Source organism: Aeromicrobium sp. CnD17-E, assembly GCF_024124745.1.
GTDB lineage: Bacteria > Actinomycetota > Actinomycetes > Propionibacteriales > Nocardioidaceae > Aeromicrobium.
On the sequence record NZ_JAMXRU010000005.1, the window covers coordinates 1 to 56,622 of the forward strand.

52 protein-coding genes (1 of these 52 only partly in view) are annotated in these 56,622 nt (G+C 71.7%); 32 read left to right on the top strand and 20 right to left on the bottom strand.

The features are described 5' to 3' along the window. From NH339_RS02080 to NH339_RS02100, 5 genes are all read left to right on the top strand, one after another. On the top strand, window positions 1-1,600 hold a 1,600-nt coding region (locus tag NH339_RS02080), incomplete at its 5' end, for an alkaline phosphatase (protein WP_253022009.1). 71 nt (window positions 1,601-1,671) lie between these two features. After that, window positions 1,672-2,175 (top strand): flavin reductase family protein, encoded by a 504-nt coding sequence (locus tag NH339_RS02085; RefSeq protein ID WP_253022011.1) that lies wholly within the window; start codon window positions 1,672-1,674, stop codon window positions 2,173-2,175. Window positions 2,176-2,220: 45 nt separating this feature from the next. Continuing rightward, window positions 2,221-4,110, top strand: coding sequence for a 1-deoxy-D-xylulose-5-phosphate synthase (dxs, locus tag NH339_RS02090; RefSeq protein ID WP_253022013.1), 1,890 nt, complete (start codon window positions 2,221-2,223; stop codon window positions 4,108-4,110). A 10-nt stretch (window positions 4,111-4,120) separates the two neighbouring features. Then, the gene (locus NH339_RS02095) at window positions 4,121-5,026 is read left to right on the top strand and encodes a PAC2 family protein (protein ID WP_067857765.1); all 906 of its coding nucleotides are present in this window, start codon (window positions 4,121-4,123) and stop codon (window positions 5,024-5,026) included. Window positions 5,027-5,449: 423 nt separating this feature from the next. Then, entirely contained in the window at window positions 5,450-6,322 is an 873-nt protein-coding gene (locus NH339_RS02100) for an acyl-CoA thioesterase II (protein ID WP_253022015.1), read from the top strand. A 69-nt stretch (window positions 6,323-6,391) separates the two neighbouring features. On the opposite strand, the gene NH339_RS02105 is transcribed toward NH339_RS02100, so the two are convergent. The 3 genes from NH339_RS02105 to NH339_RS02115 form a co-directional block, all read right to left on the bottom strand. Continuing rightward, entirely contained in the window at window positions 6,392-8,278 is a 1,887-nt protein-coding gene (locus NH339_RS02105) for a CocE/NonD family hydrolase (RefSeq protein WP_253022017.1), read from the bottom strand. Window positions 8,279-8,343: 65 nt separating this feature from the next. Continuing rightward, window positions 8,344-9,219 (bottom strand): MaoC/PaaZ C-terminal domain-containing protein, encoded by an 876-nt coding sequence (locus tag NH339_RS18745; RefSeq protein WP_253022019.1) that lies wholly within the window; start codon window positions 9,217-9,219, stop codon window positions 8,344-8,346. Beyond that, the gene (locus NH339_RS02115) at window positions 9,216-10,562 is read right to left on the bottom strand and encodes a 3-oxoacyl-ACP reductase (RefSeq protein WP_253022021.1); all 1,347 of its coding nucleotides are present in this window, start codon (window positions 10,560-10,562) and stop codon (window positions 9,216-9,218) included. Before NH339_RS02115 ends, NH339_RS18745 begins: the two co-directional genes overlap by 4 nt. 217 nt (window positions 10,563-10,779) lie before the next feature. On the opposite strand from NH339_RS02115, the gene NH339_RS02120 reads away from it, so the two are divergent. After that, a complete protein-coding gene (locus NH339_RS02120) occupies window positions 10,780-12,156 on the top strand; it encodes an acetyl-CoA C-acetyltransferase (RefSeq protein WP_253022023.1) in 1,377 nt (458 codons plus the stop codon). A gap of 88 nt (window positions 12,157-12,244) precedes the next feature. Here the strand turns inward: NH339_RS02120 and NH339_RS02125 are convergent, their stop codons facing one another. Next, window positions 12,245-12,946: a TetR/AcrR family transcriptional regulator gene (locus tag NH339_RS02125; protein WP_067857753.1), complete on the bottom strand. Its 702-nt coding sequence runs from the start codon at window positions 12,944-12,946 to the stop codon at window positions 12,245-12,247. A 117-nt stretch (window positions 12,947-13,063) separates the two neighbouring features. Here NH339_RS02125 and uvrB point away from each other — a divergent pair, with 117 nt between their 5' ends. The 4 genes from uvrB (at window position 13,064) to NH339_RS02145 (ending at window position 17,979) form a co-directional block, all read left to right on the top strand. Continuing rightward, window positions 13,064-15,148 carry an excinuclease ABC subunit UvrB gene (uvrB, locus tag NH339_RS02130; RefSeq protein ID WP_067857749.1) on the top strand — a complete coding sequence of 695 codons (2,085 nt, stop codon included), beginning with the start codon at window positions 13,064-13,066 and terminating at the stop codon, window positions 15,146-15,148. Beyond that, a complete protein-coding gene (locus tag NH339_RS02135; protein ID WP_253022025.1) occupies window positions 15,145-15,933 on the top strand; it encodes an aldose 1-epimerase in 789 nt (262 codons plus the stop codon). The genes uvrB and NH339_RS02135 overlap by 4 nt, the downstream gene beginning before the upstream one ends. A gap of 112 nt (window positions 15,934-16,045) precedes the next feature. Next, on the top strand, window positions 16,046-16,780 hold the full coding sequence (locus tag NH339_RS02140) for an N-acetylmuramoyl-L-alanine amidase (protein WP_253022027.1): 735 nt from the start codon (window positions 16,046-16,048) through the stop codon (window positions 16,778-16,780). A 200-nt stretch (window positions 16,781-16,980) separates the two neighbouring features. Next, a complete protein-coding gene (locus NH339_RS02145) occupies window positions 16,981-17,979 on the top strand; it encodes a TerC family protein (protein WP_067857741.1) in 999 nt (332 codons plus the stop codon). A gap of 47 nt (window positions 17,980-18,026) precedes the next feature. Here the strand turns inward: NH339_RS02145 and NH339_RS02150 are convergent, their stop codons facing one another. Both NH339_RS02150 and NH339_RS02155 read right to left on the bottom strand, forming a co-directional pair. After that, window positions 18,027-18,332 (bottom strand): putative quinol monooxygenase, encoded by a 306-nt coding sequence (locus NH339_RS02150; protein ID WP_253022029.1) that lies wholly within the window; start codon window positions 18,330-18,332, stop codon window positions 18,027-18,029. Beyond that, window positions 18,325-19,773: an APC family permease gene (locus tag NH339_RS02155; RefSeq protein WP_253022031.1), complete on the bottom strand. Its 1,449-nt coding sequence runs from the start codon at window positions 19,771-19,773 to the stop codon at window positions 18,325-18,327. Before NH339_RS02155 ends, NH339_RS02150 begins: the two co-directional genes overlap by 8 nt. A gap of 109 nt (window positions 19,774-19,882) precedes the next feature. Here NH339_RS02155 and NH339_RS02160 point away from each other — a divergent pair, with 109 nt between their 5' ends. After that, on the top strand, window positions 19,883-21,163 hold the full coding sequence (locus NH339_RS02160; RefSeq protein ID WP_253022033.1) for a cytochrome P450: 1,281 nt from the start codon (window positions 19,883-19,885) through the stop codon (window positions 21,161-21,163). Window positions 21,164-21,172: 9 nt separating this feature from the next. Here NH339_RS02160 and NH339_RS02165 read toward each other — a convergent pair whose 3' ends face one another. After that, the gene (locus NH339_RS02165) at window positions 21,173-21,565 is read right to left on the bottom strand and encodes a hypothetical protein (RefSeq protein WP_253022035.1); all 393 of its coding nucleotides are present in this window, start codon (window positions 21,563-21,565) and stop codon (window positions 21,173-21,175) included. 62 nt (window positions 21,566-21,627) lie between these two features. Beyond that, window positions 21,628-22,281, bottom strand: a complete 654-nt coding sequence (locus tag NH339_RS02170; protein ID WP_253022037.1) for an MBL fold metallo-hydrolase — start codon at window positions 22,279-22,281, stop codon at window positions 21,628-21,630. A gap of 55 nt (window positions 22,282-22,336) precedes the next feature. On the opposite strand from NH339_RS02170, the gene NH339_RS02175 reads away from it, so the two are divergent. Beyond that, window positions 22,337-22,543, top strand: a complete 207-nt coding sequence (locus NH339_RS02175; protein WP_253022039.1) for a hypothetical protein — start codon at window positions 22,337-22,339, stop codon at window positions 22,541-22,543. A gap of 132 nt (window positions 22,544-22,675) precedes the next feature. Further along, on the top strand, window positions 22,676-25,537 hold the full coding sequence (gene uvrA, locus NH339_RS02180; protein WP_253022042.1) for an excinuclease ABC subunit UvrA: 2,862 nt from the start codon (window positions 22,676-22,678) through the stop codon (window positions 25,535-25,537). Between the two features lie 105 nt (window positions 25,538-25,642). On the opposite strand, the gene NH339_RS02185 is transcribed toward uvrA, so the two are convergent. Beyond that, a complete protein-coding gene (locus NH339_RS02185; RefSeq protein WP_253022044.1) occupies window positions 25,643-26,626 on the bottom strand; it encodes a type IV toxin-antitoxin system AbiEi family antitoxin domain-containing protein in 984 nt (327 codons plus the stop codon). Window positions 26,627-26,860: 234 nt separating this feature from the next. On the opposite strand from NH339_RS02185, the gene uvrC reads away from it, so the two are divergent. The 10 genes from uvrC to NH339_RS02235 all read left to right on the top strand — a co-directional run bounded on the left by uvrC (window position 26,861) and on the right by NH339_RS02235 (window position 36,099). Further along, window positions 26,861-28,801, top strand: coding sequence for an excinuclease ABC subunit UvrC (gene uvrC, locus NH339_RS02190; protein ID WP_253022046.1), 1,941 nt, complete (start codon window positions 26,861-26,863; stop codon window positions 28,799-28,801). Then, the gene (gene rapZ / locus NH339_RS02195) at window positions 28,798-29,658 is read left to right on the top strand and encodes an RNase adapter RapZ (RefSeq protein ID WP_067857711.1); all 861 of its coding nucleotides are present in this window, start codon (window positions 28,798-28,800) and stop codon (window positions 29,656-29,658) included. The genes uvrC and rapZ overlap by 4 nt, the downstream gene beginning before the upstream one ends. Then, window positions 29,655-30,623, top strand: a complete 969-nt coding sequence (gene yvcK / locus NH339_RS02200; RefSeq protein WP_253022048.1) for a uridine diphosphate-N-acetylglucosamine-binding protein YvcK — start codon at window positions 29,655-29,657, stop codon at window positions 30,621-30,623. Before rapZ ends, yvcK begins: the two co-directional genes overlap by 4 nt. A gap of 38 nt (window positions 30,624-30,661) precedes the next feature. Beyond that, complete coding sequence (whiA, locus tag NH339_RS02205) at window positions 30,662-31,645, top strand: DNA-binding protein WhiA (protein WP_067857702.1); 984 nt, start codon at window positions 30,662-30,664, stop codon at window positions 31,643-31,645. After that, on the top strand, window positions 31,626-32,411 hold the full coding sequence (locus NH339_RS02210; RefSeq protein WP_253022050.1) for a putative protein N(5)-glutamine methyltransferase: 786 nt from the start codon (window positions 31,626-31,628) through the stop codon (window positions 32,409-32,411). The genes whiA and NH339_RS02210 overlap by 20 nt, the downstream gene beginning before the upstream one ends. A 62-nt stretch (window positions 32,412-32,473) precedes the next feature. Next, complete coding sequence (gap, locus tag NH339_RS02215) at window positions 32,474-33,478, top strand: type I glyceraldehyde-3-phosphate dehydrogenase (protein WP_067857696.1); 1,005 nt, start codon at window positions 32,474-32,476, stop codon at window positions 33,476-33,478. A gap of 1 nt (window position 33,479) precedes the next feature. Then, window positions 33,480-34,697 (top strand): phosphoglycerate kinase, encoded by a 1,218-nt coding sequence (pgk, locus tag NH339_RS02220; protein WP_253022052.1) that lies wholly within the window; start codon window positions 33,480-33,482, stop codon window positions 34,695-34,697. Further along, a complete protein-coding gene (gene tpiA / locus NH339_RS02225; protein WP_253022054.1) occupies window positions 34,697-35,491 on the top strand; it encodes a triose-phosphate isomerase in 795 nt (264 codons plus the stop codon). Before pgk ends, tpiA begins: the two co-directional genes overlap by 1 nt. A gap of 16 nt (window positions 35,492-35,507) precedes the next feature. Then, entirely contained in the window at window positions 35,508-35,744 is a 237-nt protein-coding gene (secG, locus tag NH339_RS02230; protein ID WP_253022056.1) for a preprotein translocase subunit SecG, read from the top strand. 1 nt (window position 35,745) lies between these two features. Further along, on the top strand, window positions 35,746-36,099 hold the full coding sequence (locus tag NH339_RS02235) for an RNA polymerase-binding protein RbpA (protein WP_067857684.1): 354 nt from the start codon (window positions 35,746-35,748) through the stop codon (window positions 36,097-36,099). An 85-nt stretch (window positions 36,100-36,184) separates the two neighbouring features. Here NH339_RS02235 and pgl read toward each other — a convergent pair whose 3' ends face one another. From pgl to tkt, 6 genes are all read right to left on the bottom strand, one after another. After that, window positions 36,185-36,907: a 6-phosphogluconolactonase gene (pgl, locus tag NH339_RS02240; protein ID WP_253022058.1), complete on the bottom strand. Its 723-nt coding sequence runs from the start codon at window positions 36,905-36,907 to the stop codon at window positions 36,185-36,187. After that, window positions 36,907-37,806: a glucose-6-phosphate dehydrogenase assembly protein OpcA gene (locus tag NH339_RS02245; RefSeq protein WP_253022060.1), complete on the bottom strand. Its 900-nt coding sequence runs from the start codon at window positions 37,804-37,806 to the stop codon at window positions 36,907-36,909. Before NH339_RS02245 ends, pgl begins: the two co-directional genes overlap by 1 nt. Beyond that, window positions 37,806-39,323, bottom strand: coding sequence for a glucose-6-phosphate dehydrogenase (gene zwf, locus NH339_RS02250; RefSeq protein ID WP_253022110.1), 1,518 nt, complete (start codon window positions 39,321-39,323; stop codon window positions 37,806-37,808). Before zwf ends, NH339_RS02245 begins: the two co-directional genes overlap by 1 nt. A 9-nt stretch (window positions 39,324-39,332) precedes the next feature. After that, complete coding sequence (locus NH339_RS02255; protein ID WP_253022062.1) at window positions 39,333-40,937, bottom strand: glucose-6-phosphate isomerase; 1,605 nt, start codon at window positions 40,935-40,937, stop codon at window positions 39,333-39,335. 3 nt (window positions 40,938-40,940) lie between these two features. Continuing rightward, window positions 40,941-42,029 (bottom strand): transaldolase, encoded by a 1,089-nt coding sequence (gene tal / locus NH339_RS02260; protein ID WP_253022064.1) that lies wholly within the window; start codon window positions 42,027-42,029, stop codon window positions 40,941-40,943. A gap of 83 nt (window positions 42,030-42,112) precedes the next feature. Further along, window positions 42,113-44,290, bottom strand: a complete 2,178-nt coding sequence (gene tkt / locus NH339_RS02265; RefSeq protein ID WP_253022066.1) for a transketolase — start codon at window positions 44,288-44,290, stop codon at window positions 42,113-42,115. A gap of 96 nt (window positions 44,291-44,386) precedes the next feature. On the opposite strand from tkt, the gene NH339_RS02270 reads away from it, so the two are divergent. Together NH339_RS02270 and NH339_RS02275 are read left to right on the top strand one after the other, a co-directional pair. Continuing rightward, window positions 44,387-45,376 (top strand): heme o synthase, encoded by a 990-nt coding sequence (locus tag NH339_RS02270; protein WP_374208164.1) that lies wholly within the window; start codon window positions 44,387-44,389, stop codon window positions 45,374-45,376. Between the two features lie 104 nt (window positions 45,377-45,480). After that, a complete protein-coding gene (locus NH339_RS02275; RefSeq protein ID WP_256474868.1) occupies window positions 45,481-45,816 on the top strand; it encodes an N-acetyltransferase in 336 nt (111 codons plus the stop codon). A gap of 66 nt (window positions 45,817-45,882) precedes the next feature. Here the strand turns inward: NH339_RS02275 and NH339_RS02280 are convergent, their stop codons facing one another. Genes NH339_RS02280 through NH339_RS02290 form a run of 3 tightly spaced genes read right to left on the bottom strand, consistent with a single transcriptional unit; the run spans window position 45,883 to window position 48,490 of the window. Further along, a complete protein-coding gene (locus tag NH339_RS02280) occupies window positions 45,883-46,785 on the bottom strand; it encodes a heme A synthase (protein WP_253022070.1) in 903 nt (300 codons plus the stop codon). Then, window positions 46,776-47,549, bottom strand: coding sequence for an ABC transporter permease (locus tag NH339_RS02285; protein ID WP_253022072.1), 774 nt, complete (start codon window positions 47,547-47,549; stop codon window positions 46,776-46,778). The genes NH339_RS02280 and NH339_RS02285 overlap by 10 nt, the downstream gene beginning before the upstream one ends. Continuing rightward, on the bottom strand, window positions 47,546-48,490 hold the full coding sequence (locus NH339_RS02290) for an ABC transporter ATP-binding protein (protein WP_253022075.1): 945 nt from the start codon (window positions 48,488-48,490) through the stop codon (window positions 47,546-47,548). The genes NH339_RS02285 and NH339_RS02290 overlap by 4 nt, the downstream gene beginning before the upstream one ends. 58 nt (window positions 48,491-48,548) lie before the next feature. On the opposite strand from NH339_RS02290, the gene NH339_RS02295 reads away from it, so the two are divergent. After that, window positions 48,549-49,646: an ATP-dependent DNA ligase gene (locus NH339_RS02295; RefSeq protein ID WP_253022078.1), complete on the top strand. Its 1,098-nt coding sequence runs from the start codon at window positions 48,549-48,551 to the stop codon at window positions 49,644-49,646. Here NH339_RS02295 and NH339_RS02300 read toward each other — a convergent pair. Then, complete coding sequence (locus tag NH339_RS02300; protein ID WP_253022080.1) at window positions 49,643-50,434, bottom strand: GTP pyrophosphokinase family protein; 792 nt, start codon at window positions 50,432-50,434, stop codon at window positions 49,643-49,645. The two genes, NH339_RS02295 and NH339_RS02300, sit on opposite strands and share 4 nt — an antisense overlap. A 105-nt stretch (window positions 50,435-50,539) precedes the next feature. Between NH339_RS02300 and NH339_RS02305 the strand changes: the two genes are divergently transcribed. Next, on the top strand, window positions 50,540-51,115 hold the full coding sequence (locus tag NH339_RS02305; protein ID WP_253022114.1) for a YdeI family protein: 576 nt from the start codon (window positions 50,540-50,542) through the stop codon (window positions 51,113-51,115). A gap of 200 nt (window positions 51,116-51,315) precedes the next feature. On the opposite strand, the gene NH339_RS02310 is transcribed toward NH339_RS02305, so the two are convergent. Next, the gene (locus NH339_RS02310; protein ID WP_253022082.1) at window positions 51,316-52,404 is read right to left on the bottom strand and encodes a DNA polymerase domain-containing protein; all 1,089 of its coding nucleotides are present in this window, start codon (window positions 52,402-52,404) and stop codon (window positions 51,316-51,318) included. Between the two features lie 111 nt (window positions 52,405-52,515). Here NH339_RS02310 and NH339_RS02315 point away from each other — a divergent pair, with 111 nt between their 5' ends. The 5 genes in view from NH339_RS02315 to sufC are tightly spaced (at most 5 nt apart) and all read left to right on the top strand, a layout consistent with a single transcriptional unit that may run on beyond the window. Continuing rightward, window positions 52,516-53,217 carry a metalloregulator ArsR/SmtB family transcription factor gene (locus NH339_RS02315; RefSeq protein WP_253022117.1) on the top strand — a complete coding sequence of 234 codons (702 nt, stop codon included), beginning with the start codon at window positions 52,516-52,518 and terminating at the stop codon, window positions 53,215-53,217. Next, complete coding sequence (sufB, locus tag NH339_RS02320) at window positions 53,214-54,638, top strand: Fe-S cluster assembly protein SufB (RefSeq protein ID WP_067857641.1); 1,425 nt, start codon at window positions 53,214-53,216, stop codon at window positions 54,636-54,638. Before NH339_RS02315 ends, sufB begins: the two co-directional genes overlap by 4 nt. After that, a complete protein-coding gene (gene sufD, locus NH339_RS02325) occupies window positions 54,638-55,825 on the top strand; it encodes a Fe-S cluster assembly protein SufD (protein WP_253022084.1) in 1,188 nt (395 codons plus the stop codon). Before sufB ends, sufD begins: the two co-directional genes overlap by 1 nt. 3 nt (window positions 55,826-55,828) lie before the next feature. After that, window positions 55,829-56,161: a non-heme iron oxygenase ferredoxin subunit gene (locus NH339_RS02330; RefSeq protein ID WP_253022086.1), complete on the top strand. Its 333-nt coding sequence runs from the start codon at window positions 55,829-55,831 to the stop codon at window positions 56,159-56,161. Window positions 56,162-56,166: 5 nt separating this feature from the next. Beyond that, window positions 56,167-56,622 carry the 5' portion of a Fe-S cluster assembly ATPase SufC gene (gene sufC, locus NH339_RS02335; protein WP_067857633.1) on the top strand. The gene runs 303 nt beyond the window's last position, so the window shows 456 of its 759 coding nt (coding positions 1-456); its start codon is at window positions 56,167-56,169; the stop codon falls past the right edge of the window.

Here is a 56,622-nt window from a genome sequence, read left to right on the forward strand (position 1 = left end):
CTCGGGGGCCGCCGCGGACCGACGCCGGCACGCCGACGCACTGCCCCACGACCCCTTCACGCTCGGCGTCGCCTCGGGCGACCCCGTGCCCGACGGGGTCGTGCTCTGGACCCGGCTCGCCCTCGACCCGACCGCCGCCGACGGCCGGGGTGGCATGCCCGACCGCCCCGTCGCGCTCACCTGGCAGGTGGCCAGCGACCCGCGCTTCCGTCGCGTCGTGCGGAGCGGTCGCGTGACCGCGCTCGCGCAGCACGCCCACAGCGTGCACGTCGAGGTCGACGGACTGCGACCCGGTCGCGAGTACTGGTACCGCTTCCGGGCCGGGCGCCACGTCTCCCGCGCCGCCCGCACCAGCACGTCGCCGACGCCGGGCACGCTGCCCGCCTCGATGACGATGGCGTTCGCCTCCTGCGCCCAGCTCGAGCACGGCTACTTCAGCGCCTACCGCAACATCGCGGCCGACCAGCCCGACCTCGTCCTCCACCTGGGCGACTACCTCTACGAGTACACGGCGCACGACTACGTGGCGCCCGGCGGGAACGTGCGCGACCACGAGGGTCCGGAGACCGTCGACCTCGCCTCCTACCGCCAGCGGCACGCGCAGTACAAGGCCGACGCCGACCTGCAGGTCGCCCACGCGGCCGCACCGTGGCTCGTCGTGTGGGACGACCACGAGGTCGACAACAACTGGGCGGGCGACACCCCCGAGAACATCGAGGAGAAGCCCGGGTTCGCCGCGCGCCGGGCGGCAGCGTTCCGCGCCTACTACGAGAACATGCCGCTGCGCCGCTCCTCGATCCCGCGGGGGGACCACCTGCAGCTGTTCCGTCGGCTGCACTGGGGTGCGCTCGCGTCGTTCCACATGCTCGACACGCGCCAGTTCCGCGACGACCAGGGCTGCGGCGACGGGTACAGGGCCGACTGCCCGGCGGCGGTCGACCCGCGCCGCAGCATCGTCGGGCCTGCGCAGGAGCGCTGGCTGCTCGACGGCTTCCGTCGCTCGCGGGCCCGCTGGGACGTCATCGGCCAGCAGGTGTTCTTCGCCCAGCGCGACAGCACCGACGGTCCGGTGAAGACGGTGTCGATGGACGCCTGGGACGGCTACCAGGCGTCGCGGGACCGCATCACGCGCGGCTGGGTCGACGCGCAGGTCCGCAACCCGGTGGTGCTCACGGGCGACGTGCACGCCCACTGGGCCTCGGAGCTGAAGCTCGACTACGACGACCCGACGTCGCGCAGCGTCGGCACCGAGCTCGTGTGCTCGTCGGTCACGTCGGGCGGCAACGGGGCCGACAGCGCCGTGACCGCGCACCCGTGGCTGCGGTGGAACCCGCACCTGAGGCTGCAGAACAACCTCCGCGGCTACGTGCGCACCCGCATCACGCCCGACGACCTCACGGCCGAGTTCCGCTGCCTGCCCCAGGTGCGGACCCCGGGCGCGGAGGCGTTCACGCGGGCCACGTTCGTCGTGGAGGACCGCGTGCCGGCCCTGAACCTCGTGCAGGACCGTGGTGTCCCCGGGGCGCGGACGTTCGCCGGACGTTCGGCCGAGGAGGACACCCGCGCGACGATCGAGCACGAGACCGCGCGTCCCCGGTGACGGTCCCGCCGGACGCCCCCGTGGACGACCGCCGCGCTGCCGCGAGCCCCGGTGCTGCCTAGGCTGACGGCGTGACGATCCACGACGAGCACCCGTTCGTGCCGCCCGAGGGGGAGCGCGACGTGCTCCGGCGCCTGCGCGGCCGTCTGCCGGCGGCCGTGACGGTCTGGGCGGCCGGCGAGGGGCGGGGGAGGGTCGGGCTGACCGTCTCCTCGTTCCTGCTCGCCGCGGGCGACCCGGCCCGGGTGCTGGCGCTGGTCGACGAGGAGTCCGACCTCTGGGACGCCCGCCCCGAGCGCGTGAGCGTGAACGTGCTCGGGGCGGACCACGCCTACCTCGCCGACGCCTTCGCGGGGACGGCGCCGGCGCCCGGCGGGCCGTTCACGCTCGGGTCGTGGAGCGACGGACCCTGGGGACCGCGCCTCGACGACGCCGTCGCGTGCGTCGGCGTCAGCCTCGACGACGTCGAGCCCGGGCACGAGGGGTGGGGCCTGCTCCTGCGGGGCACCGTCGACGACGTCGACCTGCGCGACGGACCCGCCCTGACGCACCTGCGCGGTCGCTACCGCACCTGACGGTGGTGCCGGGCGTGCGTGAGGCCCGCTGGCTAGACTGACCGAATGGCGTTGCTCGACGAGATCACCGGCCCCGCGGACCTGCGGGCGATGTCCGACGCCGATCTCGAGACCCTCGCCCACGAGATCCGCGAGCGCACGATCGACGCCGTCGCCGCGCACGCCGGGCACCTGGGCCCGAACCTCGGTGTCGTCGAGCTGACGCTCGCGCTGCACCGGGTCTTCGACTCCCCGCGCGACCGCATCGTGTGGGACACCGGCCACCAGGCGTACGTGCACAAGATGGTCACCGGCCGGGCCCGTGACTTCGACACCCTGCGCCAGGAGGGTGGCCTGTCGGGCTACCCCAGCCGGGCGGAGTCCGAGCACGACTGGGTCGAGAACAGCCACGCCTCCACCAGCCTGTCCTACGCCGAGGGCATGGCGCGGGCCAACCAGGTGCTGGGGCGCGAGGACCACGTCGTCGCGGTGATCGGCGACGGCGCCATGACCGGCGGCATGGCCTGGGAGGCCATCAACAACATCGCCGCCTCGCAGGACCGGCGCGTCGTCATCGTCGTCAACGACAACGGGCGCTCCTACCAGCCCACGGTCGGTGGACTCGCCAACCGGCTCACCGACATCCGCACCAACCCGCGCTACGAGCCGGCGCTCGGCGCGATCCGCGAGCGTCTGAACCGTGGCGGCTCGGTCGGCCCGGCCGCCTACGACGCCCTGCACGCGATCAAGAAGGGCCTCAAGGACGTCCTCGCGCCGCAGGGCATGTTCGAGGACCTCGGCCTGAAGTACGTCGGCCCGGTCGACGGGCACGACCGCAAGGCCGTCGAGTCCGCCCTCGCGCACGCCAAGCGTTTCGGCGGTCCCGTGCTCGTGCACGTCCTGACCACCAAGGGCCAGGGCTACGACATCGCCGTCGCGAACGAGAACGACCAGATGCACCAGGCGCCGCAGTTCGACCGCACGACGGGTGACGCCGTGTCGGTCGCGCCGGCCGGGTGGACGTCGGTGTTCCGCGACGAGGTCGTCCGGATCGCCGACGAGCGCCCCGACGTCGTCGGCATCACCGCGGCGATGCTCTACCCGGTCGGTCTCGACGCGTTCGCCGACAAGTTCCCCGACCGCGTCTTCGACGTCGGCATCGCGGAGCAGCACGCCGCGACGAGCGCCGCCGGCATGGCGATGGCCGGTCTCCACCCCGTGGTCGCGGTCTACGCCACGTTCCTCAACCGCGCGTTCGACCAGGTGCTGCTCGACGTCGCCCTCCACCGGTGCGGCGTCACCTTCGTGCTCGACCGCGCCGGCGTCACGGGCGACGACGGCGCCAGCCACAACGGCATGTGGGACATGTCGATGCTGCAGCTCGTGCCGGGGTTGCGTCTGGCAGCGCCCCGCGACGGAGCGCGTCTGCGCGAGCTGCTGCGCGAGGCCGTCGACGTCGACGACGCGCCCACCGTCGTGCGCTTCGCGAAGGGCGCCGTGCCCGCCGACGTCGAGGCGATCGACACGGTCGGCACGTGCGACGTGCTGGCCCGCGGCGACCAGCAGGACGTGCTCGTGCTGGCGGTCGGCTCGATGGTGCCCACCTGCCTCGCCGCGGCGGAGCAGCTGTCGGCCGAGGGACTGGGGGTCACGGTCGTCGACCCGCGCTGGGTCAAGCCCTTCGACCCCGCCGTCGTCCAGCTCGCCGCCGAGCACCGCCTGGTCGTGACCGTCGAGGACAACGGTCGGACCGGTGGTGTCGGGGCAGCGTTCACGCAGGCGCTGCGCGACGTCGAGAGCGAGGTGCCGGTGCGCGTGCACGGCGTGGCGCAGGAGTTCCTCGACCACGCGAAGCGTCCGGTCATCCTGGAGCGCCTCGGGCTGACACCCGACGCCGTGGCCGCCGACACGCACGCCGCCTGGCTGCGGCTGACCGGGAACAACGCGGACCTCTGAGGGCTTGACGATGAAGTGGCCCTCACGACGTGACCGAGACGACGCGACCGACCCGACGCCCTCCGGCGACGGCCCGGTCCTGATCCATGCCCTCGACGGGTTCCTGACCGCGGGCGGGGCGCCGCGGATCGCGGCACAGCACCTGCTCTCCGGACGCGGTGAGGTGCTGCGCAGCTTCGACGTCGACGAGCTGTACGACTACCGCGCGCGGCGTCCGTTCATCACGTTCCGCCAGGACCACTACGTCGACTACGACGAGCCGCGGCTCGACGTCGTCCGCGAGCACGACCGGTCGGGCACCCCGTACCTGGTGCTGACCGGTCCGGAGCCGGACTTCCGGTGGGAGTCGTTCGTCGACGGCGTGCAGGAGGTCGTGGAGGACCTCGACGTGAGCCTGACGCTCGGCCTCGGCGCGGTGCCGATGGGCGTCCCGCACACCCGGCCCACGATGATCACGGCGCACGGCTCGCGCCCGGAGCTCGTCGACCGGACGAACCTGTGGCAGGCCGAGGTGCGGGTGCCGTCGTCGGCGCAGTCGCTGCTGGAGTACCGGCTGACCCAGCGCGGCCTCGACAGCGCCGGCTACGTCGCGCACGTGCCGCACTACCTGACCCAGGTCGACTACCCGCCGGCGGCGCTCGCGCTGCTCGAGGCGGTGCTCGACCGCACGGGCCTCGACCTCGACCTCGACCCGCTGCGCGCCGTGCAGGGCGCCACGGTGGCCGACATCGAGCGTCAGATCGAGGACCAGGGCGGTGCCGAGGTCCTCGCGGGCCTCGAGCAGCAGTACGACGCGTTCACCCGCGGCGCCGCCGAGTCGCTCCTCGCCGAGGACGGCGACCTGCCGAGCGGCGACGAGCTGGCCGACCAGTTCGAGCAGTTCCTCGCCCGCCAGCGCAAGGACGACCAGGACTGACGCGGTCTCGCCCACCATCGGTGGATCTGCACCCTCAGGAGCGTTCCTGCGGTTCATGACCCACCGATGGCGGGCAGCGCGGCGCAAGAATCCTGCGTTCACGACGGGATCCCGTAGCCAACGCAGACGTGTGGGACCAGCAGCGCCCGAACGCAGCATCGTGCGTCCACCCCGTGCCGAACCCGCAGCCCGAGACCCCAGCCCAGCGCCATCGCCAGCCGCCCGGTCGAGGCGCTTTCGAAGACCAGACACAGTGCCAGCCGAGGCAGCGCAGCAGCACGACGAAACCCCTTGCAGGCAGCGCAGCAGCACGACGAGACCCGAGCAGGCAGCGCGGCAACGAGCTCGCCAACCCGGTGTGAGCCCGCTCTCCACCTCCGCACGCCGGCGCGGGGCGGCCGTGCGGATCGGTAGGATCTGCGCGTGCCTGCATCCCTCGACGAGCTCGTGACCCTGCTGGACCTCGAACCTCTCGAGGTGGGCCTGTTCCGTGGCGGCCAGCCGGAGGGGTCCAGCCTGAAGCGGGTCTTCGGTGGCCAGGTGGCGGCCCAGGCGGTGACGGCCGCTCAGCTGACGGTGCCGGAGGACCGGCACATCCACTCGCTGCACGCCTACTTCCTGCTCGGCGGCGACCCGTCGATCCCGATCGTGTACGACGTGGAGAACGTGCGCGACGGCGGATCGTTCACGACGCGGCGGATCGCGGCGCGCCAGCACGGCGAGAACATCTTCTACATGACCGCGTCGTTCCAGCGCACGGAGGAGGGGTTCGACCACCAGGACGTCATGCCGCAGGTGCCGTCGCCGCAGGAGTCGGTACCGCTGCTCGACGTGATCCGCCAGGTCCGGCCGCAGGAGGTGGAGTCGTGGAAGCGTGAGTGGTCGTCGTTCGACCTGCGCTACATCGGTGACAACCGCCCGGCCGACGACCCGACGCGGGCGACGGTGCCGGCGGTGCAGCGGCTCTGGTTCCGGGCCGACGGCACGCTGCCGGCGTCGCGGATCATCCACACGGCGGCGTTCGTCTACATCAGCGACTTCAGCCTGCTGGGCGTCGCGCTGCTGCCGCACGGCGAGCTGATCAGCTCACCGCGGGTGCAGCCTGCGTCGCTGGACCACACGATCTGGTTCCACCGCCCGATCAGCGCCGACGAGTGGCTGCTGTACGACCAGACGTCGCCGTCGGCGTCGGGTGCGCGCGGGCTGAGCACGGCCCGGGTGTTCGCCGAGGACGGCACGCTCGTCGCGACCGTCGCGCAGGAGGGGCTGATCCGACGGGTCACGCCCCGCGACTGACCTCGCTGCACCCGACCGGCCTGCCCCGATCGCCCTGCCCTCGATCGCCCTGGCCCGACGGCCCACCCGTCACGGCGTCCCGAAGGACAGCGACGACGGGTGCTGCGGACCGGTGAGCACCGTCATCGGCACGAGCGACGGCAGGAGCGAGCCGAGGGTCGGCAGCAGGTGCGGCGCGTCGAAGCCCTGCACCGAGACGCGCAGCCGGTGTCCCTGGGGGATGCGCGCGCGGGTGGGGAAGACCTCGACGTCGATCGGCGCGACCTGGCCGGGGGCGAGCGGAGCCTGGGCCGCGCGCGTGAACGGGTGGTACGGCTGCACCAGGGTGCCGTCGACGTAGCGCGATCGTGAGCGGTCGAGCGCGCGGTGCGAGAGCACCTGCCAGCCGCCGGTGAGCCGGGAGACCGTGCCGTCGGGCGCCACGTCGGAGACGGTGACCGAGAGCATGCCGTCGCCGGCGGGGGACGACGTGTAGAGGCGCGCGTTGAGCGGTCCCTGCACGACGACGTCGGCCTTCAGCGGGGCGGTCTCGAACACGGGGCCGAGGCTGTCGTTGAAGGAGTTGTTCGTGAAGCACGGCAGGTCCGGCAGCGCCTGGCGCAGGATGCCCGCGGTCCACTGGTTGGCCGAGCGCGTGCAGAGACCCTGCACGGGGACGGCCGGCACGGTCGTGCTGCCGCTGCGCGGCGTCCCGGCGGTGAGGCCACCCGGCGTGCCGGCCGTCGTGGCCGTGCCGCTGAGCCGGAACGTGCGCGGGGTGAGGCTGGACGGCATCCACGACGTCCCGCGCACCCAGCGGCCGCTGCCCTGCTCGTAGCTGCTGAGACCGGCGATCTCGTCGAGCCGCTGGTTGGGGAGGCCCTTGACGTAGTGGTCGAACCAGCGCAGCTGCAGCTGCTCGATGCTGCCGTACCCGGCGTCGCCGACCTCGGCGCCCGACGATCCCTGCAGGTGGTCCCAGGGGCCGACGATCATGCGGGTCGGGACGCCACGACGCTGCAGGTTCTCGTAGAGGAGCGGTGTGCCGCGCTGGAAGAGGTCGTACTGGCCGGCGATGAAGAACGTGGGCACGGTGATCCGCGACGCGACCTGCAGGGGCGAGCGCTGCGTGTAGAAGGCGCCGTCGTAGGCGGGCTCGCCACCGGTGAAGGCGGACAGCAGGAGCTGGCTGCTGAACAGCCCGTTGCCGAGCAGGTGGGTCACGAGGGTGCCCAGGCCCGTGCCGGGGTCCGTCGCGGTGAGGGCCGGCGGGATGATCGACGTGCCGCTCACGAGGCCGAGCCAGAGCGGGATGAACCCGACGTCGAGTGCACCGCCGGAGGCCACCACGTCGCGGTAGACGTCGGCACCGGGCACCTGGGGGAAGATGGCTCGCAGGCCCTTCGGCCGGTCCGCCGCGGCGAAGAGCTGGGCGATGCCCATGTAGGAGGGACCGTTCATGGCCGTGCGTCCGTCGCTCCACGGCTGCTCGGCGGCCCAGGTCATGACCTCGCCGAAGTCGCGGTCCTCGCGCGAGCAGAACGCGCACCAGGTGCCGTCGGAGCTGCCGGTGCCGCGGGCGTCGACCGTGAGGTGCAGGTAGCCGCGCTTGACCAGGTAGCTCGGGTCGGTCCCGAGCACGCCGCCGGCCTGGGACTGGACGTTCTTGTTGTAGGCCGTGATGGTGACGACGACCGGCAGGCGGCGGGTCACCGTCCGTCCGGCGGCGTCGACGGGCCGCATCAGGTTGCCGCGCAGCACCGTCCCGTCGGACGTGCGGATCGCGAGGTCCTGCTGGGTGGTGGTGGCGGGGTACTGCTCGGGCCGCGGCTTCCAGGCCGACGTCGGCGCGGCCGCGGCGGTCGTGGCCGAGGCCGGCGGAGCCACCGTCGCCGCGCCGGCCGGGGCCGTCAGCGCGGCGCAGGCCGCTGCCGCGGACACGGCGAGCACGAGGGTGCGGGTGAGCAGGTTCGTCATCGGTCCTCCTGGTGGTCCGGGAGGACCAACGACGAGACCTGCATCACGTCACGCCCGTGACGGCGTCAGTGGCTGACCCGACCCACCAGGTGGGTCACGTCCTTCTTCTGCGCGCGGACCCCGAACACGATGCCGTCGTCGGAGGACTCCGAGCCGAAGACCACGGTCGTCGGCAGCAGGACCGGCTTCTTGAACTCGACGTCGACCGTGAACGCGTCGGGCAGCCGGTTCTGCAGCGCCGCCAGGCTGCGCGCCTTCGTCCACATCCCGTGCGCGATGTTGGTCGGGAAGCCGAACGCCTTCGCGGTGACGGGGTAGAGGTGGATGGGGTTGCGGTCGCCCGAGACCGCGCCGTAGCGACGTCCCAAGTTGCCCGCGAGCCGCCAGTGCACGACGCCGCGCGGCGCCTCCACGCCGTCCAGGACCGGGGTCGACGTCTCGGCGTCACCGCCGCGCCCCCGCGAGAACAGCGTCATGGTCTCGTCCCAGACGACCTCCTCGCCGACCATGACGGTGGTGAGCACGTCGACGAGACGACCCTTCGGGTGCGGTCGCAGGTCGGCGGCGTGCACCGACACGTCGAACGCCTCGTCGAGGCCGATCGGGCGGTGCTGGGTGATGCGGTTGCGCAGGTGCACCAGACCCATGGGCGCGAACGGGAACGAGGTGTCGGTCATGAGCGCCATGTGCAGCCCGAAGGCGGCCATGTGCGGGTACGTGACCGGCAGGTGCTCGGCGCGCGGGAACGCGCAGACCTCCAGGTAGCGCTCCAGGTGCGCCGGGTCCGTGCGGACGCCGTGCCGCTCGAGCACCAGGTCGGGCACGGTGCCGGAGGCGTGCTTGACGCCGGGCAGCGAGCCGACGACCGGGAGGGCCGGCAGGGCCGCCTTGAGCATGAGCGGCAGCGTGGCCGGCGCCGCCTCGAACTGCCTGGTGGTCACGACGCCCCCAGCAGCATCTGGCCGTTGACGCCGAGCACGTTGCCGCTCACCGCGCCGGAGCCGGGGTTGGCGAACCAGGCGATGGCCTCGGCGACGTCGACGGGCTGGCCGCCCTGCGACATCGAGTTCATGCGGCGGCCGGCCTCGCGGATGCCGAGCGGGATGGTCTTGACCATCTCGGTCTCCATGAAGCCGGGGGCCACGACGTTGGCCGTGATGCCGTCGCCGGCCACGCGCTCGGCGAGCGCCTGGATCCAGCCGATGACCCCGGCCTTCGCGGAGGCGTAGTTGGTCTGGCCGTTGTTGCCCGCGATGCCGGCGATGGACGCGATGCCGATGACCGTGCCGCCTTCGTTGATGAGGCCCTGGGCGAGCAGCTCGTCGGTGATCCGCTGCGGGGCGCCGACGGAGATGTCGACCACGAGCTGCCAGTTCTCGGGCTTCATGTTGCGCAGGCGCTTGTCGCGCGTGATGCCGGCGTTGTGCACGACCACGTCGACGGAGCCGTAGTTCTCCTTGACGTACGCCGCGATCGTGGCGGGGGCGTCCTCGGCGGTGATGTCGCCGACGATGTAGCCGCCGCCGAGCTCGTCGGCGAGGGCCTTGAGGTCCGCCTCCAGGGGCGGGACGTCGAGGCCGATGACGGTGGCGCCGTCACGGGCGAGGGTGCGCATGTCGGCCTCGCCGAGACCGCGCGACGCGCCGGTGACGAGGGCGACCTTGCCGGCCAGCGGCTTCTCGAGGTCGACCGGGTCCGTGACCGACGTGATGCCCGTCGTGCCGATCCGCACGACCTGGCCGGAGACGTAGGCCGACTTGGGGGAGAGGAAGAAGCCGAGGGTCGACGCGAGCGACGTCTCGGCGCCGGGGGCGAGGTAGACGAGGTTCGCCGTGCTGCCGCCGCCGACCTCCTTGGCCAGCGAGCGGGTGAAGCCCTCGAGGGCGCGCTGCGCGACGCGGGCGCCCTCGCTGCCGGCCTGCTCGGGGACGGTCCCGACCACGACGACGCGGCCGCTGCCCTGGAGCTGGCGCAGCACGGGCGTGAAGAACTCCTGGAGCGCGACGAGGCCGGCCGCGTCCGCGATGCCGGTCGCGTCGAAGACGAGGCCCTTGTAGCGCTTGCCCTGGGCGGGCACGCCGGTCGCCTCGACCTTGAGCGCCTTCAGCGCGGCCGTGACGGCCTTCGCGACGTCGCCCTGCGTGGCGCTGCCCGTCAGCACGGAGCCCTGGACGAGCGGGCCGCCCTCGTAGCGCTCCAGGTACGGAGGGTTGGGCAGTCCGAGGTTCTTGACGAGGAACTTGCCGATCGGGTTGTGGGCCAGGTCCTGGTAACGATCGCTCATCGCCGGGTGTGTCCTATCTCTCGCATACCATTGGTATCTGGATTCGCAGGCAAACTGTAACTTGGAGTGACACCAACGTCCACCGAGGGTGGCGAGGCGCACACGGGCGTGCAGGCGACCGAGGACCGCGTCGCGTGGCACCATCGTCGCACCCACCCCGGTGGCTCGGCACCACCCGACCACCCCGTCCACCCCGAAGCGCAAGGAGCACCGCGCCATGGCGGAGAACACCCCCGCGAAGAAGACGGCCGCGAAGAAGGCCCCGGCCAAGAAGGCCTCGGCCGCGAAGGCCGAGGCCTCGTCCGGCCAGAGCATCCGCAAGGTCGTCGTCGTCGGCGGCAACCGGATCCCGTTCGCCCGGTCCAACACCGTCTACCAGAACGTCTCCAACCAGGAGATGCTCACCGCTGCGCTCGACGGCCTCGTCGCCCGCTACGGCCTCGAGGGCGAGCGCGTCGGCGAGTTCGTCGCCGGTGCCGTCCTCAAGCACAGCCGCGACTTCAACCTCGCCCGCGAGGTCGTGCTCGGCTCCGCGCTGTCGCCCGAGACGCCCGCCGAGGACATCCAGCAGGCCTGTGGCACGGGTCTGCAGGCCGCCTTCCAGGTCGCGGCCAAGATCCAGCTCGGCAAGATCGAGTCCGGCATCGCCGGCGGCACCGACACCACGTCGGACGCCCCGCTGGCCATCGGCGACAAGCTCCGCAAGATCCTCATCGAGGCCAACAACGCCAAGGACACCAAGGGCCGGCTCGCCGCCCTCGCCAAGGTGCGCCCGGCCTACCTCGCACCCGACCAGCCGCGCAACGCCGAGCCGCGCACGGGCCTGTCGATGGGTGACCACCAGGCCCGCACCACCCACGCCTGGGGCATCACGCGGGAGGCGCAGGACGAGCTTGCCGCGCTGTCGCACCAGAACCTCGCGAAGTCCTGGGACGAGGGCTGGCAGGACGACCTCGTCACCCCGTTCCACGGCGTCACGAAGGACAACCACCTGCGTCCCGACTCCACGGTCGAGAAGCTGGCGAAGCTGCGGCCGGTCTTCGGCAAGCAGCTCGGCGACGAGGCGACCATGACGGCCGGCAACTCCACCCCGCTGTCCGACGGCGCCTCGGTGGCGCTGCTCGCCTCGGAGGAGGAGGCGGAGCGTCGCGGCTGGACCAAGCGCGCCTACTTCGTCGACTACGAGACCGCCGCCGTCGACTACGTCAGCGGCGCCGAGGGCCTGCTCATGGCCCCGGCCTACGCCGTCCCGCGCATGCTCGCCCGCAACGGCCTGACGCTGCAGGACTTCGACTACTACGAGATCCACGAGGCGTTCGCCGGCCAGGTGCTGTCGACGCTGGCCGCGTGGGAGGACGCCGACTTCTGCCAGCAGAAGCTCGGCCTCGACGTGCCGCTGGGCTCGATCGACCGCAGCAAGCTCAACGTCAAGGGCTCCTCGCTCGCCGCGGCCCACCCGTTCGCCGCCACCGGAGCCCGCATCGTGGCCAACCTCGCGAAGCTGCTCCACGAGAAGGGCGCGGGCAGCCGCGGCCTCATCTCGATCTGCGCCGCCGGCGGCCAGGGCGTCGTCGCGATCCTCGAGGGCGCCTGACCCTCGGCGACCCGACGCCGACGACCCGCACGAGCGAAGGACCCCCGCGGCGGTGCCGTGGGGGTCCTTCGCGTGCCGGGGGTGGGGCTCAGGCGCCGCGTGCCATGGCCAGCGCGCCGCGCAGCAGGTGGGCCAGCAGGTCGTCGGTGCCGACCGGGTCCACGACGGGCAGGCCCGAGATGTGCCGGCGCACCGACAGCTGCAGGTGGGCGAGGTTCAGCGCGCCGAGGCCCTGCGTGTAGAGCACGTTGGCGAGCAGGTGCGGGTCGGCCACGGCGAAGTCGCCCGTCCGCGTGCCGTCCTCCAGCACGCCGACGACGTGGCCGAGGCAGGCGCTCATGCCCGTGCCGAGACGGATCATGACGTCCTCGCTGACCTCCTCCATGAGCTCGGTGCCGCGGCGCCGCAGCAGCGTCTGCGCACAGTCCACGAAGGCCGGGTGCTCGAGGCCGTAGCCGAAGAACGCCCGCACGAGCAGCTCGAGCCGCTCGGCCGCGCCGAGGTCGGGGTCGTCACCGGGGGCGAGGGCGGCGTCGAGCTCGGTCAGGTAGCCGAGCAGCGTCACGGCGAACAGCTCCTCCTTGCTGGAGAAGTGCCGGTAGATGATGGCCCGGTTGATGCCGACGGCCCGTGCGATGTCCTCGATCTGCGCCTCGCGCACGCCCCGCTCGTCGAACAGGGCGCGGGTGGCGGCGACGATCTCGCGCGAGCGCTCGGCTCGCCGCTCGGCCGTCCGCGGACGCACCGCGGGTGGTGCTGGCGAGTCGGCCTCCGGCTCCGATACAGACATGGATCCATCCTAGGCTCGACGACGCGCGGCACGTCACTCCCGGGGCGTCGTGGCGGGTCGTCCGGCCGGACCTCGTCGAGCGCGCCACTGTCGGTGGCGGGTCGTACGGTGGAGCACATGAGGCCCTTGTCCGAGCTGCGCCGCCAGGTCGCCCCCTTCACCGTCGTCTCCGAGTACCAGCCCGCGGGCGACCAGCCCGCCGCCATCCAGGCGCTGCAGGAGCGGATCGAGGGCGGCGAGCAGGACGTCGTGCTCATGGGTGCGACCGGCACGGGCAAGACCGCCACCACGGCCTGGCTCGCCGAGCGGCTCCAGCGACCCATGCTGGTGATGCTGCCGAACAAGACGCTGGCCGCCCAGTTCGCGAACGAGCTGCGCGAGCTGCTCCCGAACAACGCCGTCGAGTACTTCGTGTCCTACTACGACTACTACCAGCCCGAGGCGTACGTCCCGCAGAGCGACACCTACATCGAGAAGGACTCCTCGATCAACGAGGAGGTCGAGCGGCTGCGCCACAGCGCCACGTGGTCGCTGCTCACCCGACGCGACGTGATCGTCGTCGCGACCGTCTCGTGCATCTACGGCCTCGGCTCGGCGCAGGAGTACATGGAGCGGATGATCCGCTTCAAGGTCGGCGACGAGAAGCCGCGCGAGGAGCTGCTGCGCACGCTCGTGCAGGCCCAGTACGTCCGCAACGACGTCGCGCCGACCCGCGGCACCTTCCGGGTGAAGGGCGACACGCTCGAGATCTTCCCCGTCTACCAGGAGATGGCCGTCCGCATCGAGTTCTTCGGCGACGAGATCGAGCGGCTCATGACGCTGCACCCGCTCACCGGCGAGGTGATCAGCGAGGACACCGAGCTCGCGGTCGGCGCGGCGACCCACTACGCCGTCGGGCCCGACATCATGACCCGGGCGATCGAGAGCATCGAGATCGAGCTCAAGGACCGGCTGGCCGAGCTCGAGGCGCAGGGCAGCCTGCTCGAGGCGCAGCGGCTGCGCATGCGCACCACCTACGACATCGAGATGATGCAGCAGGTCGGCACGTGCTCCGGCATCGAGAACTACTCGCGTCACATGGACGGTCGTGCGCCGGGCTCGGCGCCCAACTGCCTGCTCGACTACTTCCCGGAGGACTTCGTGCTCGTCCTCGACGAGTCGCACGTGACGGTGCCGCAGATCGGTGCCATGTACGAGGGCGACATGTCGCGCAAGCGCACGCTCGTCGAGCACGGCTTCCGGCTGCCCAGCGCCATGGACAACCGTCCGCTCACGTGGAGCGAGTTCCTCGAGCGCATCGGCCAGACCGTCTACCTCTCGGCCACGCCGGGCAACTACGAGATGGAGAAGACCGGTGGCGAGGTGGTCGAGCAGATCATCCGGCCCACCGGCCTGGTCGACCCCGAGGTGCTGGTCAAGCCGACGCGGGGCCAGATCGACGACCTCGTGGCGCAGATCCGCGACCGGGTCGAGAAGAACGAGCGCGTGCTCGTCACGACCCTCACCAAGAAGATGTCCGAGGACCTCACCGACTACCTGCTCGAGGCCGGCATCCGCACGCGCTACCTGCACAGCGAGGTCGACACGCTGCGTCGCGTCGAGCTGCTGCGCGAGCTGCGCATGGGCGAGTACGACGTGCTCGTCGGCATCAACCTGCTGCGCGAGGGCCTCGACCTGCCCGAGGTGAGCCTGGTGGCGATCCTCGACGCCGACAAGGAGGGCTTCCTGCGCTCCGGACGCTCGCTCATCCAGACGATCGGTCGCGCCGCCCGCAACGTGTCGGGCCAGGTGATCATGTACGCCGACCGGATCACGGACTCGATGGCGCTGGCCATCGACGAGACGAACCGGCGGCGCGAGCGTCAGGTGGCCTACAACACCGAGCGCGGCATCGACCCGCAGCCGCTGCGCAAGAAGATCGGCGACATCACCGACCTGCTCGCTCGCGAGGACGCCGACACGACCAAGCTGCTCGCCGCCACCGGTGACCACAAGCGTCGCGGTGCGCCGGTGCCGCTCGGCCAGCACACGGCCGACCTCGCCGACCTGCCCTCGGCCGACCTCGCCGCGCTCATCGAGCAGCTGAGCGAGCAGATGCACACGGCTGCCGCCGACCTGCAGTTCGAGGTCGCGGCGCGGTTGCGCGACGAGATCGGCGAGCTGAAGAAGGAGCTGCGCGGCATGCTCGAGGCGCACGCGTGAGCGTCCGTGCCGCTGCGGGCGACCTCGCGATCGAGGTCGACCCGGCTCACGGGGCCCGGCTGGTGTCCTTCACCGTCGCGGGGGAGGAGCTGCTCTCGACGCAGGAGGTCCCCGGCGTACCGACGTCGATCTCGCGGGGCTGCTACCCGATGGTCCCCTGGGCGGGGCGGATCGGCGGCGGCACCGTCGAGCACGCCGGGCAGCGTCACGCCCTACCGCTCGACGGCGACGGCAACGCGTTGCACGGGCTCGGTCTCGACGCCGTGTGGCAGCAGGACGACGCGACCGACGACGGTGCGGCCTTCTCCGTCGAGCTGGGCGACCCGTGGCCGGTCCGCGGTCGTGCCACGCTGCGCTACGCGCTGACGCCGCGTCAGCTCGTCTGCACGCTCAGCTGGGACGGCGCCGGTCCGGGCGCCTCGCTCGGCCTGCACCCGTGGTTCCGGCGCACGCTCTCCGACGGGACGAGCGCCGACGTCGACGTCGCGCCGCTCGAGATGGTCGAGCGTGACGGTGCTCTGCCCACCGGTCGCCTCGTCGCACCCCGCGAGGGTCCGTGGGACGACTGCTTCCGGCTCGCTCGCGACCCGGTCGTGCGCTGGGGCGACGCGCTCACGCTGCGGCTGTCCAGCGACGCACCCTGGTGGGTGGTCTACAGCGAGCCCGACCACGCGGTCTGCATCGAGCCGCAGACCGCCCCGCCCGACGCCTTCGCGCACCCGGACTGGCACCGCTGGCTGCAGGCGCGCTCGCTCACCTTCACGCTCGACGTCGAGACGCGGTAGAGCGGGCGTCGCCGACGGTAGTGCGATCGGCGACGTCGTCGGCGGAGCTGGGTCGGGCCCCGTAGCGTCGTCCCGAGGCGTCCCGCCAGGGACCAGGACCGAGAGCAGGCCCATGACACGGATCGACGAGGAGCCGACCACTCGCCCGACGTCGTCGTCGGCGACCGTGGGTCGTCGGATGCTGCTCGGCGGGGCCGTGGCCACGACGTTCGCGGTCGGCGGTCTTGCCCTGCTCGACCGGATGCCCTACGTCCGGGACCTGCCGATCCCGGGGCGTCGGCGGGTGCAGCTGACCTGGTTGGCCGACGAGCTGCGCAGCGCGGGGCTGCGCGTGCAGGGCGACGAGGGGTGGCTCGAGCGGGGCCGCCCGTGGGCGTTCGACCCGGTGGGCGTGCTGATGCACCACACGGCCTTCCGCGCCACGGGCGCAGATCCGCAGCCGGCGCTGGCCACGGTGCGCGACGGTCGCCCGGGGCTGCGGGGTCCGCTGTGCCACGTGCTCGTCGCCCGCGACGGCACCTGCCACGTGATCTCCGCCGGACGCGCCAACCACGCCGGCGAGGCGCGACCGAGCGGCCCGGTGGAGGGCGGCGACGGCAACGTCTCCTATGTCGGCATCGAGATCGACTACGCACCCCAGCAGCCGTTCTCCCAGCAGCCGACCACGGCGCAGCTCGACGCGTCCGTCGTGGCCGCTGCGGCCATCGTCGCGCGGCTGGGCAACGGCGCGGACCACGTGCGCTACCACTCCGAGACGAGCCTCGCGGGCAAGTGGGACCCGGGGAGCACGCTCGACGCCGACGCCTTCCGGGCGCGGGTGGCGGCCGAGCTCGACCGTCGGGCCTGAGCGCGCGCGACCTCGGCCCCGGCCGACCCCCGCGCCGTGCGCCAGGCCGGTGCCGGCTGCAACAATGTTCGGCGGAGGGGAGTATTCCTTCGCTGCAGCGTCGTCATCACGGGGGTCCGCCTGACCCTCCGGTGCTGCGGGCCCGCGGTCCGCGGGCGGAAGAGACCTCCGGTACACGTCTGTCGACCGGAGGAACCTGAGTGAACGTCTCGACCCTGGAGTGGTCCATCACCGTCGGGGTGACCATCGCCATCATCCTGTTCGACGTGTTCGTCGTGGCGCGCAAGCCGCACGAGCCGTCGATGAAGGAGTGCGCCACCTACCTCGCCATCTACGTCGGGCTGGCGGTGGCCTTCGGCATCTGGACCTTCAGCTACCACGGCTCGCAGTACGGCGTGGAGTTCTTCGCCGGGTGGCTGACGGAGTACAGCCTGTCGATCGACAACCTGTTCATCTTCATCATCATCATGGCGAGCTTCAAGGTGCCGCGGAAGTACCAGCAGGAGGCCCTGCTGGTCGGCATCATCATCGCGCTGGTGTTCCGCGGGATCTTCATCGCCGTCGGTGCCGTGGCGATCAACAACTTCTCGTGGATCTTCTACCTGTTCGGCGCCTTCCTCATCTACACGGCGATCAACCTGATCCGCGACACCGACCACGACGACGACGGCGAGAACGCGGTCGTCCGGTTCGCCCGGCGTCGCTTCAACCTCACCGAGCAGTGGGACGGCCTCAAGCTCGTCGTGAAGGAGAACGGTCGCCGCGCGCTGACCCCGATGGCGCTCGTCATCATCGCGCTGGGCACCACCGACCTGCTGTTCGCGCTCGACTCGATCCCGGCGATCTACGGCCTCACCAAGGAGCCGTACCTGGTCTTCACGGCCAACGTGTTCGCACTCATGGGTCTGCGTCAGCTCTACTTCCTGCTCGGCGACCTGCTCAAGCGCCTGGTCTTCCTGTCGCAGGGTCTCGCGGTGCTGCTCGCGTTCATCGGCGTCAAGCTCCTGCTCCACGCGCTGCACGAGAACGAGCTGCCGTTCATCAACGGCGGCGAGCACGTGAAGGTCCCCGAGATCCCGACGCTCGCCAGCCTCGGCGCCATCGTCGTCATCCTCGGCACGACGACCGTCGTGAGCCTCTGGTACTCCCGCAGGCACCCCGAGAAGGTCGACGACGACCACGGCGCGCCCAAGGAGTAGCGGTCCCGCGGGGCGCGTCCCGCGCGCGTCGAGGAGGAGGGTGCGGCTCAGGCCGGGCCCTCCTCCTGCACGTGGTAGCGGCGGACGTCGGCGTCCAGCACGTCGGGAAGCTCGGCCGCCTCGTCGTCCGGCAGGGCACGGAAGGCGAGCAGCGCGACCTCGTCGCGCCAGTGCTCGTGCACTACGACGAGGCCGGGGTCGACGCTGTCGGCCGTCAGGGCGAAGGCGAGACAGCCGTCGGTGCCGCGTGCCAGCTCGACGACGGGACGGCACGCGGCCACGTAGGCGTCGCGGCGGGCGGGCTCCACCCGGAGCCAGCCGGCCACGACGACCGAGTGCGGGGAGTCAGTCACCGAGCTTCTCGACGTCCTCGAACTCGCTGTCCGCGCTGCCGGTGATCAGGTTGATCGCGTAGGTGATGGCCCAGAGCACGACGCCGATCAGCATGAGCACACCCGCGATGACGTACACCTGACCGTCCCGCTCGACCCAGGGACCGGCGAGGAACACGCACAGCACGGCCGCGACCGCAGGCAGGACGCCCGGGGACACGAAGTGGTTCGGCTTCGCGTCGCCCGGGTTGCGGCGCAGGATCAGGCACGCGACATTCACGACGGCGAAGACGCACAGCAGCAGGAACGCGGTGACGTTCGACAGGTTGGCCACCACGTTGCTCTCGGCGTCGCGCGTGACGTAGAAGATCAGGCCGAGCGCGAGCAGCGTGCTGAACGCGACGGCCACCCACGGAGTGCGGCGTCCGGGCAGCACCGCTCCGAGCTGACGGGGGAGCACGCCCTGCTTCGCCATCCCGTACAGCAGACGGCTCGCCATCAGCATGTTGATCAACGCGGTGTTGGCCACGGCGAAGACCGCGAGGAAGGGGAAGACGCGGTCGATCGGGAAGTCCGGGGCGCCCTTCGAGACGACCTCCAGCAGCGCTCGGCCCTCGGAGTCGGAGATGTCCTTGAGCTCGGGGGCGGTGAGCACGGTGACGACGGAGACGGCCACCAGCATGTAGAGCAGCACCGCGATGCCGAGGCCGGTCAGCATGGTCCGCGGGAAGATCTTGTTCGGCTCCTTGACCTCCTCCACCATGTTCACGGCGTCCTCGAACCCGACCATCGCGAAGAAGGCGATCGACGTCGCGGCGGTGACAGCCAGGAACAGGCCGCGGTCCTCGTAGTCGCGGAAGGTCACGACCTCCGACAGGTCGGCGCCGTTCTGCGTCATCGCGTAGAAGCCGACGCCGATCACGATGGACAGCGCCGCCAGCTCGACGATGGTCAGCACCACGTTGAACTTCACGCTCTCGCCGACACCGCGCAGGTTGATGATCGCCAGCAGGATCATGAAGGCCATCGCGATGGCGACGATCGTCCCGCTGCTGGCCGGGCCGTCGGTCCAGCCGTTGACGTCGAGGCCACCGGTGAAGTTGTCGGCGAGGGTCTTGGCCGACGTCGACGCGCTCGTGATGCCGGAGCACACCACCGCGAAGGCGATGAGGAACGTGACGAAGTGGATGCCGAAGGCCTTGTGCGCGTACAGCGCCGCACCGGCCGCCTGCGGGTACTTGGTGACGAGCTCGAGGTACGACAGCGCCGTCATCGAGGCCACGACGAACGCCAGGAGGAACGGCAGCCAGACCAGTCCGCCGACCTTGCCCGCCATCTGTCCCGTCACCGCGTAGATGCCGGCACCGAGGATGTCACCGACGATGAACAGGAGGAGGAGCTTCGGCCCCATGACCCTCCGGAGCTCCGTCGGCCCCTGGACTCCTGCGGTCTCGGTGGTCATGCGTCTCCCTCGCTCGTCGACGCACCGGGGCGTCCGCCCCGGCGCAGAGTTTGGGTGACACCTTGCTCCGCCTGCCTGTCAGATGCAACACCAGTAGTACCTTCGTTACGTGATCGACGTACGCGGACGGCTGACGTCCTGGGCCGGTTCGCTCGTCATGCGTCGGGTACGACGCAAGGGGATCGACCTCTCGCGCATCTCCTTCATCCCCGAGGCCACGAAGGTGCCGCTGCAGAGACACGGCACCGACCCGGTGCCGCGGCTGGCCGAGATCCGCGGCCAGGAGCGTCTGCACAAGCTCTCGCTGCCGTTCTCGTTCAACGCCTACCTGGTGTCCGGGTACGACGAGACCCGCACCGTCCTGACCGACCGCGACAGCTACTCCAACGACATCCGCCACCTCTTCCACGGTGACGGTCCGGCCACGTCCGACGACATCGGCGGGCTCGGGTTCACCGACCCTCCGCTGCACACGCGGCTGCGCAAGATCGTCACGCCCGAGTTCACGATGCGGCGGCTCGCGCGGCTCGGCCCGGCCGTCGAGCGGATCGTCGACGACGCCCTCGACGCGTTCGAGGCGTCGGGCTCGCCCACCGACCTGGCCAAGCACCTCGCGTTCCCGGTGCCGTTCCAGACGATCTGCGAGCTGCTCGGCCTCGACTACGACGACCGCGAGGCGTTCGCCGCCCTCGGCAGTGCGCGGTTCGACGCGACGAACGGGGCGGCGGCCGCGTTCGGTGCGGTGTCGGCCCAGCGCGAGTTCCTCTTCGACGCCGTCGCGCGACAGCGTCGCGACCCGGGGCCGGGCCTGATCGGGCAGATCATCCGCGCCGAGGGCGACGCCATCAGCGACGTCGACCTCGCCGGGCTCGCCGACGGCGTGTTCACGGGCGGCTTCGAGACCACCGCCGGCATGATCGCGCTCGGCACGATCGTCCTCATGCGCGAGGAGAAGCACGCCAACCTCGTGCGCAACGGCACGTCGCAGGACGTCGACCTCGTCGTCGAGGAGCTGCTGCGCTACCTCTCCGTCGTGCAGGTGGCGTTCCCGCGCTTCGCCAAGGAGGACATGACGCTGTTCGGCCAGCGCATCCGCAAGGGCGACGTGCTGCTCGCGTCGCTGAGCGGCGCCAATCGCGACGGGGCGGCTGCAGGGGAGAAGCCCGAGGACTTCGACCCCTTCCGGGTGCCGCGCAGCGGGCACCTCGCGTTCGGCCACGGCATCCACCGCTGCATCGGCGCCGAGCTCGCCCGGATGGAGCTGCGCACGGTGTTCCCGCGGCTGCTGCGTCGCTTCCCCGACCTCGCACTCGCGGTGCCGGAGTCGGAGCTGTCGTTCCGTCAGCTGTCGTTCGTCTACGGCGTCGACGAGCTGCCCGTCACCTTCTGACCAGCCCGGTCAGGTCTGCGACTCCTGGTCGGGGGAGTCCTCGGGCTGCGCGTCGCCGCACTGCCCGAGGGTCGTGGCCTGGTGCCGCTTGAAGTCCGGGGACGACTCGAACGCCCGGCGGTACTGGTCGGCGGGCAGTGCCGCGTAGTACTCGACGGCCTCGAGAAGCTCGTCGGCCCGCGGGTCGTCGGTCGCGTCGGCGAGGCGTCGCGCAGGGTCGAGCGCGGCCTGGAACCGCTTGATGGTCTCGGGGAAGTCGTTCTCGTTGAACGCGGCCACGCCCGAGCGCACCAGGCCGCACGTCTGGTCGAACGCGCGCTGCGCGGTCCCGTCGTCGCCCCCGCCGCCGGTGCAGCCGGCCGTCAGTGCCAGGACGGCGGCTGCGACGGCGAACGATCTCACGCTCGCAGCGTAGGCAGGGTCGCGCGGTTCCGCAGGTCAGCGGCTGCCGCGAGCGCGGCCGTTCACCAGCCGCGCTCGCGCCACTCCGGCAGGTGGGGGCGCTCCGCGCCGAGCGTCGTGTCGCTGCCGTGGCCGGGGTAGACGTGCGTGTCGTCGGGGAAGCGGTCGAACAGCTTCGTCTCGACCTCGCCGATCAGGGCGGTGAAGTCCTCGGGCGTCCAGGTCTTGCCGACGCCGCCGGGGAAGAGGTCGTCGCCGACGAACAGGTGGACCACGCCGTCGGGGTCGTCGTAGGCGAGCACGATCGAGCCCGGCGTGTGGCCGACGACCTCGATGACCTCGAGCTCGCACGAGCCGACCCGCACGCGTGCGCCGGTCGCGACGGTGCGGTCCGACGCGACGTCGATGCCCTCCGCGTCGCGTTCGCCGGCGACCGTCTCGGCGCCGGTGGCGTCCTTGACCGCGGCGAGGGCGCCCCAGTGGTCGTGGTGGCGGTGCGTGGTGACGATCCGCGCCAGGCCGGCGTCGCCGACGAGCTCGAGGAGCCGGTCGGGCTCGGCCGCGGCGTCGACGAGCACCTGCTCGCCCGTGAGCTCGCAGCGCAAAAGGTACGCGTTGTTGCTCATCTCGCCGACCGCCAGCTTCGTGATCCGCAGGTCGCCCGCGGACTGCACGTCGGCGGGACCGCCGACCTCGACCTCACCCGTGTACGTCATGATGCTGATCCTAGGCGGACGGGAGCGGCCCGGTCGGTGAGCAGGGGAGCGGACGATGAACGGTGCAGAGCTCGCAGGACGACTGATCGGTTTCGTCATCTTCCTGGCCGTGCCGATCGTGATGATCGTCGTCGGCCAGCGGCGCAAGCGCGAGTCCGGAGGGCAGCGGGGTGGGGTGCTGTTCGTCAGCGGCATCGTGCTCCTGGTGCTGGTGGTGCTCGGCATCCTCGGCTCCGCGGGCCAGATGAGCACCGCTCCCTGAGCCGGGCTCGCTCGATCGGCGCGTCGGGCCCGTGGGTGAGGTCACCGTCGCCCGACGTGTTTCTGTCGGCGGTCGCGACTAGGGTCGAGCACGTATGCATACTCCTGTCTTCGTAGCCCTGGAGGGACGCTCGTGACGTCGGACCGCATCGTCGTGCGCGGCGCCCGTGAGCACAACCTCAAGGACGTCTCCCTCGACCTCCCGCGCGACGCCCTCATCGTCTTCACCGGCCTGTCCGGCTCCGGCAAGTCGTCGCTCGCCTTCGACACGATCTTCGCCGAAGGACAGCGTCGCTACGTCGAGTCGCTCTCCGCGTACGCCCGCCAGTTCCTCGGGCAGATGGACAAGCCCGACGTCGACTTCATCGAGGGTCTCTCGCCAGCGGTCTCCATCGACCAGAAGTCCACGTCGCGCAACCCGCGCTCCACGGTCGGCACGATCACCGAGGTCTACGACTACCTGCGTCTGCTGTTCGCGCGCGCCGGTCGGGCCCACTGCCCCGAGTGCGGCGAGCCGATCTCGCGCCAGACGCCCCAGCAGATCGTCGACCGCATCCTCGCCATGCCCGAGGGTGCCCGGTTCCAGGTGCTCGCGCCCGTCATCCGCGGCCGCAAGGGCGAGTACCTCGAGCTGTTCAAGCAGCTCCAGCAGCAGGGCTTCAGCCGCACGATCGTCGACGGCCAGGTCCACAACCTCGCCGACGAGCCGCCGAAGCTCGCCAAGCAGAAGAAGCACACCATCGACGTCGTCGTCGACCGGCTCCAGGTCAAGGAGTCCATGCAGCAGCGGCTCACCGAGTCCGTCGAGACGGCGCTCGGCATCGCCGACGGGCTCGTGCTCGCCGACTTCGTCGACCTCGACGACGACGACCCGAACCGCGTGCGCCGCTTCTCCGAGAAGCTGGCCTGCCCGAACGACCACCCGCTGGCCGTCGACGAGCTGGAGCCCCGGTCGTTCTCGTTCAACGCCCCCTTCGGCGCCTGCCCGGAGTGCCACGGCCTCGGCACCCGCATGGAGGTCGACCCCGAGCTCGTCGTGCCCGACCCGACGAAGTCGATCAGCGACGGGGCCATCGCGCCGTGGAGCTACAACCAGGTCTCGGAGTACTTCCTGCGGATCACGCAGGCGCTCGCCGAGGAGATGGGCTTCTCCACCGACACCCCCTACGGGAAGCTGCCGAAGAAGGCTCAGGACGTGCTCATGCACGGCCACCCCGACAAGGTGCACGTCACCTACAAGAACCGCTACGGCCGGCAGCGGTCGTACTACACGGCGTTCGAGGGTGCGATCGCGTTCATCGAGCGTCGCTACGCCGAGACGGAGTCCGAGACCAACCGCGAGCGGCTCGAGGGCTTCATGCGCGAGGTGCCGTGCGGCGAGTGCGGCGGCAGCCGGCTCAAGCCCGTCATCCGCGCCGTCCTCATCAACCACCCCGAGCTCGGCCCCAAGAACATCGCCGAGGTCAGCAACCTCTCCATCGCCGAGGCGGCCGAGTACCTCAAGGGCCTCGAGATGACCGACCGCGAGCGCCAGATCGGCGAGCGCGTGCTCAAGGAGATCCACGAGCGGCTGCGGTTCCTGCTCGACGTCGGCCTCGACTACCTCAGCCTCGACCGAGCGGCGGGGTCGTTGTCCGGCGGCGAGGCGCAGCGCATCCGACTCGCCACCCAGATCGGGGCCGGTCTCGTCGGCGTCCTGTACGTCCTCGACGAGCCGTCGATCGGGCTGCACCAGCGCGACAACCACCGGCTCATCGAGACCCTCGTCCGGCTGCGCGACATGGGCAACACGCTCATCGTCGTCGAGCACGACGAGGACACCATCAAGGCAGCCGACTGGGCCGTCGACATCGGTCCCGGTGCCGGCGAGCACGGCGGACAGGTGATCGTGTCCGGGCCGGTCAAGCAGCTGCTCAGGAGCAAGGACTCCGTCACCGGCCAGTACCTCTCCGGACGGCAGTCGATCCCCGTGCCCGAGGTACGGCGTCCGCGCGAGAAGGGTCGTGAGATCACGATCCACGGTGCGCGCGAGAACAACCTGCGCGACATCGACGTCACGTTCCCGCTCGGCCAGCTCGTGGCGGTCACGGGCGTGTCGGGGTCGGGCAAGTCGACGCTCGTCAACGACATCCTCTACACGTCGCTCGCACGGCAGATCTACGGCGCGCGCACCATCCCCGGACGTCACCGGACCATCAGCGGTGCCGACAACGTCGACAAGATCATCCACGTCGACCAGTCGCCGATCGGTCGGACGCCGCGGTCGAACCCGGCCACCTACACGGGCGTGTTCGACCACGTCCGCAAGCTGTTCGCGCAGACGCCCGAGGCGAAGATGCGCGGCTACCAGCAGGGTCGCTTCTCGTTCAACGTCAAGGGCGGTCGCTGCGAGGCGTGCTCCGGCGACGGGACCATCAAGATCGAGATGAACTTCCTGCCCGACGTGTACGTGCCGTGCGAGGTCTGCCACGGTGCCCGCTACAACCGCGAGACGCTCGAGGTGCGTTACAAGGGTCGCACCATCGCCGAGGTGCTCGACATGCCGATCGAGGAGGCCGTCGAGTTCTTCGAGGCCATCCCCGCGATCGCTCGTCACCTGCGCACGCTGGTCGACGTCGGGCTCGGCTACGTCCGCCTCGGCCAGAGCGCCCCGACGCTCTCCGGCGGCGAGGCGCAGCGCGTGAAGCTCGCCTCGGAGCTGCAGAAGCGCTCGACCGGTCGGACCCTGTACGTGCTCGACGAGCCCACCACCGGCCTGCACTTCGAGGACATCCGCAAGCTGCTGCTCGTCCTGGGCCGCCTCGTCGACTCCGGCAACTCGGTCGTCGTCATCGAGCACAACCTCGACGTCATCAAGACCGCCGACTGGCTCATCGACATGGGCCCCGAGGGCGGGTCCGGCGGCGGCACCCTCCTCGCCGAGGGCACCCCCGAGCACGTCGCGACCGTCGAGGCCTCCCACACCGGCCGCTTCCTCGCCCCCCTCCTCACCTGACCGGATCGGAGATTCCCAGGTCGACCTGGGAATCTCCGCCGAGCACGGGAAACTCAGCGGCGCACGGAGAGCTTTCCGTGCGCCGCTGAGATCTCCGTGCCTCGGTCACGCGATGTGGCGCCGACCGCGGCGATAGATGCGGTCGGACTGCTCGAGCTCGTGGGCGATGCGTCGACCCGTCGCCCCTGCCCGCCTCGGCGTCACTTCCGCGAAGGTGGCACGAGAGACGCCGAAGTCACGGCGTCGTATCCGGTCTTCGCGGTGCTTCTCGCGCACGACGACGTCGCTCGCGTCCTCGCCCGGCCGAAGGTCGCGCCAGTACTTGCGCCGACCGTCGACCTCGCCGACGTGACGCTGCTCCGGCCATCCCACATCGGTCCAGGCGAAGACCTCTCCGCGATCGTCGGCGACAGGGAACTGCGTGACCGGGATCGGTAGTCCGGCCTCGAAGCACGCCTGCCGGAGCAGCGACTCGGCCGCCGTGTGTGCTCCGGGGTCCGCCCGACGCACGACGAGTCGCGCCATCCGAGACCCGTGCCATCCCCGGAAGCGTCCGGCAGCCTCCTGGAGCGCTGCGCGGTCGGCCAGGCCCAGGTGCAGCGCCGAGTCCAAGACGACGAGCGCGCGCCGGACGTCCTGACCGCACGCCACCTGGAACGCAGCGTGGTCGGCTCGCACCGCCGGAAGCCCGGAGGGAGTCTCGACGACCTCGACGCCATCGAGCCTGCGATGGTGGTGCACCCCCGACTCCGACCGTGCCGACCCGGGATCGAGCCTCATCACATGGACGACTCGCAGGTCGACCGCCCAGGTGGCAAGCCCGTGCGCGATCGCCGCACTGTGGTGCGACAACGCCATGCTTCCCGGCGCGAACTTCGCCAGCACGCTGCGAGCGAGGAGCAGGTGGCGCTGCTCCCCGTCGAGGGACGCGAGGACTTGCGGCAGCGCGTAGGTCCCGACACGGATCCGTGTCAGCAGGCCTGCCATCACGTGCGCCGCGATGCTCTGGTCGCTCCACCCCAACGCGAGAAGGTCCGACCGCAGGACGAATCCTCCCCGTTCCCTCGCGGCGAGCTCGACTTCGTTCATGTACACGAGCCTCGCGTCTGCTCGGCACAGTCGGAACGCCTCGTGGCGGCCCTGTGGATGACAGCGATCTCCGCGGAATCCCATGTGGATGGCCGACACGAGGCACGGGAATCTCAGCGAAGCACGGAGAGCAAGCCGTGCTTCGCTGAGATTCCCGCGCTGCGTCGGAGATTCCCAGGTCGACCTGGGAATCTCCGCGCCGAGGGTGTCGGTGGGGGCTCGTAGGGTGGGGGAGTGGCGGATCCAGCGACCTATCGGCCGGCTCCGGGGGAGATCCCCGTCGAGCCTGGGGTGTACCGGTTCCGGGACGCGCAGGGGAGGGTCATCTACGTCGGGAAGGCGAAGTCCCTCCGCGCCCGGCTGAACTCCTACTTCCAGGACGTCGCGGGACTGCACGAGCGCACCGCGCGGATGGTCACCACGGCCGCATCCGTCGACTGGACCGTGGTCACCACGGAGGTCGAGGCGCTGCAGCTCGAGTACACGTGGATCAAGGAGTTCGACCCGCGGTTCAACGTCAAGTACCGCGACGACAAGAGCTACCCGTGGCTCGCGGTCACGGTCGGCGAGGAGGTGCCGCGCGTGCAGGTCATGCGCGGCGCGCAGCGCAAGGGCGTGCGCTACTTCGGCCCCTACGGGCACGCCTGGGCCATCCGCGACACCGTCGACACCCTCCTGCGCGTGTTCCCGATGCGCTCCTGCTCGGCGGGCGTCTACCGACGCGCGCAGGGCATCGGTCGTCCCTGCCTGCTCGGCGACATCGGCAAGTGCGCCGCGCCGTGCGTCGGACGGGTAACGCCCGAGGAGCATCGCGACATCGTCGACGACTTCATGGCCTTCATGGGCGGGCAGACCTCCGGCTTCGTCAAGGGCATCGAGCAGAAGATGCGCCACGCCGCGGAGCAGCAGGAGTACGAGCTGGCCGCCAAGTACCGCGACGACCTCGGGGCGCTGCGGCGGGCGCTCGAGAAGCAGACGGTCGTGCTCGGCGACGGCACCGACGCCGACGTGCTCGGCTTCGTCGACGACCCGCTCGAGGTCGCCGTGCAGATCTTCTCCGTCCGGGGCGGACGGATCCGCGGCCAGCGCGGGTGGGTCGCCGACAAGGCCGACGAGGCCGACTTCCCCGAGCTCGTGCAGCGCGCCGTCATGACCCTCTACGAGAACACCGCCACCGAGGCCATCCCGCGCCAGGTGCTCGTGCCCGAGCTGCCCGCCGACGTCGACGCCGTCACCGAGCTGCTCACCGAGCTGCGCGGCGGGCCGGTGCGCATCCGGGTGCCCCAGCGGGGCGACAAGAAGCGCCTGCTCGAGACCGTCGAGCAGAACGCGCAGCAAGTCATGGCCCGGCACAAGCTCAAGCGCGCCGGCGACCTCACCGCCCGCAGCAAGGCGCTGGAGGAGATCCAGGAGTACCTCGACCTGCCCACCGCGCCGCTGCGCATCGAGTGCTACGACGTGTCCAACCTGCAGGGCACCGAGATCGTGGCCTCCATGGTCGTCTTCGAGGACGGCTTGCCGCGCAAGGGCGAGTACCGCCGCTTCACCATCCGCCACGAGGGCCAGAGCGACGTCGCCGCCATGCACGAGGTCATCACCCGACGCTTCCAGCGGCTGCTGAAGGCCCGCAAGGAGGGCGACGAGGTGCCCGGCATCGACCCCGAGACCGGGCTGCCGCGCAAGTTCGCCTACGCGCCTGGGCTGGTCGTCGTCGACGGCGGCCCGCCGCAGGTCGCGGCGGCGCAGGCGGCCATGGACGAGCTCGGCATCACCGACGTCGCCCTGTGCGGGCTCGCGAAGCGGCTGGAGGAGGTGTGGGTTCCTCACGACGTCGACCCCGTCATCTTCCCGCGGACCAGCGAGGCGCTCTACCTCCTGCAGCGCGTGCGCGACGAGGCCCACCGCTTCGCGATCACCCACCACCGGCAGCGCCGTGCGAAGGCGATGACCGGCAGCGCGCTCGACGACGTCCCCGGACTCGGACCGAGCCGGCGCAAGGCCCTCATGGCCGCGTTCGGGTCGGTCCGCAAGATCCGCGCCGCGAGCGTCGAGGAGGTGGCGGCCGTGCCCGGCTTCGGCCGCGCTACGGCAGAATCCGTCGTGGCGGCACTCGCCGCCGACACGCCCGGGCCCACCGTCGACACCGCGACGGGGGAGATCGTGGAGGACCGATGACCCCGCTGACCACCTTCGTCGTCGTCACCGGCATGACCGGTGCGGGTCGCGGCACCGCCGCGAAGGCGCTCGAGAAGCTCGGCTACTACGTCATCGACAACCTGCCCGCCGCGATGATCGAGGAGGCCGTCGACGCCGTGCAGGGCGCCGACGTCCCGCGACTGGCCGTCGTCGTCGACTCCCGCTCCGGCGCGTTCTTCGGCGGCCTCACCGACGCGCTCGAGTCGCTGCGCGAGCGCGGCATCCGGGCGCGCGTGCTCTACCTCGAGGCTGCCGACGAGGTCCTCGTCCGGCGTCAGGAGGCCGCGCGCCGCCCGCACCCGCTCAGCATGGAGGGCCGGCTGCTCGACGGCTTCAACCGCGAGCGCGAGCTCCTGCGCACCGTCCGTGGGCGCGCCGACATCGTCATCGACACCACGCGGCTCAACATCCACCACCTCGCCCGGCGGGTCCAGGCCGCGTTCGAGGAGCCCGGCGCGCTGGGCCTGCGGGCGTCGGTGATGTCGTTCGGCTTCAAGTACGGCATCCCCATCGACGCCGACATGGTCGCCGACATGCGCTTCCTGCCCAACCCGTACTGGGTCGAGGAGCTGCGACCCATGAGCGGCCTCGACGCCCCGGTCAGCGAGTACGTGCTCAGCCAGCCGAAGGCCGAGGAGTTCCTCGACTCCTACGAGAACCTCGTCGACATGCTCACCGACGGGTTCCTGCACGAGGACAAGCGCTTCCTGACCATCGCGATCGGCTGCACCGGCGGACGTCACCGCAGCGTCGCCATGTCCGAGGCGTTCGCCGAGCGGCTGCGCGGCCACGGCGTGCGCACGCTCGTCGTCCACCGCGACCTGGGGCGCGAGTGACCACCCCGCCGACGGCACCGCCCGGCGGCGTCCGGGTCGTCGCCCTCGGCGGCGGGCACGGGCTCGCCGCCAGCCTGTCCGCGCTGCGCCTGCTCGACACCCAGCTCACCGGCATCGTCACCGTCGCCGACAACGGCGGCTCGTCCGGCCGGCTTCGCGAGGAGCTGGGGGTGCTGCCGCCCGGCGACCTGCGCATGGCGCTCGCCGCCCTGTGCGCCGACGACCAGTGGGGTCGGCAGTGGGCCACCGTCCTGCAGCACCGCTTCAGCAGCGACGGCCCGCTCGACCAGCACGCCGTCGGCAACCTGCTCATCGCGGCGATCTGGGGGATCCTCGACGACCACGTCGCCGGGCTCGACCTCGTCGGCGACCTGCTCGGCGCGCGGGGCCGGGTGCTCCCCATGGCCGCCGTACCGCTGCACATCGAGGCCGACGTCCACCTGCACGCCGACCCGGACCGGCTCACCGTCGTGCGGGGGCAGGCCCAGGTCGCGTCCGTCGACGGGCAGGTGGTCAGCGTCCGGCTCGACCCGGAGGACCCGCCGGCCTGTCCCGAGGCCGTCGAGGCCGTGGAGGCGGCCGACTGGGTCGTCGTCGGCCCCGGCTCGTGGTTCACCTCGGTCATGCCGAACCTGCTGGTGCCGCAGCTGCGCGACGCGCTCGAGCGCACCTCGGCGCGCCGTGCGCTCGTGCTCAACCTCAGCGAGCAGGAGGGCGAGACCGAGGGGCTGTCGCCGACCGACCACCTCGAGGTGCTCGCCGCGCACGCCCCCGACCTGCGGCTCGACGTCGTCCTCGCCGACCACTCGCTGGTCGACGACGCGGGCGTGCTCGAGCGGGCCGCGCGGTCGCTCGGTGCACGCGTCGTGGCGGCCGACGTCGCGGTCGCCCGGGGCGCCGACCAGCACGACCCCGCCCGGCTGGCCCGGGCCTTCGAAGGGTTCTTGCGCGCGGGCATACAGTGAGGGTCTGACTGCACGCGACGACGTTGGAGGACGCCCGCATGGCCATGACGGCTCAGGTCAAGTCGGAGCTCGCGAGCACCACGGTGACGAAGGCGTGCTGCCGCAAGGCGGAGGTCGCGTCGATGCTGCGCTTCGCCGGCGGTCTGCACATCGTGGCGGGTCGCATCGTGGTGGAGGCCGAGCTCGACACCGGCGCCGTGGCGCGTCGTCTGCGCCGCGACATCCAGGAGGTCTACGGGCACGCGAGCGAGATCCTCGTCGTCCAGGGCACGAACCTGCGCAAGGGCACGCACTACGTGGTGCGGGTGGCGAAGGACGGCGAGGCCCTCGCCCGGCAGACCGGTCTCATCGACGCCAGCGGTCGCCCCGTCCGCGGGCTGCCGCCGCAGATCGTGTCCGGTGCGTCGTGCGACTCCGTCGCCGCCTGGCGCGGCACGTTCCTCGCGCACGGATCGCTCACCGAGCCCGGCCGCTCGTCGGCGCTGGAGGTGAGCTGCCCCGGCCCGGAGGCGGCGCTGGCGCTCGTGGGCGCCGCGCGCCGGCTCGGCATCAGTGCCAAGGCGCGTGAGGTGCGTGGTGGCGACCGCGTCGTCATCCGCGACGGCGAGGCCATCGGTGCGCTGCTGACCCGGCTCGGTGCCCACGAGACCCTGCTCGCCTGGGAGGAGCGCCGCATGCGCCGCGAGGTGCGTGCTACCGCCAACCGGCTCGCCAACTTCGACGACGCCAACCTGCGTCGTTCGGCCCGCGCGGCGGTCGCCGCGGGCGCCCGGGCGCAGCGCGCGCTGGAGATCCTCGGCGAGGACGTCCCCGACCACCTGCGCATGGCCGGCGACCTGCGGGTCGAGCACCGGCAGGCCAGCCTCGAGGAGCTCGGTGCCCTGCACGAGCCGCCGCTCACGAAGGACGCGATCGCGGGTCGCATCCGCCGCCTCCTGGCCATGGCCGACAAGCGCGCGTCCGACCTCGGCATCCCCGACACCGAGGCGAGCGTGAACGAGGATGCGCTCCCCGAGGCCTGACGCCGACGCCGTCGCGGCCCGTCTGCGCGCCGCCGGCTGCGTGTTCGCCCACGACGAGGCGCGGCTGCTGCTCGCCGAGCACGACGCGGGACGTCCGCTCGACGGCATGGTCGCCCGGCGGGTCGCCGGGGAGCCGCTCGAGCAGGTGCTCGGCTGGGCCGAGCTCGACGGCGTGCGCGTGCGGCTGCGGCCGGGCGTCTTCGTGCCGCGGCGTCGCTCCGTCGCCCTCGTCCGCGCGGCCCTCGAGGTCACCGAAGGCGAGGCTCGTCCGGTGGTCGTCGACCTCTGCTGCGGGTCGGGGGCCCTGGGGCTCGCGGTCGCCCGGTCGGTGCCCGACCTCGAGCTGCACGCGGCCGACGTCGACCCGGTGGCCTGTGCCTGCGCCCGCGACAACCTCGACGGGGTCGGCGAGGTCCACCAGGGCGACCTCCTCGACGCCCTGCCCACCGCCCTCGTCGGGCGGGTCGACCTCCTGCTCGTGAACGCGCCGTACGTCCCGACGGCGGACCTCGTCACGCTGCCGCGCGAGGCCCGCGACCACGAGCCCACGACCGCGCTCGACGGGGGCGTCGACGGTGTCGCGCTGCACCGCCGCGTCGCAGCCGGTGCGGGGCCCTGGGTCCGCCGCGGAGGACGGGTGCTGGTCGAGACCTCCGGACGTCAGGCGCCGCTCACCGTCGCCGGCTTCGCCCCGGCCGACTGGCACGTCGACGTGCTCACCGACGACGACCTCGGCGCGACCGTGGTGCGGGCGACTCGCCGGTAGCCGACGCGACTCGATAGGCTGGCGCCCACCACACCCCGACCCCAGTAGGAGCAGGTTTCACCGTGACCGTTCGCGTGGGCATCAACGGCTTCGGCCGCATCGGCCGCAACTTCTTCCGGGCGGCCCGTGCCGCCGGGACCGACATCGAGATCGTCGCCGTCAACGACCTGACGGACAACAAGACGCTCGCGACGCTCCTCAAGTACGACTCGATCCTCGGCCGCCTCGACGCCGACGTGTCCTACGACGACACGTCGATCACCGTCGGCGACCAGAAGATCGCCGCGTTCGCCGAGCGCGACCCCGCGAAGCTCGACTGGGCCTCGGTCGGCGTCGACATCGTCGTCGAGTCCACCGGCTTCTTCACCGACGCCACCAAGGCGAAGGCGCACGTCGACGGCGGCGCCAAGAAGGTCATCATCTCCGCCCCGGCGAAGAACGAGGACATCACCATCGTCATGGGCGTCAACCACGACCTCTACGACGGTGCGCAGCACACGGTCATCTCGAACGCCTCCTGCACCACCAACTGCCTCGCCCCGATGGCCAAGGCGCTCAACGACGCCCTCGGCATCGAGCAGGGCCTCATGACGACGATCCACGCGTACACGCAGGACCAGAACCTGCAGGACGCGCCGCACAGCGACCTGCGTCGCGCCCGCGCCGCCGCGCTCAACATCGTGCCCACCTCCACGGGTGCCGCGAAGGCCGTCAGCCTCGTGCTCCCCGAGCTCAAGGGAAAGCTCGACGGCTACGCGCTGCGCGTGCCCGTGCCCACCGGCTCGGCCACCGACCTCACCTTCACCGCGTCGCGCGAGACGTCGGTCGAGGAGGTCAACGAGATCCTCAAGACGGCCTCCGAGGGTGCGCTCAAGGGCTTCCTCACCTACACCGAGGACCCGATCGTCTCCTCCGACATCGTCACCGACCCGTCGTCGTGCATCTTCGACTCGGGCCTGACGAAGGTCATCGGCGACCAGGTCAAGGTCGTCGGCTGGTACGACAACGAGTGGGGCTACTCCAACCGCCTCGTCGACCTCGTCAAGCACGTCGGCGCGTCTCTCTGACGTGGCGGCCCAGACGATCGACGACCTGCTCGCGAGCCGCGGGGGAGACCTCAGCGGCACGCGGGTGCTGGTCCGCAGCGACCTGAACGTGCCGCTGGACGGCAGCACGATCACCGACGACGGCCGCGTGCGCGCCAGCGTCCCGACCATCCAGAAGCTCGCCGGTGCCGGTGCGCGCGTGCTCGTCACCGCACACCTCGGCCGGCCGAAGGGTGCGCCGGACCCGGCCTACTCGCTGGAGCCGGTCGCGGAGCGGCTCGCCGAGCTGCTCGGCACGCCCGTGCTCTTCGCCAACGACACGGTCGGCACCGAGGCGCAGCGGATCACCGCGGCGCTGCAGGACGGCCAGGTGGCCGTGCTCGAGAACGTCCGGTTCAACGAGGGCGAGACGAGCAAGGACGACGCCGTCCGCGGCGCGTTCGCCGACGAGCTCGCGGCGTTGGCCGACGTGTTCGTCTCCGACGGGTTCGGGGTCGTGCACCGCAAGCAGGCCAGCGTCTACGACGTCGCCACCCGGCTCCCGGCCGTGGTCGGCGGTCTCGTGCAGACGGAGGTGGAGGTGCTGGAGCGGCTCACCGAGTCGCCCGAGCGTCCCTACGTCGTCGTGCTGGGCGGGTCGAAGGTCTCCGACAAGCTGGGCGTCATCGACAACCTGATCGAGAAGGCCGACAGCCTGCTCATCGGCGGCGGCATGGTCTTCACGTTCCTCAAGGCGCAGGGCCACGACGTCGGCTCCTCGCTGCTCGAGGCCGACCAGCTCGACGTCGCCCGCGAGTACGTCGAGCGCGCTGCCGCGCAGGGCGTCGACCTCGTGCTCCCGACCGACGTCGTCGTCGCGCCGGAGTTCTCGGCCGACGCCCCCGCCACGGTCGTCGCCGCCGACGCGATCCCGGCCGACCAGATGGGCCTCGACATCGGCCCGGAGAGCGCGGAGCGCTTCGCCGAGGTCGTGCGCGGGGCGCGCACCGTGTTCTGGAACGGCCCCATGGGCGTGTTCGAGTTCGAGGCGTTCGCGGCCGGCACGAAGGCCGTCGCGCAGGCGCTCACCGAGGTGGACGGCCTGTCGGTCGTGGGTGGCGGCGACTCCGCCGCGGCGGTGCGTCAGCTCGGCTTCACCGACGACCAGTTCGGTCACATCTCCACCGGGGGCGGCGCGAGCCTCGAGTACCTCGAGGGCAAGACCCTGCCCGGCCTGCAGATCCTCGAGAAGGAGTCCTGATGGCACGCACCCCCCTCATGGCGGGCAACTGGAAGTCCAACCTCAACCACCAGGAGGCCGTCGTCCTGGTGCAGAAGCTGGCCTGGACGCTGCAGGACAAGAAGCACGACGCGGCCCGGTCCGAGGTCGTCGTCATCCCGCCCTTCACCGACATCCGCAGCGTGCAGACGCTCGTCGACGGCGACCGGCTGCCGATCCGCTACGGCGCGCAGGACGTGTCCGAGCACGACGGCGGGGCGTACACCGGCGAGGTCACGGCAGCGATGCTGGCCAAGCTCGGCTGCTCCTACGTCGTCGTCGGCCACTCCGAGCGCCGTGAGTACCACGGGGAGTCCGACGCGGTGGTGAACGCCAAGGCCACCCGAGCGCTGGCTGCCGACATCACGCCGATCGTCTGCGTGGGCGAGGGTCTGGAGGTCCGTCAGGCGGGCGACCACGTCTCGTACACGCTCGCCCAGCTCGACGGCTCGCTCGCCGGGCTGACGCCCGAGCAGGTCGCGGGCCTCGTCGTCGCCTACGAGCCCGTCTGGGCCATCGGCACCGGCGAGGTGGCCACCCCCGAGGACGCGCAGGAGGTGTGCGCGGCCATCCGGTCCCGGATCGCCGAGACCTGCTCTTCCGAGGCGGCGCAGGCGGTGCGTATCCTGTACGGCGGATCGGTGAAGGCGGCCAACATCGCCGCGATCATGGCCAAGTCCGACGTGGACGGTGCCCTGGTCGGCGGTGCGAGCCTCCAGGCGGAGGAGTTCGCCGCCATCGCCCGGTTCTACGACATGCCGGCCCTGCCCTCCTGATGGAAGACCTGAACCTGTGATCATCCTGTTGTCGTCCGTGCTGACGATCTCGAGCCTGCTCATGATCGTCCTGATCCTCATGCACAAGGGACGCGGAGGCGGTCTGTCCGACATGTTCGGCGGCGGCATCTCCAGCTCCCTCGGTGGCTCGTCCGTGGCCGAGCGCAACCTCGACCGCATCACCGTCGGCATCGCCGTCGTGTGGACGATCTCGGTCATCCTGCTGGGTCTCCTGCTGAAGGTGAGCAACTGACATGGCGGCGGGAGCGATCCGCGGCAGCCGCATCGGCTCGGGGCCGATGGGCGAGGCCGAGCGTGGCGAGGCCGCACCGCGCAAGGCGGTCACCTACTTCTGCGCGAACGACCACCAGACGGCGCTGAACTTCGCGCTCGAGGCGGAGCCGCCGGAGTCGTGGGACTGCCCGCGCTGCGGCCTGCCGGCCAGCCACGACGCCGAGAACCGTCCGACGGCCCCGAAGACAGAGCCCTACAAGACGCACCTGGCCTACGTGAAGGAGCGCCGCAGCGAGGACGAGGCGCAGGTGATCCTCACCGAGGCGCTCGACTCGCTCCGGTCGCGTCGCAAGTCCGGCGAGATCATCTTCTGACCGTCCCCACGGTCCGGAACGCCATCGCCCTCCACGCCGAGCGTGGAGGGCGATGGCGTTCCCGCACAGGGAACCGTGCTGGACGTCAGAGGCGGCCGGCGGCATCCTCGTCGAGGAACCAGAGCGTCTCGTCGCTCCCGTGCGCGCCGCGTGCCGGGGTCTCCTCCAGCGAGCCGTCGGCGGCGAGCGCTCGGGCCACCGCGTCGGCCTTGCCGTCGCCGGAGACGAGGAACCAGGTGGCGCGCGTGTGGTTCAACGCCGGGAAGGTCAGGCTCGTGCGCTCCGGCGGGGGCTTGGGGGAGTCGAAGACCTCCACGCAGCGGCGCTCCTGCTCGTGCAGCTGGGCGAAGCCGGGGAACAGCGACGCGACGTGCCCGTCGGGTCCGACGCCGAGCAGCACGACGTCGAAGGGCTCGTCGGGCAGCGAGGCGCCGTAGCCATCGGCCGCCTCCGCCATCGACGTCGAGCAGCCGTGCGCCGGCATGCTGTGCACCTGCGACGCCGGGACCGAGAGGCGGTCGAGGAAGCTGTCGTGCGCCTGCCGGTCGTTGCGGTCCTCGTGGCCCTCCGGCACGAAGCGCTCGTCGCCGAACCAGTAGACGACGTCGGACCAGTCGGCGGCCGCGGCGTCGAGCCGCTCGTAGATCGCGATCGCGATCGTGCCGCCGGTCAGCACCACGTGCGGCGTGCGTCCCTCGGCCTGGACCGCTGCGACGCGCTCGGCGAGCGCGGCGGCCACGGCCGCCGCGAGGGCGTCGGCGTCGGGATGGACGAGGGTGCGGGCCGCGGGGGCCGAGGCGTCGGACATCAGGACTCCAGGAGGTGGGTGAGGGTCTCGTGGTAGACGTCGTCGGCGTCGAGACGGCGCAGGTCCTCGGCGAGCAGCTCCGCCAGGGTGCGCGGGCCGAGGGGTACGTGCCGTGGCGCGGCGCCCGGGATCGAGAACAGGCAGGTCTCGGCGTCGATGCGCTCGATGGTCACGTCGCCGGCGTCGGTCTCCAGCACGACGCGGGCGATCTGCTCGCCCGCGCTGCGCCGCTCGGTGACCGGCACCCGCAGCCGCGACTGCAGCCACGCGGTCAGCAGGCGGGCCGCCGGGTTGCCCGACCCCGCCTCGACGCTGCCGCGGTGCACGGTGCCTGTGGCCTGGTCGAGCGCGGCCGCCAGCAGGGCGCGCCACGGCGTCAGGCGTGTCCACGAGAGGTCCGTGTCGCCCGGGCTGTAGTGCCGCGCCGTCGTCTTCAGCGTGCGGACCGGGGAGTCCGACGCCTCGGCGTCGGTGAGCCGGCGCTGCGCGAGCCGGCCGATCGGGTCCTCGGAGGGGTTCGTCGGGGGCTTGCCCGGCCACCACACCACGACGGGGGAGTCGGGCAGGAGCAGGGGGAGCACGACCGACTCCGCGTGCTTGGTGAGTGGTCCGGAGAGCCGCAGCAGGATGGACTCGCCGGCCGCGTTCTCGCCCACCCGCACGGTGGCGTCGACGCGGGGATGGCCGCGTCCGTCGCCGAGCACGATGCCGATGACGCGCGACGGGTGCTCGCGCGAGAGCGCCGCAGCCGTGCGCAGCGACTCGCCGACCGTCTCGTCGTCGGTGACCACGAGCGCCGTGAGCACCATGTCCATGGCGGGACTGCCGGAGTCGACGCGGGCGCGGACGAGGGCGCGGGCGATCTGCGGCGACGTCGTGTTCTCGAGGTTGATCTGCATCAGGGACGCCTCCAGGTGCGGCCGTCGCGCTCCATCATGGCGTCGGCGGTGGGCGGACCCCACGTGCCCGACGTGTAGGTGTCGATGGTCTTCTCACGCTGCCAGTGGGCGATGACCGGGTCGAGGATCTTCCAGGAGAGCTCGACCTCCTCCTGCTGCGGGAAGAGTGGCGGGTCGCCCAGGAGCACGTCGAGGATGAGCCGCTCGTACGCCTCCGGGCTGCTCTCGACGAAGGCTCCGCCGTAGGCGAAGTCCATGAGCACGTCGCGGATCTCCATCGTCGTGCCGGGGACCTTCGCGCCGAAGCGCAGCGTGACGCCCTCGTCGGGCTGGATCCGCATGACGAGCGCGTTGCGGCCCAGCTCCTCGATGTCGTTCTTGCTGAACGGCTGGTGCGGTGCCGCCTTGAAGACGACGGCCACCTCGGTCACGCGGCGACCCAGCCGCTTGCCGGTGCGCAGGTAGAACGGCACGCCGGCCCACCGCCGTGTGGCGATGTCGATCTTGATGGCCGCGTACGTCTCCGTGCGCGAGCCCTCCGGGATGCCCTGCTCCTCCAGGTAGCCGACCACGTGCTCGCCGCCGGCCCAGCCGGCGGTGTACTGGGCCTGCGCCGTGTGCTGGGCCATCGGGGTGGCGGGGCGTGCGTTCGCGAGGATCTTCTGCTTCTCCAGCCGGAGGCTCTCGGCGTTGAAGGAGACGGGCTCCTCCATCGCGATGAGCGCCATCAGCTGCAGCAGGTGGTTCTGGATCACGTCGCGCGCCGCGCCGATGCCGTCGTAGTAGCCCGCCCGGGTGCCGATGCCGATGTCCTCGGCCATGGTGATCTGGACGTGGTCGACGTAGTGGCTGTTCCACAGCGGCTCGAACATGCCGTTGGCGAAGCGGAGCGCCAGGATGTTCTGGACCGTCTCCTTGCCGAGGTAGTGGTCGATGCGGAACACGCTCTCGCGCGGGAAGACCTCCGAGACGAGCGTGTTCAGCTCCCGGGCCGACGCGAGGTCGTGCCCGAAGGGCTTCTCGATGACGACGCGGCGCCAGCCACCGGACTGGTCGGCGAGCCCGTGCTCCTTGATCTTGCCGACGACCACGGGGAACAGGCCAGGCGGGATCGACAGGTAGAACGCGTGGTTGCCGCCCGTGCCCTGCTGCTCGTCGAGCTCGGCCATGGTCGCGGCCAGCTGGAGCCACGCGGCGTCGTCGTCGAAGGATCCCGGCACGAAGCGGATGCCCGCCTCGAGCTGGGTCCAGACGGTCTCGCGCCACGGCGTGCGGGCTCCCGCCTGCGCGGCGGCCTTGAGCATCTCCGAGAACGACTGGTCGCCGAAGTCCTGCCGGGCGAAGCCGACGAGGGCGAAGCCCGGCGGGAGCAGGCCGCGATTGGCGAGGTCGTAGATCGCCGGGATCAGCTTCTTGCGCGCCAGGTCGCCCGTGACGCCGAACATGACCACGCTGCACGGACCCGCGATGCGCGGCAGGCGCCGGTCGCGGACGTCGCGCAGCGGGTTGCTCTGCATCGCCACGGCTCAGCCCAGCAGGTCGCGCAGCGGGGCGGCCGCGGCCTGCGGGTCGGACAGGTGCAGGCGCAGGACCGGACGGCCGTGGTCGCGCAGGACCTGCGCGTCGCCGGCTGCCTGGGAGGCGATGAACTCCCCGAACGTGAAGTCGCGACCGGGGACCGCGAGGTCCTCGTGCGGGTCGCTCGTCAGCTGGAGGAACACGCCCGTCGCCGGACCGCCCTTGTGGTACTGGCCCGTGGAGTGCAGGAACCGCGGACCCCACCCGAACGTGACGGGTCGCCCGGTGCGGCGGGCCAGCTGCTCCCGCAGACCGGCGTAGGCGCTGAGGTCCCAGCGGTCCAGGTACGCCTGGACGGCGAGGTACCCGTGCTCGTCGTCGACCTGGGCGAGGAGGTGCTCCACGGCGTCGGCGAGGCTGGAGGCGTCGGTGCCGAACGCGGAGACCGGTCCGTCGACCAGGTCGGCGCCCGGCTCGTCGTCACCGCCGCCGCTGAGCTTGTCGCGGGCGGCCTGCTTGGCGCTCTCGACGTCGGGCTGGTCGAACGGGTTGATGCCGATGAGGGCGCCCGCGACGCTCACGGCCACCTCCCACAGCAGCATCTGCGCGCCGAGACCGCCCGTGACGCCGGCGGCCCAGCCGGACGTGCTCGTCGGCGCGTCCGAGGAGCCGGAGACGGCCAGGAAGGAGTCGGGCGTGCTCGGCTCGACGTTCACCGCGTGGCCGCTCTCGACCACGACGGGCAGGATGCCGTGGCCGATCTTGCCCGTCGACTCGGCGACGAGCTGCTCGATCCAGTCGCCGACGCCCCAGGCCTCGGCGGTGCCGGCGTCGTGGTCGAGGAGCACCAGCTTGTCGACGGAGGAGCGGTTGGCCACGCCGAGCGCGGCGCCGAGGCGCAGCGCCGGGTTGGCGACGTCGTCCGCGAACAGTGTTGCCGTGGCGTCGGCGGCCTCGTCGAGCAGACCGCCAATGTCGGCACCCGCGAGCCCGCTGGGCACCAGGCCGAACGCGGTGAGCGCGGAGTAGCGGCCACCGACCTCGGGGTCGGCGTGGAACACCCGGTACCCGGCCTCCGTCGCCTGCTCGTCGAGCGGCGAGCCGGGGTCGGTGACGACCACGAGGTGGTCGGCGGGGGAGAGCCCCGCCTCGGTGAAGGCGTGCTCGTACGCGCGCCGCTGGCTGTCGGTCTCGACGGTGCCGCCGGACTTGCTCGACACGACGACGACCGTGCGCTCGAGGCGGTCGGCGATCGCCGACCGCACCATGTCGGGCTGGGAGGAGTCGAGAACGGTCAGCTCGACACCGGCAGCGGCGCAGATGACCTCGGGAGCCAGCGACGAGCCGCCCATCCCGCAGAGGACGACGTGGTCGAGACCGCGCTCGTGCAGCTCGGCACGCAGCGCCTCTACCTCGGCGACGAGCGGTCGGGACGACTCCGCGAGCGTCGTCCAGGAGAGCCGCTTGGCCGCCTCGGACTCCGCGTCGGGACCCCACAGGGTGGCGTCGTGGGCGTGCAGCCGCGAGGCGAAGCGGTCGGCGACGAGCTCCGCGAGCGCGGCGTCGAGGGCGGCCTGGTCGGCGACGGTGAGCGTGACGTCCGGTGCCGCCATGGCTCAGGCCTTCTCGAGCTCGGAGCGGACGCTGTCGAGCAGCTCGGCCCAGGAGGCGTCGAACTTCTCGAGGCCCTCCTTCTCGAGCTTGGCCACGACCTCGTCGTAGCCGATGCCCTTCGCCTCGAGGTCGGCGATGACCTGGCGGGCCTCGTCGTAGCGGCCGGTGACCCGGTCGCCCTCGACCTCGCCGTGGTCGGCGAACGCCTGCAGCGTCTTCTCTGGCATCGTGTTGACGGTGTCGGCGACCACGAGCTCGGTCACGTAGAGCGTGTCCGGGTAGGCGGGGTCCTTCACGCCGGTGGAGGCCCACAGCGGTCGCTGGGCGTGGGCGCCGCGCTCGCGCAGCGACGCGAAGCGCTCGGAGCCGAAGACCTCCTCGAAGGCCTCGTAGGCGAGCCGCGCGTTCGCGATGGCTGCCTTGCCGCGCAGCGGGTCACCCTCCTCGAGCCGTCCGTCGACCTCGCTGTCGACGCGGCTCACGAAGAACGACGCCACCGAGTGGATGGCCGAGAGGTCGCGACCGGCCTCGGCGGCGCGCTCGAGCCCCTCGACGTAGGCGTCCATGACGGCGCGGTAGCGCTCGAGGGAGAAGATCAGCGTCACGTTGACGCTGATGCCCTCCGCGATCGCGTCGGCGATCGCCGGGAGGCCCTCGACCGTCGCGGGGATCTTGATGAGGAGGTTGGGCCGGTCGACCGTCTCCCACAGGCGCTTCGCGATGGTGGTGGTGCGGTCGGTGTCGCGGGCGGCGCCCGGGTCGACCTCGATCGAGACGCGGCCGTCGACGCCGTCGGTGCGGTCGTAGACCGGCCGCAGCACGTCGCACGCCTCGCGCACGTCGGTCGTGGTCAGGGCGAAGACCGTCTCGTCGACGTCGGCGCCGGCGGCCTTCAGCTCGGCCACCTGCGCGGCGTAGCGGTCGCCGTCGGACAGGGCCGAGGCGAAGATGGTGGGGTTGGTGGTGACGCCGACGACACCGCCCTCGGTGACGAGCTCGGCGAGGTTGCCGGACTCGATGCGCTCACGGGACAGGTCGTCCAGCCAGATGGAGACCCCGGCGTCGGCCAGGGCCTGCAGTCGCTCGTTCATGGTGCTCCTCCTGCCGCCGTCCGGCGGCGTGGTGGTCGGGGTGGGACCCGCGCCGGCGGCGCAGGCCCCGTTGCTGTGCGCGCTCAGTGCTGGTCGGGAAGGACCGGACCGCTCGGGCGTGCGTGGAACGGTGCCTCCGCGGCTCCGACCGCGTCGATCGAGGCGCGGGCGGCGTCGGCGACGGCGCCGGGCGTGATGCCGAACTCCTGGTAGAGCCGCTGGAAGTCCGCCGAGGCACCGAAGTGCTCGATCCCGACGACCTGGCCGGCGTCGCCGACCACGTCGCGCCAGCCGAAGGACACACCGGCCTCGACGACGACGCGGGCACGGACGGACGGCGGGATCACGCTGTCGCGGTACCCGCTGTCCTGCTGCTCGAACCACTCGCGCGACGGCATCGAAACGACACGGGCGGCGATGCCGTCGGCGGCGAGCGCCTCACGGGCCTGGACCGCGATCTCCACCTCGCTGCCGGTGCCGACGAGGACGACGTCGGGGGAGACGTCCTGGCCGTCGCGACGGGCCTCGAGTAGCACGTAGGCGCCCTTGGCCGTGTCGGCCGCGTCGCCCCACGTCTCGCCGTCGACCTCGCCACGCGGGTAGGTGCGCAGGTTCTGCCGGCTCAGGGCCAGCGCGACCGGACGGTCGTGGATGCCGAGCAGCGTCTGCCAGGCGGCGACCGTCTCGTTGGCGTCCGCGGGCCGCACGACGTCGAGGCCGGGGATGGCGCGCAGCGCCGCGAGGTGCTCGATCGGCTGGTGCGTCGGGCCGTCCTCGCCGAGGCCGATGGAGTCGTGGGTCCAGACGTAGGTGACCGGCAGCTGCTGCAGCGCGGCGAGGCGCACCGCGGGGCGCATGTAGTCGCTGAACACGAGGAACGTGCCGCCGTACGGCCGGGTCGGGCCGTGCAGCGCGATGCCGTTGAGGATCGCGCCCATGGCGTGCTCGCGGATGCCGAAGTGCAGCACACGGCCGTACCAGTCGCCCTGGAACTTCTTGGTCGACCACTCCGGCGGGATGAACGAGGGCTCACCCTTGGGGGTCGTGTTGTTCGACCCGGCGAGGTCGGCGGAGCCGCCCCACAGCTCGGGCAGCACGGGGGCGAGCGCCGACAGCACCTCGCCGGAGGCGGCACGCGTCGCGACACCCTTGTCGCTGGCCTCGAAGGTCGGCAGGGCGTCGGTCCAGCCGTCGGGCAGCTCGTGCGCCTGCAGCCGGTCGAGGAGGGCAGCGCGCTCGGGCTGGGCGGACCGCCAGGCGTCGTAGGTCTCCTGCCAGGCGGCGTGCGCCTCGGCGCCGCGCGCACGGGCCGCGTGCGTGTGCTCGATGACCTCCTCGGCGACCGCGAACGTCTGCTCGGGGTCGAAGCCGAGCAGCTCCTTGGTGGCCGCGATCTCGTCGGAGCCCAGCGCCGAGCCGTGCGAGGCGCCGGTGTTCTGCGCCGACGGCGCGGGCCAGGCGATGATCGAGCGCAGCACGATGAGGCTCGGCTTGTCGGTGACCTGCTCGGCCGCCTGGTAGGCGTCCCACAGCGCGGGGACGTCCTCGCGGTACTCGCCGCCGCCGTGCGTCCAGTCGACCGTCTGCACGTGCCAGCCGTACGCCTCGTAGCGGGCCGCGACGTCCTCGGTGAACGCGACGTCAGTGTTGTCCTCGATCGAGATCTTGTTGTCGTCGTAGAGGACCGTCAGGTTGCCGAGCTTCTGGTGGCCGGCGAGCGAGGACGCCTCGGCCGACACGCCCTCCTGCACGTCGCCGTCGGAGCAGATGACGTAGACGTGGTGGTCGAACGGGCTCTCGCCGGCGCCGGTCTCGGGGTCGAGGATGCCGCGCTCGCGGCGGGCGGCCATGGCCATGCCGACGCCGTTGGCGATGCCCTGGCCGAGGGGGCCGGTGGTGACCTCGACGCCGGGAGTGTGCCCGTGCTCCGGGTGGCCGGGCGTCTGGCTGCCCCACGTGCGCAGGCTCTTGAGGTCCTCGAGGGTCATCGGGTAGCCGGCGAGGTAGAGCTGCACGTACTGCGTGAGGCTCGAGTGGCCGCACGACAGGACGAACCGGTCACGCCCGATCCACGACGGGTCGTTCGGGTCGTGACGCATGAGCTTCTGGTAGAGCAGGTAGGCCGCCGGCGCGAGGCTCATGGCGGTGCCGGGGTGGCCGTTGCCGACCTTCTCGACGGCGTCGGCAGCGAGCAGACGCGCGGTGTCGACCGCCTTGGCGTCGAGCTCGGTCCAGTCCAGGGATGCAGAGGTGCTGGTCACGGTGCTGGTCGCTCCTGGGTCGTGGGGGAAATTCTGGGGAGGGACGTGGTGGAGCCCTCGGTTCGACCCTATCGCCGAGCGTCTAGACTCTGCCAGGTGAGTGCACTTCGGTCGAGCAGCCGCAACGACCCCTCGTCGACCCCGGCCGACGGCGCTGGCGCGGACACCCGCGTGGTGACGTCCAGCCAGGTCCGTCGCAGCGGTCCGGTCGACGTGCTCAACGCGTACGTGGCGCTGATGAAGCCGCGCATCATCGAGCTGCTGCTCCTGACGACCGTGCCGGTCATGTTCCTCGCCGCACGCGACGTGCCCTCGTTCTGGCTGATCGTCGCGACCGTCGTCGGCGGGACGCTCTCCGCGGGCAGCGCCAACGCGCTCAACTGCGTGTTCGACGCCGACATCGACCAGAAGATGCGGCGCACGTCGCGCCGACCGCTGCCGCGCCACGGTGTCTCCACCGCGGGCGCGCTCTGGTTCGGGCTGGCCCTCGCCGTCGTCTCGACCCTGTGGCTCGGCCTGCTGGTCAACTGGCTCTCGGCCGGGCTCGCGCTCGCCGCCAACGTCTTCTACGTCGTCGGCTACACGATGCTGCTGAAGCGCCGCACGCCGCAGAACATCGTGTGGGGCGGGGCTGCCGGCTGCTTCCCGGCGCTCATCGGCTGGACCGCCGTCACGAACGAGCTGGCCTGGCCGCCTTTCGTGCTGTTCCTCGTCGTCTTCTTCTGGACCCCGCCGCACTTCTGGTCCCTCGGCCTGCGCTACCGCGACGACTACTCGGCCGCCGGCGTGCCGATGCTGCCGTCGGTGGCCAGCGCCGCCACGGTGTCGCGCCAGATCGTCGTCTACTCGTGGGTCATGGTCGCGACGTCGCTCGCACTCTGGCCGGTCGCCGGCATGGGCTGGTTCTACACGGGTGTCGCGATCCTGCTGGGCATCGTGTTCCTGGTCGAGGCGTACGACCTGCGCTCGCGCGCGAAGGACACCGAGGAGCTGTCGGTGATCAAGCCGATGCGGCTCTTCCACTTCTCCAACGCCTACCTCGCGCTGCTGTTCGTCGCCGCGGCGGTCGACCCGTTCCTGCGCTGAGCGTCGAGCGGCTCGGCCCGGACGACTGGCGGCGGTTCCGCACCGTCCGCCAGGCCGCGCTGCGCAGCGACCCTGACGCGTTCGCCGCGTCGGCGCACCGCTGGCTGAGCGACCTCGACGTCGAGGCGCGGTGGCGTGAGCGCCTCGAGGCGGTCGTCACCTACGTGGCCTGCCTCGACGGGACCGACGTCGGCACCGCGGGCGTGAGCGCGGACCACGAGCTGCTCGGCATGTGGGTGGCGCCCGCCGTGCGAGGCACCGGCGTGGCGGACCGCCTCGTCGACGCCGTCGCCCGGCACGCCACTGCTGGCGCCCCGCTGCACCTGCGCGTCATGGCCGGCAACGACGTCGGCGTGCGCTTCTACACGCGCTGCGGCTTCGTCGTGACCCACCCGGAGCCCGACGTCGAGGGCTGCCTCAGCATGACCCGCCCCCGCTGACCGTGACCCCGCTGACCGTGAAGACGTGGCCCTTGATCGCTCCGGATCGGGGCCACGTCGTCACGGTCAGTGCTGCAGCTGGGGCTCGCGCACGCGGGTGCGGGTGAGCACCACGAGTCGGGTACCGACCGACACCAGCACCGCAGCACCGACGAGGTGCACCGCGACCAGCGCGATCGGCAGGTCCGTGAAGTACTGCACGAAGCCGATGACGCCCTGCGCCAGCTCGGCGACCAGCAGCAGCGTGGCCGCTCGGACGGCGAGCGGGCTGGTGCCGCTGCGCCGCAGCACGAGGATGGTCACGATCGTCAGGGCGACGAGGACGTAGACGCCCCAGGCGTGCACGTGGCTCCAGAGGCGCGGGTCGAGCCCGTTGCGCGGTGCGTTCACGTCGCCGGCGTGCGGCCCGCTCCCGGTGACGACCGTGCCGAGGTAGACGACGACCCAGAGCGTCGCGTACGTGGCCAGCACGAGACGACGGGCGAGCACCGGCACGTCGTCGGCGACGTCGCCACGCACGCGCAGGAGCAGCCAGGTGGAGCCCGCCACCAGGAACAGGGAGAGCACGAGGTGCAGCGCGACGATCCAGGGGTTGAGGTCGGTCAGCACGGTGATGCCGCCGATGACGCCCTGGAACGGGATGCCGACGGCCAGCACGACCGCGAGACGACGCAGGCCACGACCCTCGGACCAGCGCCACACCGCGACGACCGTGCCGATCGCGATGGCGATGAGCACGTAGGTGAGCAGCCGGTTGCCGAACTCGATCAGGCCGTGCAGACCCAGGGCGCGGTGCGGCACGAACGACTCGTCGGTGCAGCGCGGCCACGTGGGGCACCCGAGCCCGGAGGCGGTGAGGCGGACCAGCCCGCCGGTCAGGATGATGACCGTGTTCGCGACCAGGCTGGCCCAGGCCCAGCGCTCGACGACGTCGCGGGTGGGGGTCCGAAGACCGAGCGTCATTCCCATCGGAACGTCCTTGCGGTCAGGGCGGTGCCGACGGCCGCCCAGGCCGCGAGCACCACGAGGGGGAGCAGGTCGACGGTGCCGGCGTCGAACGCCGTGCGCAGGCCCTCGCCGAGCGCGCCGGACGGCAGCAGCTGCAGCAGTCCTTGCGCGCCGTCGGGGTAGCGCGAGAGCGGCACGATGAGCCCGCCGCCGACCAGGAGGAGCACGTACACGAGGTTCGCGACGGCGAGCGTGGCCTCCGCGCGCAGCGTGCCCGCGATGAGCAGGCCGAGCGAGCCGAACGCGGCGGTGCCGAGGACGGCGAGCACCACGAGCCACAGCCACGGGGCCACCCCGCCGGCGGGCGACCAGCCGAGCGCGAGGGCCACCGACGCGAGCAGCACCAGCTGCACGACCTCGACCACGACCACCGCGGCGACCTTGCCGACGAGCAGGCCCCAGCGCGGCAGCGGCGACGCGCCCAGCCGCTTGAGCACCCCGTAGCGACGCTCGAAGCCGGTCGCGATCGCCAGCGACGTGAACGACGTGGAGAGCACGGCCAGCCCGAGCACGCCGGGCGTGATGATGTCGATCGGACGGCCCGCCCCGAGGTCGACGACCTTGCCCGAGCGGGTGCCGGCCACGAGGAGCAGCAGGGGGACGACGAGCGTGATGAGGAGCTGCTCGCCGTTGCGGGCGAGCAGGCGCAGCTCCATGCGGGCCTGCGCGGCGAGCATGGCGGGGGTGCGGGCCGCGCCAGGACGCGGCGAGAGGTCGAGGCTCATCGCAGGGCCCGTCCGGTGAGGTCGAGGAACCGGTCCTCGAGCGTCTGCTTCTCCACGAGCACCGACTCCGCGAGCACGCCCTGGCCGGCGAACCAGGCGGTCAGGGTGGCGAGGAGGCCGGGGTCGACGGTGCCGATGACGACGTACTGCCCGGCGGCGGTCTCCCGCACCTTGGTGTCGGCGGGCAGCGCGGTCATGAGCGCGTCGACGTCGAGCCCGGGTCGGGCCGCGAACCGGACGGTGTTCTCGGCGCCTGAGCGCACGAGGTCGGCGGGGGAGCCGCTGGCGATGACGCGTCCGGCGTCGACGATGTGCACGACGTCGCTGAGCGTCTCGGCCTCGTCCATGAAGTGCGTCGTGAGGACCACCGTGACGCCGCTCGCGCGCAGCTCGTCGAGCAGGTCCCACGTGGCGCGACGTGCCTGGGGGTCGAGCCCGGCGGTCGGCTCGTCGAGGAAGACCAGCTCCGGGCGGCCGACGACGGCCATCGCCAGGCCGAGCCGCTGCTGCTGGCCGCCGGACAGGCGACGGTAGGCGGTGCGGCCGCACGACCCGAGCCCGAGGCGCTCGACGAGGGCGTCGACGTCGAGCGGGTGGGCGTGCAGCGACGCCACGTGGCGCAACATCTCGTGAGCCCGCACGCCCGACCACGCGCCACCGGCCTGCAGCATCACGCCCACGCGAGGCCGCAGCGCTGCCGCGTCGCGGACCGGGTCGAGGCCGAGCACGCGGACCGTGCCCGACGTCGCGCGCCGGAAGCCCTCGCAGGTCTCGACCGTGCTGGTCTTGCCGGCACCGTTCGGCCCGAGGACCGACGTGACCGTGCCGGTGCCGACCGAGAGCGTGAGCCCGTCGACCGCGGTGACGTCGCCGTAGCGGACGACGAGGTCGTGGATCTCGACGGCGGCGCCGACGGAGCCGTCGACGGGAGGGTGCTTCACCCCGTCAGTCTAGAGATCGTCGCCCGGCGGGTGGTCCGGGGCACCGTAGCCTGGTGCGATGGACCTGCCCGTCATGCCGCCGCTGCAGCCCATGCTCGCCAGGTCGGTCAAGGGGGTGCCCGCCGCCGATGCCGTCGACGGTGGCTACCTGTTCGAGCCGAAGTGGGACGGGTTCCGGGCCGTCGTCTTCCGCGACGGCGACGAGGTGGAGATCGCCAGCCGGTCCACCAAGGCCCTGACCCGCTACTTCCCCGACGTCGTCGCGGCGGTGCTGGCGCAGCTCCCCGAGCGTTGCGTCGTGGACGGCGAGATCGTGACGGTGGTCGGCGACCGGCTCGACTTCGACACGCTGTCGCAGCGCATCCACCCGGCGGCCTCGCGGGTGAGCCTGCTCGCCGAGGAGACGCCCGCGAGCCTCGTCGTGTTCGACCTGCTGGCGCTCGACGACACGTCGTACCTTGACGCGCCGCTGCACGAGCGCCGGGCCGTGCTCGAGGCGGCCCTCTCCGACGTGGAGGCACCGGTCCACGTCACGCGCACGACGCGGGACAGTGCCGAGGCCGGACGCTGGTTCGAGCAGTTCGAGGGTGCGGGTCTCGACGGGGTCGTGGCGAAGCGGCTCGACGCCCCGTACACCCCGAACGGGCGCACCATGCTCAAGGTCAAGCACGCCCGCACGGCCGACGTCGTGGTCGCCGGGTACCGGCTGCACAAGACGTCGACGCCCGAGCAGCCGCTGCTCGGGTCGATGCTGCTGGGGCTGTACACCGACGACGGCCGCCTGCAGCACGTCGGCGTCTGCGCCTCGTTCACCGCGACGCGCCGGGCCGAGCTGGCGGCCGAGCTCGCGCCCCTGCGGGCGGAGCTGTCGGAGCACCCGTGGGGTGCCTGGCAGACCGCGCAGGCCCACGAGGACGGCCGGCTGCCGGGCGGGCAGAGTCGCTGGACCGGCACGAAGGACCTCTCGTTCGTGCCGCTGCGCCCGGAGCGCGTGGTCGAGGTCGGCTACGAGCACATGGAGGGACGCGGCGAGGAGGGCCGGTTCCGCCACACGGCGCAGTTCAAGCGCTGGCGTCCGGACCGGGAGCCGACGTCGTGCACGTACGCCCAGCTCGAGGAGGTCGTGTCCTACGACCTCGGTGACGTGCTCGCCTAGCGACCCGGTCGCTCGCCGAGGCGGCGCAGCTGCTCCAGCAGCGCCTCGGACGGCAGCAGCTCGTCGCCCGCGATGAGGTCGTCGCGCACCTCGGCGGGCAGCGTCTCGACGCCGTCCTCGCCGAGGTGGCGCACCTCGTCGTGCAGCGCCTCCATGCGGGCATCGAGGGCGTGCGCGGAGTCGGCGGCGTCGCAGAGGCGCTCGGCGAGGTCGTCAGGGACGGCGCCGCGGTACTTGTAGTGGATCTTGTGCTCGAGGCTGGCCCAGAAGTCCATGGCGATCGTGCGCAGCTGCACCTCGACCGTGACCGGGACGGGACCGTCCGACAGGTACACGGGCACCTCGAGCAGCAGGTGCAGGCTGCGGTAGCCGTTGGCCTTGGGCGAGGCGATGTAGTCGCGGACGTCGAGGACGGTCAGGTCGTCCTGCGACGTGAGCAGCTCGTGCACGCGGTAGACGTCGGAGACGAAGCTGCACGTGACGCGCACGCCCGCGATGTCGGTGATGGTCTCGCGGATCGACTCGAACGTCGGCAGCGTGCCCTTGCGGCCCATCTTCTCCGCGAGGCTGTCGGGCGACTTGAGCCGCGACGCGATGTGCTCGATGGGGTTCGTGTCGTGCATGAGCGCGAACTCGTCGCGCAGGATCGTCAGCTTGGTGACGACCTCCTCCATCGCGAACCGGTGCCGGAGCATGAAGCGGGTGAAGTCCTGCCGCAGCGCCTTGGGGTCGTCGAGGTGCAGGACCTCGTCGCCCTGCCCCAGCGCCTCCTTGCTCGTCAGCTCCACGCGGTCAGCCTACGACGGGCGGTCGACGCGTGACGCGTCCCGCGCGAGGCGGCCTGAGGTCGGCGCTGTGTCGGCGCGGGGTCCTACGGTGTCCTCGTGGGCGTGATGGACGAGGCGGAGCAGGTGGCTCCCGGGTCGCTGACGGCGTGGCACGAGTGGCTGCGGGAGCACCACGGCGACGCTCGCGGCGTGTGGCTGGAGATGACGGCCCGCGGCGCCGAGGGTGACGACGCGCTGTCGTACGAGAACGCGGTCTGCGAGGCCCTCTGCTGGGGATGGATCGACGGTCGGGTCCGCGGCGCCGTGGACGGGCGGGGCGCCGCGATCTGGATGTCGCCACGTCGGCGGGGGAGCGCGTGGGCCGCGTCGAACCGGGCCCGCGTGGCCCGGCTGGTCGAGGAGGGGCGGATGCGTCCGCCCGGCCAGGCCGTGGTCGACACCGCGCGGGCCGACGGCTCCTGGACCGTCCTCGTCGGACCCGAGCAGGGCGAGGAGCCGGACGCGCTGCGTGCCGGCCTCGACGCCGACCCCGCGGCCCGCGCCTTCTGGGACGCCCTGCCGCCGAGCGCCCGGCTCTTCGCACTCACCCAGCTCGCCACGGCCAAGCGGGAGTCGACCCGCCTCGCCCGCATCGAGAAGCTGCTCGCCCAGTGCCGCGCGGGCGAGCGGCCCGACCGCTGACGCTTCGATCGACGGTCGCCCCCGAGCGGTGGATCCTCCACGGAATGCGCGTCCGGGCAGTGAAGCATCCACCGCTCAAGGCAGGCGGAGTCGGGCGGCGGATCCTCCACCTTGTCAGTGCCCAGACGGTGGAGAGCTCACCGCTCTGGGGGAGCTGGCGTCGGGCGGTGGATCGTCCACCGTCGCAGCGCGCCCGGACCTCAGCCCTGCTTGTTGCGCGTGTCCTTGCTGGGCTGCACCCGCTTCGGCTCGCCGGGCATCTTGGGGTACTCCGGGGGATAGGGCAGGTCGCCGAGACCGCGCTCGAGGTCGGCGCGCCATAGGTCGAGCAACGGCTCGAGCGACTGGGGGTCGTCGTCGATGTCGGCCCAGGCGTCGCCGCCGCGCTCCGCGAGGAGGCCGGGGATCGTGCGCAGCGTGAAGGCCATCGGGTCGTCGACGTCGGCGAGCTCGTCCCACCGCAGCGGGAACGACGCGGGGGCTCCCTGCTTGGGGCGGAGGCTGTAGGCCGATGCGATGGTGCGGTCGCGGGCGTTCTGGTTGACGTCGACGAAGATCCGGTCGCCGCGCTCCTCCTTCCACCAGGCCGTGGTCACGCGGTCGCTGCGTCGCTCGAGCTCACGGCCGAGGCCGATGGCGGCGTGCCGGACGTCGGTGAAGGTCCATCGCGGCTCGACCCGGACGTACACGTGCACGCCGTTCTTGCCGCTGGTCTTCACGTGGCCACGCAGGCCGAGGTCGCCGAGCAGCTCCTGCACGGTGCCGGCCTCCCGGACGGCGTCGACGAAGCCGGTGTCGCCGTGCGGGTCGAGGTCGATCCGCAGCTCGTCGGGGCGGTCCAGGTCGCCGCGTCGGGCCGGGCCGGGGTGGAAGGTGATGGTGCCCATCTGCGCGGCCCACGCCACGACGGCGACGTGGTCGGGGCAGAGCTCCTCGGCGGTGCGTCCGGTGGGGAAGTGCACACGCACCGACGGCGCCCAGTCGGGCATGCCGCGCATGACCCGTTTCTGGTAGAACGCGTCGCCCTGCGGACCACGTCCGTGGGTGGCCTCACGGGCCGTGAGCGTCATGCCGGGCTGCACGCCCTTGGGCCACCGCTCCAGCGCGGTCGGGCGGTCGCGCAGGGCGCGGACGATGCCGTCGCCGACCGCGACGTAGTACTCGACGACCTCGAGCTTGGTGACCTCCGGTCCGTGCTCGGACGCCGGGTAGATCACCCGGTCGGCGCTGGAGACCCTCACCTCGCGTCCGTCCGCGTCGACGACGACCGCCGGTGACTTCGCTGCCATGACAGCACCCTAGGACCGCGACCCGTCCGGGGCGAGCGTGCCGAACGCGGGTGAGGGTTGCCTTCTTTGAACGGCCGGAATCAATAACGGCACACTGGTGTTGTGAAATACATGCGCGCCGAGGAGATGGAGTCGACGACCGTCGACGACGCCCCCACGCGCGAGCGCGTTGCGACGTCGATCCTGGAGCACGGTCCGTCGACCGCAGCCGACCTCGCCCAGCGGCTGGGCCTCACGCCCGCCGCCGTGCGGCGTCACCTCGAGCAGCTGTTGGCGGACGGCGTCCTCGCCCAGCGCCAGCCGCGCTCGACGGCGCGTCGGGGTCGAGGCCGTCCCGCCAAGGTCTTCGTCATCACCGACGCCGGCCGCGACACCTTCGCGCACTCCTACGACGACCTCGCCGCCGACGCACTCCGCTTCCTGTCGGAGACCGCGGGCGACGAGGCGGTCGCCGCGTTCGCGGCCCGACGTCTGCGCGCCCTCACCGAGAAGTACCGCCCGCTCGTCGAGGCCGCGCCCGTCGAGGAGCGTCCTCGGGTGCTCGCCGACGCGCTGAGCGCCGACGGGTTCGCCGCGTCGGCCGGGACGACCCCGGCCGGTGCGCAGATCTGCCAGCACCACTGCCCGGTCGCGCACGTGGCGGCCGAGTTCCCCCAGCTGTGCGAGGCCGAGACGGCGATGTTCGCCGACCTGCTCGGCTCCCACGTCCAGCGCCTCGCGACGATCGCCCACGGCGACGGCGTGTGCACGACCCACCTGCCCCATCCCACGACCCAAGCCACAGGTCCCACCACAGAGAGGGTGTCGTCATGACGACCAACTCGATCGAAGAGCTCAACCCCGGGCTCAAGGACGTCGGCCGCTACGAGTTCGGCTGGTCCGACGCGAACGACGCGGGTGCCAACGCCCAACGCGGCCTCAACGAGGAGATCGTGCGCGACATCTCCGCGAAGAAGAGCGAGCCGCAGTGGATGCTCGACCTGCGCCTGAAGGGTCTGCGGCTCTTCGACCGCAAGCCGCTGCCCACGTGGGGCGCGGGGCTCGAGGACATCGACTTCGACAACATCAAGTACTTCGTGCGCTCCTCGGAGAAGCAGGCCGCCTCGTGGGAGGACCTGCCCGAGGACATCAAGAACACCTACGACCGCCTCGGCATCCCCGAGGCCGAGAAGCAGCGGCTCGTCGCCGGCGTCGCCGCGCAGTACGAGTCCGAGGTCGTCTACCACTCGATCCGTGAGGACCTCGAGGAGAAGGGCGTCCTCTTCCTCGACACCGACACGGCGCTCAAGGAGCACCCGGAGATCTTCGAGGAGTACTTCGGCACCGTCATCCCCGTCGGTGACAACAAGTTCTCCGCACTGAACACGGCGGTGTGGTCCGGCGGCTCGTTCATCTACGTGCCCAAGGGTGTCCACGTCGACATCCCGCTCCAGGCCTACTTCCGCATCAACACCGAGAACATGGGCCAGTTCGAGCGGACGCTGATCATCGCCGACGAGGACTCCTACGTCCACTACGTCGAGGGCTGCACGGCGCCGATCTACTCGAGCGACTCGCTGCACTCCGCGGTCGTCGAGATCATCGTCAAGAAGAACGCCCGCGTCCGGTACACGACGATCCAGAACTGGTCGAACAACGTGTACAACCTGGTCACCAAGCGCGCGACGTGCGAGGCCGGCGCGACCATGGAGTGGGTCGACGGCAACATCGGCTCGAAGGTCACCATGAAGTACCCGGCCGTCTACCTGATGGGCGAGCACGCCCGCGGCGAGACGCTGTCGATCGCCTTCGCGGGCGAGGGCCAGCACCAGGACGCCGGTGCCAAGATGGTGCACGCGGCTCCCCACACGTCGAGCTCGATCCTGAGCAAGTCGGTGGCCCGCGGTGGCGGTCGCACCTCCTACCGCGGCCTGCTGCAGGTCATGGAGGGCGCGTACGGCTCGGCCAGCACGGTCAAGTGCGACGCGCTGCTCGTCGACCAGGTCAGCCGGTCCGACACGTACCCGTACGTCGACGTCCGTGAGGACGACGTGACGCTCGGTCACGAGGCCACGGTCTCCAAGGTGAGCGACGACCAGCTCTTCTACTTCATGCAGCGCGGCATGGAGGAGGACGAGGCCATGGCGATGATCGTCCGCGGGTTCGTCGAGCCCATCGCGCGGGAGCTCCCGATGGAGTACGCGCTCGAGCTGAACCGCCTCATCGAGCTGCAGATGGAAGGAGCCGTCGGCTGATGACCCTCGTCGACACCGACCGCACGGTCGAGAACATCGGTCAGGCCCTGGAGCTCGACCACGTCGAGTCCCACCTGCACCCCGAGCCGTCCTACGACGTCGCGGCGCACCCGGTGCCCACAGGCCTGGAGGAGATCTGGCGCTTCACGCCGCTGAAGCGGCTGCGTGGCCTGCTCGACGGCACCCCCTCCGACGCGCACCTCACGTGGGAGCAGCAGCTGCCCGAGGGCGTCACGCTCACCGAGATCAGCACGGCCGAGGCGCAGGCCCTGGCCGTCAACGCCCCCTTCGACCGGCTCGGCGCGCTCGCCGTGGCGAACGCCGGGGGAGCGGTGCTGCTCGATGTGCCCGCCAACCTCGAGCTCAGCGAGCCCGTGCGGCTGACGCTCACGGGCGACTCCGTCGACTCGACCGTCTGGGGCCACGTCGTGGTCCGCGTCGGCACGCACGCGAAGGCCACGGTGGTCGTCGACCACGCGGGCAGCGCGACGTACGACGCGTTCACCCAGGTCGTCGTCGGCGACGGCGCCTCGCTCGACCTCGTCACGGTCAACGACTGGGCCGACGACGCCGTGCACGCCGGCCAGTACAACGTGCGCGTCGGTCGCGACGCGTCGGTCCGCGCGTTCGAGGTCAGCCTCGGCGGCGACCTCGTGCGCACCAACGTGAACGTCGACTACGCGGGGCCCGGCGGCAGCGCCGAGCTCCTCGGCGTCTACTTCGCCGACGCCGGCCAGCACATCGAGCACCGCCAGTTCGTCGACCACACGGCGCCGCGCACGAAGAGCAACGTCGAGTACAAGGGCGCGCTGCAGGGCCAGGACGCGCACACCGTCTGGGTCGGCAACGTGCTCATCCGCAAGGTGGCCGAGGGCATCGAGACGTTCGAGCAGAACGACAACCTCGTGCTCACCGACGGCGCCAAGGCCGACTCCGTGCCGAACCTGGAGATCGAGACCGGCGACATCGCCGGTGCCGGTCACGCCAGCACCACCGGCCGCTTCGACGACAACCACCTGTTCTACCTGCAGAGCCGGGGCATCGAGGAGGCCGAGGCGCGTCGTCTCGTCGTGCACGGCTTCTTCAACGACATCATCCGACGCATCGGCGTGCCCGAGCTGCAGGAGCGGCTCGTGGAGGCGATCGAGTCCGAGCTGGCCGGTGCCGACCTGAGCAAGGTCGGCTGAGCGATGCCCGAGTCCGGACCCCAGTTCGCGGCACCCCTCGACGTCCTCGTCGAGGGGACCGCGACCGCGGTGACCGTCGACGGCGTCGACGTCGCGCTGGTGCGCGAGGGCGACGCGGTCTACGCGATCCGCGACGAGTGCTCGCACGCCGCCATCCCGCTGTCGGAGGGGGAGGTGGAGGGCTGCGAGATCGAGTGCTGGCTGCACGGGTCGCGCTTCGACGCCCGCACCGGCAAGCCCCTCAACCTGCCGGCCACCGAGGCCGTCCCCACCTACCCCACGACCATCACCGACGGACGCGTCCTGGTCGACGTGTCCGCCCCCACCAGGAGCTGAACCACATGAGCACCCTCGAGATCAAGAACCTGCACGTCTCGGTCAACACCGAGGACGGCGCGAAGGAGATCCTGCGCGGCGTCGACCTCACGGTCAACAGCGGCGAGGTCCACGCCATCATGGGCCCGAACGGCTCGGGCAAGTCGACGCTCGCGTACTCGATCGCCGGCCACCCGAAGTACACCGTCACCGACGGCGAGGTCCTGCTGGACGGCGAGAACATCCTCGAGCTCAGCGTCGACGAGCGCGCCCGCGCGGGCCTGTTCCTCGCGATGCAGTACCCCGTCGAGGTCCCCGGCGTGTCCGTCGCGAACTTCCTGCGCACCGCCAAGACCGCCATCGACGGCGAGGCCCCCAAGCTGCGCACCTGGGTCAAGGACGTCAACGCCGCCCTCGAGCGCGTCACCCTCGACCCGACGTTCGCGCAGCGCAGCGTCAACGAGGGCTTCTCCGGCGGTGAG

What these genes read in the sequence shown, in the direction of transcription:
- NH339_RS02245 (WP_253022060.1), bottom strand. Translation starts at nt 37,806, where the DNA reads ATGCAGATCAACCTCGAGAACACGACGTCGCCGCAGATCGCCCGCGCC.
- NH339_RS02170 (WP_253022037.1), bottom strand. Translation starts at nt 22,281, where the DNA reads ATGACGTACACGGGTGAGGTCGAGGTCGGCGGTCCCGCCGACGTGCAG.
- sufB (WP_067857641.1), top strand. Translation starts at nt 53,214, where the DNA reads ATGACGACCAACTCGATCGAAGAGCTCAACCCCGGGCTCAAGGACGTC.
- tal (WP_253022064.1), bottom strand. Translation starts at nt 42,029, where the DNA reads ATGAACGAGCGACTGCAGGCCCTGGCCGACGCCGGGGTCTCCATCTGG.
- tpiA (WP_253022054.1), top strand. Translation starts at nt 34,697, where the DNA reads ATGGCACGCACCCCCCTCATGGCGGGCAACTGGAAGTCCAACCTCAAC.
- NH339_RS02330 (WP_253022086.1), top strand. Translation starts at nt 55,829, where the DNA reads ATGCCCGAGTCCGGACCCCAGTTCGCGGCACCCCTCGACGTCCTCGTC.
- pgl (WP_253022058.1), bottom strand. Translation starts at nt 36,907, where the DNA reads ATGTCCGACGCCTCGGCCCCCGCGGCCCGCACCCTCGTCCATCCCGAC.
- zwf (WP_253022110.1), bottom strand. Translation starts at nt 39,323, where the DNA reads ATGCAGAGCAACCCGCTGCGCGACGTCCGCGACCGGCGCCTGCCGCGC.
- NH339_RS02175 (WP_253022039.1), top strand. Translation starts at nt 22,337, where the DNA reads ATGAACGGTGCAGAGCTCGCAGGACGACTGATCGGTTTCGTCATCTTC.
- uvrB (WP_067857749.1), top strand. Translation starts at nt 13,064, where the DNA reads ATGAGGCCCTTGTCCGAGCTGCGCCGCCAGGTCGCCCCCTTCACCGTC.
- NH339_RS02285 (WP_253022072.1), bottom strand. Translation starts at nt 47,549, where the DNA reads ATGAGCCTCGACCTCTCGCCGCGTCCTGGCGCGGCCCGCACCCCCGCC.
- NH339_RS02315 (WP_253022117.1), top strand. Translation starts at nt 52,516, where the DNA reads ATGCGCGCCGAGGAGATGGAGTCGACGACCGTCGACGACGCCCCCACG.
- NH339_RS02255 (WP_253022062.1), bottom strand. Translation starts at nt 40,937, where the DNA reads ATGGCGGCACCGGACGTCACGCTCACCGTCGCCGACCAGGCCGCCCTC.
- NH339_RS02310 (WP_253022082.1), bottom strand. Translation starts at nt 52,404, where the DNA reads ATGGCAGCGAAGTCACCGGCGGTCGTCGTCGACGCGGACGGACGCGAG.
- NH339_RS02095 (WP_067857765.1), top strand. Translation starts at nt 4,121, where the DNA reads ATGAAGTGGCCCTCACGACGTGACCGAGACGACGCGACCGACCCGACG.
- NH339_RS02305 (WP_253022114.1), top strand. Translation starts at nt 50,540, where the DNA reads ATGGACGAGGCGGAGCAGGTGGCTCCCGGGTCGCTGACGGCGTGGCAC.
- dxs (WP_253022013.1), top strand. Translation starts at nt 2,221, where the DNA reads ATGGCGTTGCTCGACGAGATCACCGGCCCCGCGGACCTGCGGGCGATG.
- NH339_RS02125 (WP_067857753.1), bottom strand. Translation starts at nt 12,946, where the DNA reads ATGTCTGTATCGGAGCCGGAGGCCGACTCGCCAGCACCACCCGCGGTG.
- NH339_RS02140 (WP_253022027.1), top strand. Translation starts at nt 16,046, where the DNA reads ATGACACGGATCGACGAGGAGCCGACCACTCGCCCGACGTCGTCGTCG.
- whiA (WP_067857702.1), top strand. Translation starts at nt 30,662, where the DNA reads ATGGCCATGACGGCTCAGGTCAAGTCGGAGCTCGCGAGCACCACGGTG.
- NH339_RS02235 (WP_067857684.1), top strand. Translation starts at nt 35,746, where the DNA reads ATGGCGGCGGGAGCGATCCGCGGCAGCCGCATCGGCTCGGGGCCGATG.
- NH339_RS02295 (WP_253022078.1), top strand. Translation starts at nt 48,549, where the DNA reads ATGGACCTGCCCGTCATGCCGCCGCTGCAGCCCATGCTCGCCAGGTCG.
- NH339_RS02280 (WP_253022070.1), bottom strand. Translation starts at nt 46,785, where the DNA reads ATGGGAATGACGCTCGGTCTTCGGACCCCCACCCGCGACGTCGTCGAG.
- NH339_RS02155 (WP_253022031.1), bottom strand. Translation starts at nt 19,773, where the DNA reads ATGACCACCGAGACCGCAGGAGTCCAGGGGCCGACGGAGCTCCGGAGG.
- NH339_RS02120 (WP_253022023.1), top strand. Translation starts at nt 10,780, where the DNA reads ATGGCGGAGAACACCCCCGCGAAGAAGACGGCCGCGAAGAAGGCCCCG.
- NH339_RS02105 (WP_253022017.1), bottom strand. Translation starts at nt 8,278, where the DNA reads ATGACGAACCTGCTCACCCGCACCCTCGTGCTCGCCGTGTCCGCGGCA.
- sufD (WP_253022084.1), top strand. Translation starts at nt 54,638, where the DNA reads ATGACCCTCGTCGACACCGACCGCACGGTCGAGAACATCGGTCAGGCC.
- NH339_RS02115 (WP_253022021.1), bottom strand. Translation starts at nt 10,562, where the DNA reads ATGAGCGATCGTTACCAGGACCTGGCCCACAACCCGATCGGCAAGTTC.
- NH339_RS02210 (WP_253022050.1), top strand. Translation starts at nt 31,626, where the DNA reads ATGCGCTCCCCGAGGCCTGACGCCGACGCCGTCGCGGCCCGTCTGCGC.
- rapZ (WP_067857711.1), top strand. Translation starts at nt 28,798, where the DNA reads ATGACCCCGCTGACCACCTTCGTCGTCGTCACCGGCATGACCGGTGCG.
- NH339_RS02185 (WP_253022044.1), bottom strand. Translation starts at nt 26,626, where the DNA reads ATGAACGAAGTCGAGCTCGCCGCGAGGGAACGGGGAGGATTCGTCCTG.